Below are 42,089 nucleotides of genomic sequence, written 5' to 3' on the forward strand. Positions count from 1 at the left end.
CCCAACTTTGTTAGGAGGGGGTCGGGGGGAGGGCAACGCCGCTTACTTGTCGAGCCAGCGTGCGTGACAAGCACCAGAGGGCCAAGTTCATGGCAAGCCGGCATTGGACAGTACGCGTCCAAAGCCAAATTGAGAATTGCTGCACAGCGTATCCGCCGATTGACAGGTACTTCAAAATTCGTCTATAATGCGAAAAATCTTCCGCCGGTGATTTTTTCCGCAACCCTTGCAGTGTAGGGGCGCCGGCGAACGCTCGATTCCTCCGTGATCGTGGTGCGCATCGGCACGGTGTGTCTGAGCGCCAAATGACAATCTACGGGTGATGGCCGACGATCGTATGCACCGGCTGGCCGCGTCTTTACGACGTGACGGCGGCGGATACGTCTCCTGGACGAGAAGGTCGGGCGCGCTCGCGCGCCGGGCCGGTCGGCATTACTCACCTCACTGGAGGAGCCATGCGGAAGGGGCATATCGCGGCTGGTTTCCCTCGCTCTGTGCGCGCAGTTCGCCGCGCCTGCGCGACGCCGCGTTGCGCCGCGCCTCCCGGTTGTGCGCAAGCCACCGCCGCGCCCCGCGACGGTAAGCCGCTCGGTACGCCGGCAAAACCCATCTCCGATCATTCCGCCACGCGTTCGTTCCTCAGTTTTCGGGTCGCAGGTTTGTTCGTGGTTCATTGCTCGGCGCCGGCGAGACGACCTGTGTGTCATTGCTCGCCTCCCATTCGGTATCACACGAAGTATCAGCAGGGTTCGGCATCTCACGTTGCTGCCCCACAGATCGCGGTGTCCCCGGTAGCGGACGCCGTGAATCCGGGGGCGTTTTTGTTTGCCAATACCTGCGGCACACCGTGCCGATTGTTGTCGTAAGCCCCGGTCGCTCCGGGAGCCGAAGTAACGCAACGGGCAGCGCCGGCACGGGAGCCGGCGCGCACCGGGCGTCCAAATCAACGCAGGGACCTTTGGAGGAGGAGACATGCACCACAACCGCATAACCAGGGCATCCATCGGCTTAATGGCTGTAGCGCTACTGGCGCTACTCATGGCGACGGCGTGCGGCGGGCCATCCACCCCGGCACCGGCCGGGCCGACGCCACCGCCGGCGGTCGGGCAAACGCCCGCGGCGCCGGCGACCACGGGGGCGGTGCCGCAGCCGGCGACGCCCGCGGCGGCACAGCCGAAGCGCGGCGGCACGCTGGTTATCCGCTACTGGACGGGCGACCCGCCCGACCTCGATCCGTACCTCAACACGTCGTTCCGCAGCCAGGAGTTTGCGGCGTTCTTCTACAGCCGTCTGCTGAAGTTCGACAGCGGCCCGGATGTCAAGCCGAACTCGTTCAAGCCGATCGGCGACCTGGCCGACAAGTGGGAGGTTTCGAAGGACGGTCTGACGTGGACCTTCCATATCCGCGACAACGCGAAGTGGCAGAACAAACCGCCGCTCAACGGGCGCAAGGTAACGGCTGACGATGTGATGTTCTCCTGGACGCGCTTCCAGAAGGACAACGTGCAAAAGGCCGTGCTGAACATGGTCAAGGACGTCAAGGCGGTGGACGCCAGCAATGTCGCGTTCACGCTGAACGACATCTTTGCGCCGTTCGAGACGAGCATCGCGACGCCGTTGTTCTACATCGTGCCGAAAGAAGTCATCGACGCGGACGGCAACCTGCGCAAGACCATCGTCGGCAGCGGCCCGTTCATCTTCGACAAGTACGAGAAGGGCGTGCAGGTCGTCGCCAAGCGCAACCCGGACTACTACTTCTCGCCGATGCCGTACGTCGACGAGGTGGACCTGCTGATTGTGCCGGAGGACGCGACGGCCGTCGCGGCCATGCGCTCCAAGCAGATTGACATCAACGGCGTGTCGGCGATCGACGCGGCGTCGCTGAGCAAGACGAATCCCGAGATGCTGATCCGCAAGAACACGCAGAACCTGCTGTCGTTCATGTACTGGCGCGTGCAGGAGAAGCCGTTCAACGACGCGCGTGTCCGCCAGGCCGTCTCGCTGGCGATGGACCGCGACGAGACGATCAAGACGCTGTACGAGGGCGAGGGCGTTTACCAGAGTCATCTGGCGGCCGGCCTCGAATCATCGCATCTCAGCCCGCTCGACGCGAGTTTTGGCCCGAACGCCAAATACTTCAAGCGCGATGTCGCGGCGGCCAAAAAGCTGCTGGCCGACGCCGGCTACCCAGACGGCTTGAAGGTGCCGTATATTAGCGTGCTGAACGCGTACGGCAACACGTTTAACCAGGGTGTCGAGCTTGTGCAGAAGCAACTGAAGGACGCGGGCATCATCATGGAGTTCAAGCCGCAGGACTACTCGGCGTACATCGCGTCGACGTTCCTGGGCAAATTCGAAGCGCCGACGATGGTTTGGGGTCTCGAAACACCGGTGCAGGAAGCGAACGACTACCTCTTCAACATGTACGACCCGAAGAGCGCGCGCAACCATGCCGGTATCAACGACGAGAAGTTGAACGCCATGATCGTGAAGCAGCGCATGACGCTCGATAAGACCGAGCGCAAGAACCAGCTGTACGAGATCCAGCGCTACCTCGCCGAGCAGCAGTACTACGTTATCGGTACGGTGGGGATGCAGATGCAGTCGCTTCAGCCGTGGGTCAAGAACTTCTACTACGAGACCGACTACGGCCGCGGCGCGGAGTATGTCATCAAGGTATGGCTGGACGGCAAACCGCAGTAGGCTTGCGACGCCGGCCGGGCGGCGCGATCGGTCGCGCCGCCCGGCCGGCCCTGGCAGTCCAGGCTCGTGCGCGGGCGGCATGCACGGCGCGGCCGCCCGAACCCTGAAAACGATGGGGAGCTATGCAACAATACATACTCCGACGCGTGATCCTGATGGTGCCAACGCTGTTCGGCGTCACATTGCTGGTGTTTGGCATGATTCGCCTGCTGCCGGGCGACGCCGTGACCATGATGATGCAGGACTACGGCGGCTATGCCAAGGATCTCGAAGACCTGCGCAACAAACTGGGGTTGACCAAACCGTTCCACGAGCAGTATCTGGCGTGGGTCTGGGGCGCACTGCAGGGCAACCTGGGCACATCGCTGCGCAACAATACGCCCGTCATGGACGAACTCGTGCAGCGCATGCCGGTCACGTTCGAACTGGGCATGCTCGGGCTGGCGGTGTCGTTAATCATATCGATTCCGCTGGGCGTCTACTCCGCGGTCAAGCAGGATAGCCTGTCGGACTACATCGCGCGCAGTGCGGCCATCACCATGCTGGCCGTCCCCGGTTTCTGGCTCGGCACGCTAGCCATCACGCTGCCGTCGATCTGGTGGCAATGGACGCCGCCGTTGCGCTACACGCAGTTTTCAGTTGACGCGGGCAAGAACCTGAGCCAGATGCTGTTGCCCGCTCTCATACTCGGCATCGGCCTGTCGGGCACCATTATGCGCCTGACGCGCGCGCAAATGCTGGAGATCCTGCGACAGGATTTCATCCGTACCGCGCGCTCCAAGGGGCTGGCGGAACGGACCGTCATCTTCTTGCACGCGCTGCGCAATGCCATCATCCCGGTGGTGACGATCCTGGGTCTGCAACTGACGGTTTTGGTAAGCGGCACGGTTGTGCTGGAAAACATCTTTGTCGTGCCGGGCACCGGGCGTCTGCTGATTGAGGCGATCAGCTATCGCGACTTTCCCGTCGTGCAGGGCATCATGCTGATCTTCGCCGTGCTGATTATTGCATCCAACCTGATGGTGGACATCATCTATGCGTGGCTGGATCCGCGTATTCGCTACAGCTAGGCGCGGCCTGCCAGGTTTGCATGCACTCAAGGATACCCTGCCATGAGTTCGATTGCTCCGGCCACCGACGCCGTTTCGACTGCCGCGCAAATGGCCAAGATCTATGAGCCCAGCGTGTGGAAAACGGTGCGACGCTTCCTGCGCACCAAGCCGCTTGGCACGTTTGGGGCCGCCATTGTCGTGGCCTTCATGCTGCTGGCGCTGCTGGCACTGCTCGGGGTCATGCCATACCCGTACGACGAAGGCAAGGGCGCGGACCGCTTGCAGGGGCCGTCGGCGGCGCACTGGTTTGGCACCGACAATCTGGGCCGCGACATGTTCGCACGCATCGAGTATGGTGCGTTGATCTCGGTGTGCGTCGGGTTCGGCGCCATCTCCGTCGGCACGGGCATCGCGACGCTGATCGGCCTGCTGTCCGGCTACATTGGCGGCCGCTTCGATTTGTTCGTCCAGCGATTGATTGACATCTGGATCGCGTTCCCGCCGCTCGTGCTGCTGATCACCATGGTGACCATCTTCACCTCCGTCAACACCGACCCGGTCGTGTCGATCTTCATCATCGCGGCGACCATCGGCAGCCTCACGGCGGCGGGCGCGTCGCGCGTCGTGCGCAGCGCGGTGCTGACGATCCGGCACATGCCGTACATGGAGGCGGCGCGCTGCGTGGGCTGCGGCGACTGGCGCATCATCTTGCGTTACGTGCTGCCCAATGTGTTCGCGCCGATCATCATTCTGGCGACGACGCAACTGGGCGGCGCGATATTGACCGAGTCCACGCTGTCGTTTCTCGGCTTTGGCGTGCGGCCGCCGATGCCGGCCTGGGGCAGCATGTTGAGCGGGTCGGGCCGCCAGTTCTTCCTGGTCGCGCCGATGCTGGCGATCTGGCCCGGCCTGGCGATCAGTGTGCTGGTATTCGGTTTTAACATGTTTGGCGACGCGCTGCGCGATGTGTTGGATCCGCGACTGCGCGGATCGCGCTAGGCTGCGCCGTCGAATAGCATCTCAATTGCCGTCCGGCGTGTGGCTGTCGCGACGGGAGAAAGGGGGCGATCCGGGCCGCGTCGCCCAAATTTGGGCTATACTACTGCGAGTTAGCGAGGCGTTTCCACGAGCGGATCCGGGAGCGCGCGCGGCCGCGCGAGCGGCCGGCCGATAGGGTTGAACTGCGGGGACGGGCGCCAGTCGCCGGCCTTCAAGCGGCGTTTGAGGGCTGCCCACTGACGTCTGAAACCGTTACCACTCATTGTTGGAAGGAGAACACTGTGGATCTGAGCTTTACCCAAGAAGACATTGCGTTTCGCGCGCGTGTCCGGAAGTGGTTCGAAGAGAACCTGCCGAAAGATGAGCTGAAGTCCCTTGACGAGCGTGTGGCGTGGCACCGCAAGCTGTACGCGGCCGGCTACGTCGGCATGGGCTGGCCGAAGGAGTACGGCGGCCAGGATGCGCGCCCGATGGAGCAGGCGATCGTGCAGGACGAGATGGCGCGCGTGAATGCGCCGTCGACCGTGAACGGCCTGGGCCTGTCCATCGTCGGCCCGACGATCATCCATCACGGCACGCCGGAGCAGAAATCGCGCTTCCTCAGGAAGATCATGAACGCCGAGGAGATCTGGTGCCAGTTGTTCTCGGAGCCGAATGCCGGTTCGGACCTGGCGGCGCTGAAATGCCGCGCCGACGACAAGGGCGATCACTGGGAGATCAACGGCCAGAAGGTGTGGACCTCGGGCGGCTTCATCGCCGACTGGGGTATCCTGCTGGCACGCACCGACCAGAACGTGCCGAAGCACCAGGGCATCTCATTCTTCCTGATCAACATGCGCCAGCCGGGCATCGACGTGCGACCGCTGAAGCAGATCACCGGCGGCTCGGAGTTCTGCGAAGTCTTCTTTACGAAGTCGCGCGTCGAGAAGGATCATCTGATTGGAAAGTTGAACCAGGGCTGGCAGATCGCGCAGACCACGCTCGGTTTCGAGCGCGGCGCCGGCACGCTGAACCGCGTGACGACCTACCTGATGTCGCTGCGCCGTCTGGTCGATGTGTGCCGTTCCCTGAAGGTGAACGGCCACACGGCGATTGAGGACGCGGCGGTGCGCCAGAAGATCGGGCGCGCGTACGTCGAGTTGGAAGTGATGCGCTATGCCGGCCTGCGCATCCTGTCGCGGTTGGAGAAGGGCCAGCGGCCCGGCCCCGAATCGTCGATTGCGAAGCTGTATTACAGCGAGTACGACAAGCGGTACCATCACTGGGTGATGGAGATTCTCGGCCCGTATGGCAACCTGCTCGAAGGCACGCCGGCGGCCTATGCCGAGGAAACGGGCAGCGGCGCCTCCGGCCGGCACGGCGTCTGGGGCGTGGACTTCCTGCAGTCGTTCGGACCCACGATCTACGCCGGTTCGTCGCAGATCCAGAAGAACATCATCGGTGAGCGCGTGCTCGGTCTGCCGAAGGAAGTGCGCACCGACCGTATCGAGATCGCCAAGCAGAAGGGCGGCTAGGCCGCGGGCGGGCGTTCGTCGCCCGCAGCGTACCATCACTTCGTGGAGACCACTCATGGACTTTGACTTCACTTCCGATCAGGTGATGCTCCGCAACACCGTGCGCGAGTATCTCACCGATAAATGCACGTCGCAGTTCGTGCGCAGCATGTTCGACGATCAGGCGGGTTACAGCAAAGCGATGTGGAAGGAGATGGCCGACAACGGCTGGCTCGGCCTGACCTTCCCGGAGGACAACGGCGGCCTGGGACTCGGCCAGGTGGAACTGTCGATGATCCTGGAGGAGATGGGCCGGGCGGTGCTGCCGAGCCCGTACTTCGCCAGCGTCGTGCTGGCCGGCGCGGCGATTGCCGACGCGGGCGACAAGGCGCAGAAGGACAAGTATCTCGGCGGCATCGGCAGCGGCGAGTTGATCGCGACGATGGGCTGGCTGGAAGATGCCACGAGCTGGGGCCCCGGCGCGATCAACCTGAAGGCCGAGTCGGGCGGCGGCGGCTTCGTCCTCAATGGCCTCAAGCGGTTTGTGCCGTTCGCGCACGTCGCCGACGTGGCGATCGTGGCGGCGCGCACGTCCAGCAAACCGGACGGCATCACGCTGTTCGCCGTGGACATGAAATCTCAGGGCGTGGCGACCACCCCGGTCACCAACATGGACTTGACCAGCAAGGCGGCCGAGGTATCGTTCTCCAACGTGCGCGTGCCGGAAGAAAACGTGATCGGCGACGTGGACGGCGGCTGGCCGGTGCTGAAGCGCCTGCTCGACAAGGCGGCCGTCAGCGCCGCCGCCGAGATGCTCGGCGCGTCGCGCAAGTCGATGGAGATGTCGGTCGACTACGCCAAGGTGCGCGAGACGTTTGGCCAGCCGATTGGCACGTTCCAGGCGATCAAGCACATGGCGGCGGACATGCTGGTCGAGGTTGAGTCGTCGCACGGCGCGGTTTACTACGCGTCGTGGGCGCAGGCGGCCGGCGCGCCCGACGCGTCGCTGGCGGCCTCGGTGGCCAAGGCGTATGTGGGCGACGCGTCGCGCAAGGTGTGCGGCGACTCGATCCAGTTGCACGGCGGCATCGGCTTTACGTGGGAGTTCGACCTGCACCTGTACTTCAAGCGGGCGAAGTACTACGAGCCGATGTTTGGCGACGCGGACTACCACCGCGAGCAGGCGCTGCGCACGCTGGAAGCCGAGACCAAGTAATCATGCGCGCCGGAGTGGCCGGCGGCCGGTTTGGAACAGGCGCGGCCGCCGGTCACGTCCGGCAGGAGACAGGCTATTATGGAAAACTTTGAAGTCAACTCTGTTGAGGAGATGAAGAAGTATATCGGGCAGGAGACCGGCCTGGGCGACTGGGTGTTGATCACCCAGGAGATGGTCAACAAATTCGCGGACGCGACCGGCGACCACCAGTTCATCCACGTGGACCCGGAGCGCGCGAGCAAGACGATGTTCGGCGGCACCATCGCGCACGGCTACTTCACGCTGTCGATGCTGGCCGGCTTTCTGGGCCAGAACGTGACCGGCATGAAGTCCAAGCTGCCCGGCGCGAAAATGGGCGTGAATTACGGCCTGAACAAGGTGCGCTTCATCGCGCCGGTGCCGGTCGGCAAACGCATTCGCGTACACCGCAAGCTGATGTCGATCGAGGAAGACCCGAACAAGCGCTGGGTGCAGGTGACGAGCGAGAGCACCGTCGAGGTGGAAGGTGTGGACCGCCCGGCGATGATCGCCGAGACGCTGGGGCGGACCTACTTCTAGAGCGTGCTTTCAGGCGCGGGCTGAACGTTTCAATCGATCGCGGGCGCTCTCCGCTTTGAGCGAGGAACTGCCGGGACTGCAGCATATTGAGCGCAATCCGCCGCCGCTATATCACGTCCTAGCGGCGGCGTTGTATTTGACGGGCGCGCCGAACGGAGCCGGGACATTCGCGGTTGCTTCGAACGCCCGGGCTTTTCCATTCTCGCCTGACAAACCGACGGCCGCACCCTGAGAAGTCCAGGACGCCGCGGCGACATGCGTGCGGACAGAAACTGGTGCGCCACATATCCACGCCGTCATTCCGGCGAAGGCCGGAATCCAGGCGGGCGTAACAGAGCCCGTATGCGTGCCAGATGCTGGCGTGGATGCCGGCGGTGGTCAGCGGCTTCGTTGCGCCTGGGCCTCCAGCCCAGGCGTGCTTAACGTCCAGCGGCGCGAAGCCGCTGGACAGCACCGCTGACCGTTAACCGTCCGCTGGCATGAGGCCAGCGGACAACGACATGCCGGCATGACGGGCTAGAATGAATAGTCAGTCTGGTTGCCAGCCAAGTTTCTGAACAGCCTGTCGAAGGGCGCCGCAAACATGCCGCAGGCTTCGCCCCCGTCTGCGCGGGGCGGTACGGCAAGTTCAGCCTGCTGTGCGCCGTTTCGGACACACTATTCGAAAATGGAAAGGCCCTCCCGAACGCTTCCGCGCTTGACGTCGGCCTGAAGGACGGGGAGAAGGTCTTATTGGCGCCGATTCATCCACGGCGCGGCGGTTACCGGGAACGGGAAGCCCCGGCAGTATGGCATCGATGCATTAATCCATCCGCCGCGCGGCGTGCGGCGTCTCTAAACCACATCCACATTCGGAGGAGGAGCACGGCGTGACCAGTCCACTGGAGCATTTCCTGAATCCTAAATCGGCGGCCATCATTGGCGTGTCGCCGAACTGGAGCTACATCAACACCATCTTCAAGCATTTCGTCGCGCTGAAGAAGCCGGGCCGCGTGTATCCGATCAACCCGCGCTATCCGGACGTGGATGGCGTGAAGTGTTACCACCGCCTGACCGACGTGCCGGATGATGTCGAGTTGGTGCTGGTCGCCGTGCCGGTGCGCCTGGTGCCCGATGCGCTGGAACAGTGCGAGCAGAAGAAAGTCAAGGCGATCAACATCATCACGAGCGGGTTTGCCGAGATCGGCGGCGAGGAGGGCGATCGCCGCCACAAGATGATGACCGACTTCGTGGAACGCACCGGCATCCGCATTGTCGGGCCGAACTGCTACGGCAACGCGAGCGCGATCTACCGCTTCGCCGGCATGCCGAACACGGCGCTGATGTGCCAGCGCGCCGGGCGGCTGTCGCTGGCGTTCCAGAGCGGCGGCATCGCCATCTCGGTCATCAGCAACTGCGTCGATCGCTACATTGACATCGCGCACGTGCTGAGCACCGGCAACGAAGTCGATCTCGACGTCGCCGACTGCGTGCGCTATTTTGCCGAGGATGACAACACGCAGGTCGTTGGTTGCTATGTGGAGCAGTTCCGTAAGCCGGAGGCGTTCCTGGAGGCGGCCGAACTGTGCGCGGCGGCCAGAAAGCCGATCGTGGTGCTGAAGAGCGGCCGCTCGGAAGTCGGCGCCAAAATGGCGCAGGCGCACACCGGCGCGCTGGCCGGCTCCGACAAGATCATCGACGCGATGCTGCGCAAATACGGCGTCACGCGCGTGTACGACTTCAACGAGATGATCGAAACGATGGCGATCATGCACTCGAAGAAGCTGCCGAAGGGGCGCGGGGTTGGCGCACTGACCAACTCCGGCGGCGAGAACTCCGTGCTGGTGGACCTGGCGGAAGAAATCGGCGTGTCGTTCCCGCCGTTCTCGCCGGACAGCGCCGCCATCATCCGCGAAGAGTTGTACGATTACATCGCCGTCAGCAACCCGCTCGACATCACCGGGCCGGGCGGCACCGCCGACATGAACGTACATGAGGCGGCGCTCGACGGCATGGGCTCCGACCCGAGCATCCACATCATCCTGCACAACCTCGGCGGCAATACGAAGTTCGACGCGGCCAGCCCGTCGGGCAAGGTGATACTGGCCGCAATCCAGAAGTACCCGGACAAAGTCTGGCTGCGCTCGTCGAAGGTGGCGGGCACGTTCCGCGACAAACCGCTGGGGATGCCGGACTTTGCCGAGCCGCGCGCCGACTTCGAGGGCGTGCCGTTCATGCAGGGCACGACGAACATACTGAAGGCGGTCAAGCACCTGATCGACTACGCGGAGTACCAAAATCGCCGCGCGGGTATCAAGCCGGCCCCGCCGGTCGATGCCGCGCGCCAGACGAAAGCGCGCGCGCTGGTCAAGGCGGCCGGCGGACGCGCATTGACCGAGAGTGAGGGCAAGCAGGTGCTGGCCCTGTACGGCATCCCGGTCACGAAAGAAGGCATCGCGCAGAGCGCCGACGAGGCCGCGCGTGTGGCGCAAGCGATCGGCTTCCCGGTTGTGCTGAAGATCGTCTCGCCGCAGATCATGCACAAGACCGAGGCCGGCGGCGTGGTGCTGAACGTCAAAAGCGCAGACGATGCCAAAACCGCGTTTGAGCGCATCACGGCATCGTGCAAGAAGTACAACCCGCAGGCCGAACTGCAGGGCGTGTCGGTGCAGGAGATGGTCGGCGGCGGCCAGGAGATGATCCTCGGCATGACGCGCGACCCGCAGTTCGGGCCCGGCGTGCTCGTCGGGCTGGGCGGCATCTTCGTCGAGGTGCTCAAGGACGCGGCGCTGAATATCCCGCCGATTGACGCCGAGGGGGCGCAGGCGATGATCGACTCATTGCGCGGCAAGGCCATCCTCAAGGGCGCGCGCGGCCTGAAGCCATCGGACGTGGGCGCGCTGGTGCAGACGCTGCAGGACTTCTCGCAGTTATGCGTCGAGTTGAAGGACGACGTGAAAGAGATCGATATCAACCCGTTCGTTGTGTTCGAAAACGGCAAGGGCGCCAAGGCGCTCGACTGCCTGATCGTGCCGGCGTAACCATTTCACAGGCCGGCGGGCGCTGGCAGGCTCGCCGGCCACTGAGCGAGGCGTAGTGACGAACTTCTCCAAAGAAGACCGCAACCGGGTGGTGCGCAAGCCGGAGCGCGGCCAGTACGACAAGAGCGTTATCTATCCGATCATCGACGAGGCCCTGATCTGCCACGTGGCGTTTGTGGTTGACGGGCAGCCGTACGTCATTCCGACGCTGCACGCGCGCGACGGCGACGACCTGCTGCTGCACGGCGCGTCGACCAGCCGCCTGATCGAGCATGCAGGGGCGGGCAACCCGCTCTGTGTGGCAATTACACACATGGACGCGCTGGTGCTGGCGCGCTCCATCTTCAATCACTCGGTCAACTACCGCTCGGCGGTGCTGTTCGGCCGCGGGCAGTTGGTCGAGTCGCCGGAAGAGAAGAACCGCGCGCTCGAAGCGTTCACCGAGCGACTGATGCCGGGCCGCTGGTACGATGCGCGCGAGCCGAACGCGCAGGAACTAAAGGCGACGGGCGTCGTGCGTATGCCGATCGACCTGGCGTCGGCCAAGGTGCGCACCGGCTCGCCGAAGGACGATGCGGAAGATATGGGGCTGGCGGTCTGGGCGGGGCTGGTGCCGGTGCGCACCACTTACGGCCAGCCGATCGGCGCGCCGGACCTGCAGCCGGGCACGCCAGTGCCGGCGTATTTGCGCGAATTCCTGACACAGCGCAACGGTTAGCCAATGCAAGGAAATATGGTATCATGCGCCCCGTAGGGCAAGGGTGCTCGCGCATGTTTGCACCATCGAATATTGACTCGCATTACAGCCGCACGGATCTGCTGGAGCGGATCGTCACGGCGCTGCGTGCCGAGGGCAAGGATCCGGAGCGCCTGTCGCCGTCCGATCTGGCGGCGATCGATCAGTTCCACGCGCGCGGTCGCGCCGCAACGGCCGACCTGGCGCGCCGGGCGGGGCTGACTGCCGGAACCTGCGTGCTGGATGCGGGCGGCGGCTTCGGCGGTGCGGGGCGCATGCTGGCCGCCGAATTTGGCTGTATCGTCACGGTGCTTGACCTCACGGCGGATTACATCCGCGCCGGCGAGATGCTGACGCGTGCGACCGGGCAGAGCGCCACGGTCACCTTCCGGCGTGGTAGCGTGCTGGCGATGCCGTTTGACGCTGCGGCGTTTGACTGCGTGTTCACGCAGCATGTGACGATGAATATTGCGGACAAGGCGCGCTTCTATGCGGAGTGCCGCCGTGTGCTGCGCCCGGGCGGCCGGCTGGCGCTGCACGACGTGATGGCGGGGGCCACGACCCCGGTGCTGTTCCCGGTGCCGTGGGCCAGCGGGCCGGCGCTTAGTTTCCTCGAAGCGCCGGAAACGACGAAGGGAATGATCGAGCGCGCCGGGTTCCGTCTGGTCGAATGGGTCGACGAATCGGCGCTGGCTGCCGAGGCGTTCCGGCGGGCGGCGGCGCGCAGCGAGACGCCCGGCCCGCGGCCGGCGCAGTTGCTGCCGCTGGTCTTCGGCCCCGACGCGCCGGCGATGGCGGCCAACTTTGCGCGCAACATCGCCGAAGGGCGCGTGGTGGTGGTGCAGGCCGTGTTCGAAGCCATGCCGGTGTAGCGCGCGGCGGCAAACCGAGCAAAGTTCACAATCATCCATTTCATACAGAAACGGAGAACATTATGGGCAGACTCGACGGGAAAGTGGCCTTGGTCACCGGCGGCGGCGGCGGCATTGGCCGCGGCATCTGCAAGATGCTGGCGAAGGAAGGCGCGGCGGTCGTCGTCAACGACCTCGGCGTCAGCGTTTCGGGCGAGGGCGGCGACGCCGGCCCGGCCCAGAAGGTCGCCGAGGAGATCCAGGCCGAAGGCAGGCGCGCCATCTTCGACACGACGAACGTGACGAGCTACGAGGGCGTCGGCGCGATGATCGAACGCACCGTGCGCGAACTCGGCAGCATCGACATCGTGGTCAACACGGCCGGCATTCTGCGCGACCGGATGATCTTCAACATGAGCGAGGCTGAGTGGGATGCGGTCATCGCCGTGCACCTCAAAGGCACCTTCAACATCTGCCGGCACGCCTCGTCGCGCTTCCGCGAGCAGAAGTGGGGCCGTTTCATCAATTTCGCCTCGGTGTCGGCCTGGGGCAGCCCCGGCCAGCCGAACTACGGCGCGGCCAAGCACGCCATCATCGGGTTCACGCTGGCGCTCGCCAACTCGATGGCCAAGAGCAACTGCACGGCCAACGCGATTGCACCGGGCTTCGTGGCGACGCGCATGACCGACAACACCCCGCGCGGCCAGGCGGTCATGCAGCAGACCGGCAAGCCGATGAGCGAGCAGTTCAAGGGCACCGAGAACGACCCCGACGCGCTGGCCCCGATGATCGCTTACCTGGCGACGCCCGAAGCGGCGTACATCAACGGCGCGGTGCTCGGCGTGCAGGGCTACGCGTGGCACCTCTACTCGCATGCCGAGGCATTGCGCATCCTGCAGGCCGACCACAAGTTCGCGCATGACGAGCTCTGGGCGCTGGGCCCGCAGACGCTGGGCGCGGGCCTGACGCCGCCGCCGATGCCGCCCAAGCCGGGCGAGACACCGGCCCCGCGCCGCACTCAGGTGCTGCAGAACGATGCGGCGTCGTGGAAAGAGATCGCCCCCGGCGTGAAGTACTGGCAGTGGAATGAATACTACGAGACCAAGCGCGCCTAGTCCGCGGACGAGCGCATATCACCACCTACGGAGTCAGACATGGGCAAACTGGATGGCAAAGTAGCACTCGTCACCGGCGCCGGGCGCGGCATTGGCCGCGGCGTGGCCAAGGCGCTGGCCTCGGAAGGCTGCGCCGTGATCGTGAACGACCTGGGCGTATCGCTGTCGGGCGAGGGGCAGGACGCGTCGCCCGCGCAGCAGGTCGTCAATGAGATCAGTGCGGCGGGCGGCAAGGCGGCCGCGAACTACGGCAACGTCGCCAAGTACGACGAAGCGGCGGCGATGATCCAGCAGGCGGTCGACGCGTTCGGCAGGATCGACATTGTCGTGAACGTGGCCGGCATCCTGCGCGACCGGATGATCTTCAACATGAGCGAGGCCGAGTGGGATTCAGTCATCGCCGTGCACCTGAAAGGCACGTTCAACGTCTGCCGGCACGCGTCGTCGCGCTTCCGCGAGCAGAAGTCGGGCCGTTTCATCAACTTCTCGTCGTCGTCGGGTTTCGGCGCGCCGGGCCAGCCGAACTACGCGGCGGGCAAGTCGGGCATCCTGGGCCTGACCTGGGTGCTGGCGAACTCGATGCGCACGTCGAACTGCACGGCCAATGCGATCCTGCCGGGTGCATGGACGCGCATGATCGACTCGATCCCGCGCATGGCGCAGCGCGTCATGTCCGAGACGGGCAAGATGCCGAGCGAGACGGCGATCGGCACCGAGCACGATCCGGATAACATCGCGCCGCTGATCGCCTTCCTGGCGAGCGACGCGGCCGAGAATATCAGCGGCCAGTGCTTCGCAGCGTCGGGCTACCAGTACGCGCTGATCTCGCAGCCGCAGGTCGTCAAGACGATCCGCGCCGAGAACGGCTGGACGGTCGACTTGCTGGCGCAGGTGATGCCGAAGACGTTCGGCGCCGGCCTCAAGATTCCAGTGGCGAAGGAAGACGGCACGGTCGAGCAGGTCGGGTTGAACATGCACCGCGGCGATCTACCGGCTGATGCTTACAAGGAGATTGCGCCAGGCGTGAAGTACTGGAGTATTCCGCTCCCGCCGTACGGCGAAACACGGTAAAATTGTTGGACGGGCCGGCGGAAGCACGCCGCCGGCCCGTTCTGCACGTATAATACCGTAGGATACCGGGAGCAGGTGACGGCATCGCTCATGGCTGGACGGGCGGCCGTCGTCGCCGGTGCATAGAAGCCGGGGCCGCGCGCGGACTCGCAACCCCATCCATTACCCACGAGGAGAGCATGGCAAACAACATAGCGGGGAAGGTAGCCATTGTCGGCGTGGCCGAATCGGACCAGATTGGCATCGTGCCCGACCGCTCGGTCATCCAGTTGCACGCCGAGGCGGCGCACAACGCGTTGAGCGAGGCGGGATTGACGACCCGCGACGTCGACGGCATCTTCACCGCGGGCGTCTCGCCGATGGAAACGGCCGAGTATCTCGGCATCGTGCCGAAGTTCATGGACGGCACCGCGGTCGGCGGCTCGTCGTTCGTGATTCACGTCGGGCACGCGGCGATGGCGATTGCGGCCGGGCTGTGCAGCGTGGCGCTGATCACGCACGGCGAGAGCGGCCGCTCGCGCATCGGCATCGGCGGGTTTCCGCAAGGGGCGCAGACGATACGCGGCCAGTTCGAGGCGCCGTTTGGTCTGCCGTCGCCGGTGGGCGCGTACGCGATGGCGTGCTCGCGGCACATGGCCCAGTACGGCACAACCTCCGAGCACTTGGCGCAGATCGCTGTCTCCACACGTGGCTGGGCGTCGCTGAACCCGAAGGCGATGTACCGCGATCCGCTGACGATTGAGGACGTGCTGAAGAGCCGCATGATTTCGTGGCCGTTCCACCTGCTCGACTGCTGCCTGGTGACGGACGCGGGCGGCGCGATCGTGCTGACGTCGTTGGAGCGCGCACGCGACCTGAAGACGCACCCGGTGGTGGTGCTGGGGCGCGGCGAGAGCATCGACCACTCGAACATCTCGCAGATGCACGACTTCACGTCGGGTCCGGCGAAGGTGTCGGGCAAGCTGGCGTTCGACATGGCCGGCGTGCGGCCGGACGAGCTCGACCTGGCGATGATCTACGACTCGTTCACCTACACGGTGCTAATGACGGCCGAAGACCTGGGGCTGTGCAAACCGGGCGAGGGCGGCGCGTTCTTCGCGAAGGGCCGCACCGCGCCGGGCGGCGTCTTCCCGGTCAACACCAACGGCGGCGGCCTGTCGTATACGCATCCCGGCATGTACGGCGTGTTCACCATCATCGAGTCGACGCGCCAGTTGCGGCACGACTACCAGGACCAGGGCATCCGCCAGGTGAAGGACGCCAAGCTGGCCGTGGCGCACGGCACGGGCGGCGTCCTCAGCTCGGCCGGCACCGTCATCCTCGGGCGCGCATAGGCGCACCGTACCCTTCTCACACGAGGTCACACGAATGGCTGACTATACCAAACCGCTCCCGATGCCCGATCCGCTGACCAAGACGTTCTGGGACAGCGTCAAAGCGCACGCCATGCAGCTGCAGAAGTGCGGGGACTGCCAGAAGTTCATCTACTACCCGCGCGCCGTCTGCCCGTACTGCGGCTCGCGCAATCTGGCCTGGAAGCCGGTCAGCGGCCGGGGCAAGCTCTACGGCTTCACGATCAATATGGGCAAGCATCCGAGCACGGCGCCGTTCTCGGCCGACGCGCCGTACGTAATTGCGCTGGTCGAGTTGGACGAAGGGCCGCGTCTGATGACGAACCTGGTCGGCATCGACCCCGACCCGACCAAGATCAAGGTCGGCATGGATGTCGTCGTGCACTATGACGACGTCACGGAGCAGATTTCGCTCGCGAAGTTCAAGCCCGTGTAGCAGGTTTTTCATGCTCTGCGGCCTTTGAGGCCGCAAAATCCTACTGCGATTGACAGAGGAGAAATTCATGTTTGCGGCACGCATTGTCGGTCCGAAGGAGTATGAACACGTTCAGTTGCCGATCCCGGATATCGAGAACGCGCCGAAAGGCATGATTCTCGTCAAGACCAGGCGCGCAACGATCTGCGGCAGCGACATGCCGTATTACCTCGGCGTGCACCCGTTGACGATGCACCGCGCCAAAGAGTGCTTTTCGGCGCACGAGACGGTCGGCGAGGTCGTAGCCAGCAATTCGTCCAGGTTCACGGCCGGCGACGTTGTGATGTCCGAGCCGTATATGTTCAAGGGCCTCGGTCAATACTTTCTGGCGGACGAATCGCGCACGGCGCTGATCCCGAACGACGGCGAATGGAACAAGTGGACGCTGGCGCAGCCGCTCGGCACGGTGATCTGGGGCATGCGCAAAGTCGGCGCGCTGTTCCACCAGGATGTGGTCGTGCTGGGGCAGGGCGGCATCGGCCTGTTCGCGATGCAGATGGCGGCGAACCTCGGCGCGCGCAACATCATTGCGGTGGACAAGCATGCGCTGCGGCGGACCGTTTCGGCGAACACCGGCGCGACGCACACGCTCCCGGCGATGGACGATGACGCGCTGGCGGCGGCCGTGAACGAGATCACCGGCGGGCGCGGCCCCGACCTGGTCATCGAGGCGGTCGGGCACCAGACCGACACGCTGAACACGGCGATCAAGCTCGCCCGCTACGGCGGCAGCATCCTGGCGTTCGGCGTGCCGGATATCGAAGAGTACCCGGTGCTATACAACGAACTGTTCCGCAAGAACGTGCGGCTGATGCCGACCGTCTCGTCGCCCGACTACCCGCGCGACTTCGAGTTGGCGGTGCAGTACATCAAGAACGGGCGCATCCGCGTGGATGGCATCGTCACGCACGAGTTGCCGTTCAGCCGGTTGAAGGAGGCGTTCGACCTGTTCGCTGACCGCAAGGATGAGGCGATCAAGGTGATGATCAACTACGAACAATAGTGCGACGTGCACCAGATCGACCCTGCCGGATTGGGGTTTTGCGCGGCGGTACGGCGCGGCTATAATTCGGACGATTCAATGAGGACACCATGAGACCCACACAATCCGATTGCGCCGCGGCGGTTGTCGATATCGCCCCTCAGGTGGTTCGCCACCTGCGCGCGCATATCCGGTCGCAGAGCAGCCCGAACTTCACCATTCCCCAGTTCCGCGTGCTGGCGTACTTGAGCCGGAACGGGGAGGCGACACTATCCGAGCTGGCGACGAGCCAGGGCGTGTCCCTGCCGACCATGTCGAAGCTGGTCGGCAGCCTCGTCCAGCGGCGCTTCATCGACCGCGCGGGACACGGCACCGACCGGCGCAAGCTGAAGCTACAACTGACGCCCGAGGGCGCACAGGCGTTCAACACGATCCGCGAGAGCACGCGCGAGTTTGTGGCGGGCCGGCTGGCCGCGTTAGACGATGCGGAATTGCAGAACGTCTCGCAGGTAATGCAGTTGCTGCAGAGGCTGTTCGCCGCGACCGATCCGTTGAAACCGAAATGACTAACCGGTTGACCGATACTGAGAGGGCGGGCCGCAAGCCCGCCTTTTCGTTTGTGCGCGACAGCGGTATGCGCCGCGCGGCTTTGGTCTTCGCCCTCTGGTGGGTGACCGTGCAGGCGTATGCACTGCTCGCCTTCGCGCGCTTCCAGTTGTCGCTGCCGGATGAGGCGTACACCTGGACGAGCCAGATCCGCGACATGCTGCCGCTGGCCTGGAATGGCTTCGCGGCGCTGCACGCCCGCTTCGACTCCGGGTTCTACCAGATGATCGCGCTGAGCGGCTACAGCCGCGACACGGCGGCGTTCCTGCCGCTCTACCCGCTGCTGGTGCGGGCGGTCACGCTGGCGGCGTGCGGCTGGCTGCCGTGCACGGCGATCGACGCGGCGTTCGTGGTCAGCAACCTCTGTGCGCTCGGCGCTACGTGCGCGGTCTTCGCGCTGGCGCGGGTGGATCTGGACGAGCCGGCGGCGCTGCAGGCGCTCTTTTACCTGCTGGTGTTCCCGACGGCGTGGTTCCTGACGGCCAACTACACCGAGGCGACGTTCATCCTGCTGGCGGCGACGGCGTTCACTGCGGCGCGCCGGGGCCGCTGGGGCGCGGCCGGGGTGGCGGGTGCGCTGGCGATGCTGACGCGTGTGACCGGGCTGGCGCTGTTCGCGGCGCTGGCAGTCGAGTGGTGGCGGCAGGGCCGCGACCGGCGCGGCGCATGGCTGCTGCTGATCCCGGCCGCGTTCGGCGGCTTTCAGCTCTTCCTGATGGCGCAGGGTTTGTCGTTCTTCGACTCACAGTACCGCCTGTTTCACCGCGCCGCCTGGAGCTTCGATAGCTTGCCGGACAACCTGGACTGGGACCACCTGATCAGCTATCCGGCGGCGCAGGCGAACCTGCTGCTCGACGCCGGGCTGGCGCTCGGTGTGCTGGCCGTCTCGGCGTGGCAACTGCGGCGCGGCCGCGCGAGCTACGGCGTGTACGGCCTGCTGTGCGTGCTGATCCCGCTGTCGACCGGCCAGACGCTCGGCCTGAACCGTTTTGCGCTGGCAGCGTTCACCGTGCCGCTGGCGCTGGCCGGCGCGCGCTCGCCGTGGGTCGACCGCGCCTACACGCTCGGCGGTGCGCTGCTGCTGGCGCTGTATACGATGCTGTACGTGCAGGGCTACTGGGCGGGGTAGGGAGCTACTCCCCGCTGTGTCCCGACTCGAACGCCGCCATGTAGTGGCTGAACGGATGCATGACTTTCGCAAGTTTCACGAGTTCGCGGTCGAAGCCGGGCGCCAGCACCTCGGCGTCCGTGAAGTCGTGCTCGGCAATCAACTGCTTCAGCCGCAGCCACTCGATCTGCGGGTGGTCGCGCGCGACGCCTTGCGGCGCGGACTTCAGTCGCTCGCCGTGGATCTCCCCGAACTGCTGGCGGAAGGCGCGGTTCTCCACGATGCGCAAGAATGGCGCGGGGTCTGTGGCAATGCGGTCGCGGAAGGCGGACAGCGCGGCCGGCGAAGGGCTGTGCATGCCGCCCGCGAGCATCGAGCCGCCCAGCATTAACTGCAAATAGTACCCGCCCTTGAGCGACTTGCGCCCGCCCGGCGCGAGGTATGCGCCGAAGTGCGTCTTGTACGGCGTCTTGTCGGGCGAGAAGCGCACGTCGCGGTTAATGCGGAAGATGCAGTCCGGCGCGGTGGTGTGCCCGAAATCCTCGAACTTCCCTATCGCGGCCAGCAGGTACGCCACAAACGCCTCGAACTCGGCGCGGGCGGCGTCAAACTCGGCGCGGTGCGCCTCAAACCACGGCTTGTTGGTGTTGCGTTTCAGGCCGGCCAAGAAGGTCAGGACCGGCTTCAGGTCGTAGTCGGCGGGCATGCGGTTTCTCCCTCAGGTGGCATAGCTGTGGCGGGTGTCTGGAACATGAGAGACTTTGGAACGCGAGAGTCGCTAAAATTCACGAAAGGAGCAGGCCGCAGCGTGCGGCACCCCTTTCGTGCCCTTCGCGTCGTTTCGTGGCTTTAGTGTTCCAAACGCCTTGCTACAGCCCGATCGACCTCAGGTAATCGCGGTTGCGCTGTGCGCTGTCCTTTGGCGTGCCCATGCCGGGCAGGACGTCCTGCTCGACGAGCACCCAGCCATCATACTGGCGCTGGCGCAGCCAGTTGAGCACGGCGGGGAAGTCGATCATGCCTTTGCCAAGCTCGCAGAACACGCCGCGCGCGATCGCGTCGTTGTAGTCGAGCTTCTCGCGGCGCAACGCTTCGGCCACGTTCGGCTGACAGTCCTTGAAGTGCATGAACTTGATACGGCCGGCGTAGCGGTCCATCGCCGCCAGCACCGCGCGGCTGTCCTGCGCCTGCGCGCCGTAGGCGTAGTGCCCGGTGTCGAACACGATGTTCAGCACGGCCGGGTCGGTGCGCTTCAGCAGTTGGTCGATCTCGTCGGGCGTCTCGACGAAGCCGGCGCAGTGCGGGTGGAACAGCACCGGCAGGCCGGTCTCGGCGACGATGGCGCGCGCAACGCGTTCGACCCCGGCGACGTAGCGGTCCCACTGTGCGGCGCTCAGGCCCATCGCCGGTGTGACGCGCCCGGCGTTGAGCGTGCGGACTGGGTCGGTCACGTTGGCGTCGGCCAGGTTGATGAACGGCTTGTGCGTCTGCTTCTCCGAAACGGCGGCCAGCAGGCGCGCGACCCGGAGCGCGGCGGCCTCGCCGGGCTCGACCGCGGCCGGGTCCGCAAACGCAATACCCACGAACGTACCAACCATCGTCAGGTTACGCTTGTCCAGTTCGGCGCGCAACTGCTTCGGGGCGGTGGGCATGAAGCCCCAGTCGCCCAGCTCGGTGCCGGTGTAGCCGGTGCTCGACAACTCGTCCAGCATGCGCACGTAGCCAGCCGTCTCGCCGGGAGGCGCCGGCACGCCGACAACGCCCCAGGAACAGGGCGCGTTACCCACATGAATCGTTGGCATAGTGGTTGCTCCAATTGTTAGAGAGTAACTGCCACGGCCCGTCGGACAGTATCACGAAATGCCCGTGAGCCGTTATGTCATTTCGAAGCCGCGTAGCGGCTGAGAAATCCTGCCGGCGTGGCGAGGGAAGGGTTTCTCAGGCATTCCGTGCCTTCGAAATGACGGTGAGCAGTTGCGTTAGAGATAGTACCGTTCCTTCTTGAGCGCCGTTTCGTACACGGCGCGCTTCGCCTGCACGTTCGCATCGTCCGATACCTCGGCGACCACCACGTCCCACCATGACTCGTAGCCGCCGACGCGCTGCTCACGGTCGGTCTCGATCACGACAACGGTCGTGCGCGTCTGCCCGCGCGCTTCCTCCAGCGCGGCTTTCAGCGACGCCAAGTCGCGCGCCTCGATCACATGCGCGCCGAGGCTACGCGCGTTGGCCGCGAAGTCGACCGGCACCGGCGCGCCGTGTAACTGGCCGTCCGCGGCGCGATAGTTGGTGCGCGTGCCGAAGCCGCCGCTGCCGAGCGACTGCGACAAGCCGCCGATGCTGGCGTAGCCGTGGTTGTCCAGCAAGACGATCACGAGCTTGATCCCTTCCTGCAGAGAGGTGACGATCTCGTGCGCCAGCATCAGGTACGAGCCGTCGCCGATCATCACGACAACTTCGCGCTCCGGCGCGGCCAGCTTCACGCCAAGGCCGCCGGCGATCTCGTAGCCCATGCACGAGTAGCCGTACTCCAGATGGTAACCCTTCGGGTCGCGCGCGCGCCAGAGCTTGTGCAGGTCGCCGGGCAGGCTGCCCGCCGCGCCGACGACCACGTCGCGCTCGCGGCACCAGTGGTTGACCGCGCCGACCACCTCGCCCTGGCTGATCAGCGGGCCGTGCTCCAGGTTGTAGATACGCTCCACCTCGGCATCCCACTCGCGGTTGAACTGCGCGGCGCGGGCGCGGTACGCCTCGGCGGTGCGGAAGTCGCCGAGCGCGGCGGCCAGTTCATCCAGTGTGGCGCGGGCGTCGCCGGTCAGCGGCAGGGCGGCGTGCTTGAAGGCGTCGAACTCCGCGACGTTGATGTTGATGAAGCGCACGTCCGGGTGCTGGAACGCCGTCTTGGACGCCGTCGTGAAGTCGGAGTAGCGCGTGCCGATGCCGATGACCAGGTCGGCCTCGCGCGCCATGATGTTGGCGCCGGGTGTGCCGGTCGCGCCGATGGCGCCGAGCGCGAGTGGGTGATCGTAGCGCAGCGCACCCTTGCCGGCCTGCGTTTCGCCGACCGGGATGCCGGTCTGCTCGGCGAAGCGCTGGAGCGCGTCGCTGGCGTCGCTGTACAGCACGCCGCCGCCCGCGACGATCAGCGGGGCATGGCTGGCGCGGATCCACTGCACGGCGCGCTGCATGAGCGCGGCATCGGGGCGCGGCCGCGCCACGGTCCAGACGCGCTTCGCGAACAGCGCAGCCGGGTAGTCATACGCCTCGGCCTGCACATCCTGCGGCAGGGCGAGCGTCACCGCGCCGGTCTCGGCGGGCGAGGTGAGCACGCGCATCGCCTCGGGCAGGGCGGTGATGATCTGCTCCGGGCGGTTGATGCGGTCCCAGTAGCGCGAGACCGGCTTGAAGGCGTCGTTGACCGAGATGTCCTGGCTCGCGCCCGATTCGAGTTGCTGCAAGACCGGGGCGACGTTGCGCCGAGCAAAGATATCGCCGGGCAGCAGCAGCACCGGCAGGCGGTTCACGGTGGCGGTCGCCGCGCCGGTAAGCATGTTTGTCGCGCCGGGGCCGATCGACGTCGTGCAGGCGAAGGCGCGCAGGCGGTTGTGCATCTTGGTGAAGGCGCTCGCGGTGTGCACCATCGCCTGCTCGTTGCGCGTCTGGTAGTAGCGGAAGTCGGGGTTGGCCTGCAGCGCCTGGCCGATGCCGCCGACGTTGCCGTGCCCGAAGATGCCGAAACAGCCGGCGAAGAACGCCTGCTCGCGGCCGTCGCGCTCACTATACTGGTTCTTGAGGAAGCGGATGACGGCTTGCGCCATCGTCATGCGAATCGTCTCGTTCATTGGCTGCACCTACCATACCTTTCTATTGCGGCCACTATTAATCTCATCTGGTATCTGGCAATACGTCTGCCGGACACTGGGAATAACTTTTCGGTCGCCCCTCATCCCCTGACCCCTTCTCCCCGCACAAGGCGGAGAGAAGGGGAAGATTGTTTGGGGATTGGCGCGGCGGCGTAGCCGCCGCGCCAATCCCCTTTTGTTTCTCCTCCTCCACGCGAAGCGGGGAGGAGGCCGGGGGGGAGGGGAAGTCCCAGACGAACTCTGTCCATCCTGCCTGACGATGTGGACCAGAATCACGTTGAAAGTTAGATCGGCTTTTGTTTGGCGAAGAGACCCTCGAATTACAGCCCTCCGCGGGTCGAGACGAACGCCATTGCTTCGTCATAGGTCGGCATGAAGTTGGCGCAGCCGTGCTTGGTCACGACGATCGCGCCGCACGCGTTGCCGAGCCGGGCGGCTTTGCGCCAGTCCCAGCCCTTGACCACGCCGTACAGGAAGCCCGCGCCGAACGCGTCGCCTGCGCCGAGGATGTTATACACCTCGACCGGGTAGCCGGGCGCGTCGATTGCCTCGCCGCCGGCCAGGTGCACACGCGCGCCTTCGGAGCCGCGCTTCTCGACCACGACCTGCGGGCCGAACGCGAGCAGCGCCTGAATGGCGCCCGCCGTGTCACCATGCACGTGCGCGTCGGAGACCTGGCTGTCGGTTACCTCGATTTGGCGCGGGTCGGCCAGCAGGGCGGCGTTGATCTCGTCGATCGTGCCGATCACGATGTCGACTGAGCGCAGCGCCGAGCGGACGGCCACGCCGAACGCGCGCGCGTCGTGCCATTGGTCGGGGCGAAAGTCGACGTCGAGCACGACTTTCGCGCCGGCCCGCCGCGCCGATTCGGCGGCGAAGAGCGTCGCGCTGCGGCTCGGCTCCTTGCTGAGGTTGGTGCCGGCGAACTGGAAGACGCGGCAGGCGGTCACCGGCGCGGCCAACGCGTCGTCGATCGTCAACTGCAGGTCGGCGCAGTTTTCGCGGTAGAAGACGAGCGGGAACTTGTCGGGCGGCTCGATGCCGAGCACCACGGCCGACGTGCGGTGGCCGGGCTTGCGCGGGATGAAGCGCGTCTCGATCCCCTCCTTGTTCAGGAAGTTCAGGATGAAATCGCCGACCGGGTCGGCGCCGACGGCGGTCAGCAGGGTGGACTTGAGGCCGAGCCGGTTGGCGCCGACGCAGATGTTGGTCGGCGAGCCGCCGACGTACGCGGCGAAGCTCTTGATGTCGACGAACGGCGCGCCGACATCGTTGGCGTACAGGTCGAGGCCGGAGCGGCCCATGTGCAGGGTGTCGTAGGTGACGGTGACCATGTCGTAGTCCTATGTCGAGATCTCATACTGATTCAAGCGGTTCAGTCCTATCTTGTCATGCTGAGCGCGAAGGTCGAGCTTTCGGCCTACGACGCGCTGCGCGCGCGAAGCATCTACAATGCAACAGTTCAGATGTTTCGCGCGCGTGGCAGGCTTTCAGGAATGTGGTCTTGCCTGCGCGCTTCATCCTGTGCCCGCCGCTCTGCGCCGTGCACAGGACGTACATGACAGTTTAGGACGCGGCCAACTTGAAACAGTATCCGAAGTCATGTCGACCTGTGAGGTCTGCCCGATTCTCAATACAGCGGCAGGCGCGGATCGATGCCCTTGTAGTTGTGCTTCACCCATGTGAAAGCCGGATCGTCCACGTTGGCGAGACTCTGCGCGCTGCCGGCCAGCACGTTCAGGTAGTACGCCGTGCAGCCCGGTGCGGCGACGACCGGGTGGTAGCCCTCGGGCACCAGCACGGCGCAGTTGTTCGTCGGGCGCGCCAGCGCGTCGATCGGGTAGCCGGCCTGGTGCAGGGGCGAGTGCGCGTCGGTATACACGCGCTGGTAGGCGAAGCCCTCGGGGCGGTCGAACTTGTAGAAGTAGACCTCCTCCAGGTCGGCCTCGATCAGCGTGCCGTCGGCGTCCACGCGATGCACGTCGTGCTTGTGCGGCGGGTAACTGCTCCAGTTGCCGCTCGGCGTGTAGACTTCGACCAGCACGAGTCGGTGCACCGGTGAGCCGGGGCGCAGGATATCGTTGATCTGGCGGCTGACGTTGTCGCCGCCGCGGACCGAGACCGGCATGTCGGCCGGCTTCGTCAGGTACGGCGCGTGGTCCTGGTCGGTCGGCACCCAGGTCACGGCGTACTCGCAGTCGGTCTGTGCGGTGATCGTAAACGACGTGCGGCGCGGCAGGTAGAGCACGTGCGCCGGCCCGGCGAACACATCGCGGCGGCCGCCGACCGTGGGCCAGTTGCCGCGGTCCGACGTGACGCCGAACGTGCCGCACAGGTCGACGACCGCCAGTTCGTTCTCGCCGCTTTGGAACGACCACAACTTGCCGGCCGCCAACCGCCGCGCCTGGAACGAGATATACTCCCAGCCGGCCTGCGCCGGCGTCACGCTCGTGATCAGGTCCGGGTCGGCGGCGGATGACCGCGGCCGCACGAGGATGTTCTCGCTGGTGTACTGTGTGTGTGGTGTCATAGCGTCCTGTCGGGGTGCTGTAACTGGAAGAGCTTGTCCGGTGTGTTGGTGCAGATGGCGTCGACGTCGAGCGTGTGCAGGGCGCGTAACTCGTCGTCGCGCTCCTCGTGCCAGAGCACGATGCCGAGCCCGGCGGCGCGCAATGCGAACAGCAGGTCGGGCGTCAGCAGTGTGTGCGGTTGCGGTGCGCGCGCCTCCCAGCAGAGGTGTACCATGTCGGCGCGGGCGGCGCGGCACATCGCAATAAGGTCGCTGGCCGGGAAGACCGGGCCGACCAGCAGGGAGACGATCAACTCGGGCGCGAGTTCCTTCGTTTGGCGCACAAGCGCGGGCTGGAACGAGCCGACGATGACCTCGCGCGCGTCGCTCATCTTGTTGGCGCGCAGGCAGTCGACGAGCGGCCCCGGCGTGCCGTCGCCTTTGAGCTCAATGTAGACGCCGTTGCGGCCGCGCACTAGGTCGATGACCTCCGGCAGGGTCGGGATGCGCTCGCCGCGCCCGGCGTCGAGTTGCTTCAACTCGGCGAGCGTCAGATCTTTGATCGCGCCGCGGCCGTTGGTCGTCTGCTCGACGGTCGCGCCGTGCATCACGACCAGGTGGCCGTCGCGGCTCAGGTGCAGATCGATCTCGCCCATGTCGGCGCCGAGCTCGATAGCGCGGCGGTAGGCGCGTAAGGTGTTTTCAGGCTCGACGGCCGATGCGCCACGGTGCGCGACGATGCGGTAGGGTTGAGGCATGAGGGCTGATCCGGCGGTTATTGACCCTGAGTCGATTGTACATCCGCCGTGGAGCTTTGCAAGTCGGAAATGGGGGATCGGGGAACAGGGAACAGGGATCAGGGATCAGGGGTCGGGGATCAGGCATACGAGGGGTGCTGCGTAAAGACAGTGCGCTTTTGGAGCAATGCGGTAGAGCCAACATGCGACGACATGTCCGCGAAAGGAGGGCGCCTGATGCGGCTCGCGTATCAATCTGACGCGGCGATACGTGATGGACAAATGGGTAGGGACAGGTCTCTGACACCCCAATGGGTGCGACACCTCGACCGTCACTACATCGTTGAGCCGGTGACGGCGTGCTCGATAGTTCTGCAAACCACGCTAGCGGGGGGCTTCCCTGTCGTCGGTGAACTGTGACAGGTGCGCGGCGTGGGTGGTCAGGTAGTCGTCCAGGATGTGGCGCGCGGTGTCGATGTCGTTGATCGTCGGGTCGAGCAGCAACGCCTGCAGGGCGACTGCGCGGCTGCCGGTGCAGGCCGCCTCGACGACCAGATCGACCAGCGCCGTCTCGCGGCGCAACAGTTCGGCGATCGGCTCCGGCAGAGCGCCCATCGACAGGCCGCGCACGCCGCCGGCATTGACGCTGGCCGGCACCTCGACGATTGCACCGGCCGGCAGGTTCGGAATGTAGCCCTCGTTCGGAATGTTCACCGCCTGTTGGTAGAGGTTCAGGTTCGCGGCGATGCCCTCGATGACCTCGGCTGCGCCCTCTGTGATGACGCTGCGCAGCGCGTCGATGCTTCGCGTGCCCGCGGCCATCGCCTCGATCTCGCCCCACAGCGTGCCGCGGCTCGCCTCGGCCTCGTCCCAGGCGTAGAGCTCGATGCCGTACTTCTCCCACGGCTTCTTGACCGGCTCGTGCAGCCACGGCAGATACTCCGAAAGGTGCTCGTCGCCCGGCACCGGCAGCAGGCCGAATATGTCGGCGAGTTCGCGTGTCAGCGGCGCGACGCGCGCGGGTAGTTTGCGCAGTTGCTCCTTGAACAGCGGGTAGAGGTCCTCGCCGGTCTGCTTGTGGTGCAGCGACAGCATCCAGGTGAAGTGGTTGAGCCCGGCCGCCTTGATGTCGAGCAATTCATACGCTTGCTCGGTGAAGGCGGCGCGCGCGGCCGATGCCGACGGCGCGGGCCGCAGGGAGAGATCGGCGGGGACGGACAGCCCGAGCTCGTCGGCCAGCGCCCAGCCAGCCATCAGGTAGGCGCGCTTCAACTGGTGGCACAGGCCGACTGTCTTGATGCGCGAGTAGCGGGTCACGGCGCGCACCAGACGGGGCAGGGGGTTGCTGAACAGGATCATCCACGCGTCGGGGCAGTGCGTCTCCATCTGCCGCGCGATGCGCATGACCGGCGGTATATTGCGCGCCGCGTGCGCGAAGCCGCCCGCGCCGCCGTTCTCGCCATACGGCTGGTACGCGCCGTGGCGTCCGGGAATCTCCCAGTCGAGCCGCCAGAGCTTCTCGCGCGGCGGCACCTCGATCGAGACGATCACAAACGCCGCGCCGTCGAGCATCGCCGCCAGGTCGGTCGAGTACTCGATCGTCATGCCCGCGTCCCACTCGCGATTCATGCGCGCCGCCAGCCGCGCGATCAGCGCCAGTCCCTGCGCGTTGATGTCTACCAGCGCCAGCGTGCTGCCGTGCAGTCGTTCGCTGCGGATCAGCGTTGCCAGCGCATTCTGCCCGAAATTGGCGCTGCCCGCGCCCACGACGACGATCTTGGTTGGTTTCATGCTCGCTCACCGCGGATAGCCCGGTCGGGCATTGTGGTTGGCTGCCTGGCGCGCGCCGTTTACGGCGCGGAGGTATAATCGCGCGTCAGTTCGATCGAGCGCTCGCGGTCCATGACGCGGAAGGTGAATGAGCCGTTCTTGCGGTCCGGCGCCGGCGAGTCGAAGCGGACCTGATACTGCGTCGCCAGTTGCCCGCGCACTTTCTCGTACAGGTCTTTGAGCGAAGCCGCGTCGGGCGTCTCCAGGTACCCACCGCCAGTGCGCCCGGAGATCTGGCGCAGGACATCCGGCGTCAAATCCGGGTTGATCAGTCCGATCGTGTAGATCGGCACGTTGAGCTGCTGCACTTGTGCCAGCATATCCGATAGTGACGCGCGGCTGGCGGTGTCGGCGCCGTCGGTCAGCACGATCACGGCCTGGCGCCCGCCGAGTTGACGCTGGTTCGCGGCGATGCTGATGATCACGTCGCGCAGCGCGGTATTGCCGTCGGCGATCAGCCCGTCGAGGGCGGCGAGCACCACCGCCCGCTCGGTCGTGCAGGTGGTCAGCCGCTTGACTGTAGTGGAGAAGCTGTAGAGGCAGATGGCGCTGCCCGCGCCGATCTGCCGGACGAACTCGCCGGCGGCGGCTTTGGCGTTGAGCAGCGGCGCGCCGCGCATACTGCCGCTGACATCCATGGCGAGTGCGACGGTGACGGGCGACGCCTGGCTATCGACCGCACTCAGCGTGAAGCTATTCACCGGCGCGCCGTCGATCGCCAGGCTGCAGCGGAACGAGCCGTGCAGGCGGGTGCCGGCGCTGTCGGCGTTGATCGCAGTAAAGTAGGCCGTTAGCGCAGGGAACGAGGTGGTATCCACCTGCGCGCCGACGATGGTGAGGTTCTGAAGCGACACGACGCCGACCGCATCGGACGGCTGGCCGAACTCGCAGACCGAGAGCTCGCTCTCGCCGTCGCCGGCCCGGGCGCGCACGCGGATGGCGCCGCCGCCGGGGCAGAAACCGGGCGCGCTGAACGCCAGGGACCATTGACTGCTGTTGATCTCGCTCGACGGGGCCACGACGACGCCGCTCATCGGCCGGCCGTTCAGCCACACGTCAAAATCGACGGCCGCGCCATTGGGCAGCGGCGCGCCCCCTTTGGTCAATGCCGATTCGAGGCGCACGCTGCACGGCGCGTCGAGCTCGACCTTGTAGTCGCCGAAAGCCAGCGGTCCGGCCGGCAACGGCACCGGGGTGCCGCGTGCGCGCGGGCGGCCGCCGCTGGAGGCATCGGCGCCGCTATCGGAACCGAAGAAAGGCAGGCGCGACAGGTCGAGGCCGGGCACGCGGTCGCGGAACAGCAGGAGCCCGGCCACCAGGATGCCAAAGGCGGCCACCGGGCCGAGCGCCATGATGATGCCGTCGAGCATTCCGAACACGGTGCGGTCCGGGTTACGCTCCGCCGCAACCGGCTCGTCACCCAGGTCGCCCACGGCGCGGCGCGGCAGGGCTTTCTTGAGTGCCTGTGCCAGCGCATGCCCATCGGCTGGCCGGGCCAGCGGATCGGTTGCGGTTGCCTTGGCCAGCACGGTGGCCAGGCTTCGGTTGGCGTCGACATCGCCGATTACTGCCCACAGCAGCGCGCTCAGCGTGTAGACGTCTGCCGGTGGCGTGGGTGTGCCCGTGCGTGCTTCGGGTGCGACGAACTGGTCGGCGTTTCCGTCCGGCCGGGCGTCCATTGCGAGGGTGAGGTGTGAGGCGCGGGTGAAGCGCAGGCTGCTGAGCGAGAGTGGCTGCGGGCGACTCAGCGTCTGACCGGTACGATGCATGGTCCCGAGCGAATCGACCAGCCGGACCCATCGCCAGCCGACGAACGCGGGGTCCAGCCGCGGCGTCAGGTTGAGCAGGGTAGCGAGGGATGGCGCACTGACTTCAAAGGCGAAGTAGTGTCGCTCGCCCGCATCAAACAACGCACCGTCTAGCGCGTCCGGCGCTCCGTCGAATGGTGTATCCGATTCGAGCAGCCAGTAGAAGCCTTCGACCTGGTTGCGAATCGCCAGGAAGAGTGAACGGTCCCCGCGCGCGGCGACTTCGATAATTTGGTAGGCGTCGATGCTGTCGTTAAGGCGTGTTTGTGTTGCCATACTGGTTATCCGCGCTCATTGGCGCCCATGCGTGCCCGCGCGGTCGAGTTGACGGCGTCGCTTCGCGTGCTGGCGCCGGTCATTCGATTAGCGCGCCCTGTGCCGGATCGAGCAGAAAGCGACGCTCGGCGTCGTCCAGCCCCTCGTTCTCGATGTCGACACGGCGAAAGTGCGCGCCGTCCACCCGCGCGGGGCGGTACAGGTGCGCAAACTGCGCCACAGTCAGGAACGCGCCGCGCAGATCGGCCCCGCGCAAATCTGCGCCGCGCAGATCCGCGCCTTCAAGATCGGCGTTCGACAGGTCGGCGTCGCGCAGGTCGGCGCCGGTGAACGTGCTGCGCGTGAAGTTCGCGCTGCGGGCGTCGGCCCCGCGCAGCAGCGCGCCGCTCAGCTCACAGGCCTTGATCTGCGCGCCGCGCAGGTTGAGGCCGCTCAAATCGACGCCGCGCCATTGCGCGAACTTATCGTCCATGATCGCCGCGCAGTCCGAGAAATCCTTCGCCGCTATGCGGCGCGCGAACTCGGCGCCATCCATGGGCCGGGGGTCGTAGCGCTCCTCGGCCCACGGGTCGGCGTGGTTGTGGTAGGCCGAGGTGCGCTCCCAGAAGCCGAGCCGGTCTTCGGCCAGCAACTCGATCTGCCTGAGCCACTTCAGGCTCTTGTAGAAATATTTGCCGTGGCAGACCGAACGCACCGGGCCCCCGTGCGCGCGATCCAGCGGCGCGCCGTCCACCGCATGCGCGAGGATGACGTGCTCCAGCGCATAGTCGAGCGGCAGGGAGGTGTCGTGCTTGCGGCGCGAGTAGGCGGCGAAGCGCACGAATCGCGCATCGCGCAACGGGCCGGCCTGGTTGAGCAGCGTCGAGAGCGGCACGCCGGTCCAGCGGTGATCGAGGTGCGTCCAGCCGGTCACGCAGATGGTGTCCCAACTGCGCTCGACCGCAGGCAGGCGCAGAAAATCTTCGAGCGACAGTTGCAGCCGCGTGCGCACCAGTCCGTCCACCGACAGCCGCCACTCGGCGGGCGTGAACGGCGCGGGCTCGCGCTCCCCGACGACGGGAAACTTGAGCGTCAGCGATTGATTGGGCGAAAGACGGTCGTTGGTCATAGCGTTAATTGCAGCCGCCGGGGCGGTTCACGGTATCCATCAGCGGGGTGGCGCTGAATACGCCGCGCACCGCGGCGCGCACCTTGTTGACGTCCGGTAACATCACCCACCAGCCCTGCGGCGAGATCACGCTCGGCGCGAGATTGAGATCGATCGTCATGCCGTGCACGTTGCTCAGCTTCGTTTCGGCGGCGGTGCGCGCCAGCGGCAGGATCAGCGTGGGCGGCAGGTCGGTCTGGATGTACGGCTGCACGGCCTGGTAGAGCTGCGGGATGCGCGCGAACATGTCGGGCGAGAGCATCTGTTCGCGCACGCCGAGCAGGACGCGGTTCTGCCGGCGCATGCGGTCGAAGATGCCGGTGCTCAGGCGCGAGCGTGAATAATCGAGCGCCATCTGGCCGTCCATGCGCGCGCGCGGCGGCGCGACCTTCAACACGCGCACGCCGCCCGGCTTGCTGGCATCCGGGTAGCGCTCTTCGAGCGCGCAGTCGATGGCGACATTGATCGGCCCGATGGTATCGATCGCCTTGACCATGCCTTCAAAGTTGACGCGCACGTAGTAATCGATGGTGATGCCGAGCAGGCTGCCGAGCACCTGCTTGACCAGCGGCGGCCCGCCAAACTCGTCCAGTGTGTTGACGCGATTGGGTGAGCGGCCCGGGATGCTGACCAGCACATCGCGCGCGACGTTCACGATGCCGACGCGCTGGCTCTTCGGGTCGATCATTACGACGATCATCGTGTCGGTGCGCCAGTCGGTCGACCCGGCGCGGTGGTCGCTGCCAAGCAGCACGATGTTGAGCGTGCCGGGCAGGGGCGGCAGCGGTGTACCGGCCGGTGCGAGTGTGCGCGACGGCGTGGGGGTGGCCGTCGCGGCGGCCGGCTGCGGCGTCGCAGCGCGCGCGGCCGGCGTGCCGCTGGGGCGTGTTGCCGTTGTGGCGGGCGTGGCTGTTGGCGTTGGCAGCAGCATCTCCGGGTCGGCGTCGTCGGTCTGCGGGGGCGGGATGGAGGCCGGATCAAAGGTGGCGACCGACACGTCGAACGAGTCGCCGGCGCGCGGGGCGCTGACCGGTATTTCCATCATCAGGAGCACGGCCGCGCCGAGCAGCGCCGCGCCAGCGGCGATCAGCAGCACGCCGCCCGCCAGCAGGATTATCTTCCTCACGCCGTCTCCGCCAGTATCGGCTGCAGGCACGCGATCAGCGCGGCCATGCGCCCCGCCACGCGCGTCAGGTAGTCCTCATCGTAAGGTGCCAGCGGCACGGTCTCGTAAATCTTGCTCCAACCTTTGTCCCAGCGCTCGAAATGCACGCCGTCGCCCAGCGCATGCTTGATCTCGAACATGTGCGGGGTGAAGTGCTGCATCAAAGCGTCGTTCAACTCGCGGCCGCGCCGCTCGAAGTGCAGGCCGATCTCGAAGGCGTTGAGGCGCGTATACGCCGACGCTTCATAGTGCGCCGTGAAGTCGTCGTAGTAGACCTGCAGCATCCAGTTGCGCACGCGCTGCTCGAAAGCGCGCAGCGGGCGCGGCAGAAGCGGCTTGATGTGCGCCGGCAGGGCGCGGAAGAATTCGCTGGATCGATAGACGGTCGACATAGGGAAGTTGAATCGATTATAGCAAGCGTGGCGGCGGCGCACAAGCGCCTGAGATTTGAATTTCTCGCCTTGTCGTCGGCGTGAGCGCGCTGCGACCTGCCGGCGGTCGATTTGTCGCGCGCGCCGACGGGGCATAGAATAACGGCACACCAGCCGATGTCACCACGAACGATCCTGTTAGCATTCCTGCTGCTGTGCCTGTCCGCGTGCGAGCGCGAGCCCGATGCGCCCGCCGGGACGGCCTTGCCTCCGGCAGGCACGGCGCCCGCCGGCAACCCGCGCCCGACCGATGCCTCGCTATCCCCGGCCGCCAATCCCGGCACGCCCGGCGGCGGCAAACTGCCCGGCGCGACCATCGTGATTGCGGTCCTTAACGACCAGTCCGGCATCTACGCCGATTTTGGCGGCAGGTACGCCGTGGAGGCGGCGCAGATGGCGGCCGAGGAGTTCGTGTCGCGCACCGGCGCCGCCGTCGAGGTCATCAGCGCCGATCACCAGAACGACCCCGACAAGGCGGCCGCGCGCGCGCAGGAGTTGTTCGACAAATCCGGCGCCGATGTGATTCTCGACGTGCCGACGTCGGCGGCGGCGCTGCGCATCATGAAGCTGGCCGCCGACAAGCGCCGCCTCTACATCAACATTTCGGCGGCGACGGCCGATCTGACCGGCAAAGAGTGCAACCGGTACACCTTTCACTACGCGTACGACATTCCGCAACTGGCCAATGCGGCCGCGCAGTGGACGGCGCAGAACCTTGGTAAACGCTGGCACATCATCTACCCGAAGTACGGCTTCGGGCAGGAGATGGAAGCGGCGTTCCGCAAAGCGATCGAGTCGGCGGGCGGCACGGTGCTGGCGTCGGATCCGGCGCCGTTCCCGCACCCGACCGGCGACTACACGGACTGGCTGCGTCGCACGATCGCGTATCATCCCGACGTCGTCGGCGTGATGCAGGCGGGAGCCGATCTGGGTGCGGTGGCGCGCGCGTACAACGCACTCAAGGTGCGCGATCAGCGCATCACGCTGGTGGCGGGCCTGCTGCTGGAGACCGACATTCAGTCTGCCGGGGCCGATGTGCTGGCCGGCACCGTGTTTGCCACGCCGTGGTACTGGGCGATGGATCGCGAGGCGCGCGACTGGGCCGACCGGTTCCAGAAGCGCACTGGCGCGCGGCCGACGTTCGCGCAAGCGGCGACCTATTCGGCAGCGGTGCAGTACCTGGAGGCCGTGCGGCGCGCGGGGACGGACCAACCGGACGCGGTCATCAAGGCGCTGGAAAACTATCGCTTCAGCGATATGTTTATCCGCAACGGCTTGATTCGTGCCGAGGACCATCTGGTTCAGCACGACATGCTGGTGGGGCAGGTCAAGCCTTCGGCGGACGTGCGCGAGCCGCGGGATACCGTGAAGGTACTCGGCGTGGTGCCGGCCGATCGTGCGGCGCGTCCGGCCGCCGAGTCCGGCTGTACCATGCGCTGAGATCTGGCCGTCTATGAATAGTTCGCGCAACAGTGGCGCATATTTCACCGGCATGGCGCTCATCATACTCTACGGCGTGGTGCTGCTGCGCACGGCATGGATTTCCGACGACGCGGCGATTACGCTGCGCGTCGTGCTGAATACGGCGCACGGCTGGGGGCCGACCTACAACATCGCCGAGCGCGTGCAGGCGTTCACGCACCCGCTCTGGTTCGTGCTGCTGGCGCTGGCGAACGCCGTGCTTGGTAATGTCTTCGCGGTGGCCTTTGCGCTTTCGTTCGCGCTGGCGCTGCTGGCGTTTGTCCTGGCGCTCCGGCGCGGCGTGGCGACCGGGTGGGCGGTCGTCTGCGCGCTCGTCCTCATCGGCTCCAAGGCGTTTGTCGACTACAGCGGATCGGGGCTGGAGAACCCGCTGGCGTACCTGCTCGTGGCGCTGTTTGTGCATGGAATGACCGGGGACGATGACGCGCCGCCGCAGTTGGCATGGCTGGTGTTCCTCGCGTCGTTGATCTACCTGACGCGTCCCGACCTTGGCCTGCTCATCGCACCGCTGCTGGTTGTGGCCTACTGGCGGTCGCGGCATGACTGGCGGCGCGGGGCGTGGCAGACGCTGCTGGGCACGTCACCGGCCATCGTATGGACAGCGTTCTCGCTGGCCTATTACGGCTTTCCATTTCCGAACACGGCGTATGCCAAGCTGGGCAACAACGTCGACGGCTGGGATCTGGTGCGCCAGGGCGGGTACTACTTCCTCGACTCGCTCGATCGCGATCCGCTCACGCTGCTGGCGATTGCGCTGGCCGTGGTTTCCGGTCTGCGATCGAACATGGTAAATCGCGGGCTGGCATTCGGCATTGGAATCTACCTGCTCTATGTGGCGCGGATCGGCGGCGACTTCATGTCCGGCCGGTTCTTTGCCGTGCCGCTCTTCGCCGCGGTGCTGATCCTGGCGCGTATGCCGGCGATCGGTGGCTCCATGTCCGCGGCGCTTGCGGTGGCGGTTGCGGCGGTCAGCCTGCTGTCGCCGGGCGCGCCGCTGATGAGCGACAGCCGTTACAGCAATGAGAAGCTGAGCCTGGCCGGCATCGCCGACGAGCGCGGGTACTATTTCCAGCGCTGGGGGCTGATAGCGGGCAGCCGCGAGCGATTTGTCGATCTGCCGGCGTGGCCGGATGCGTCCGGCGCGCTCGATATTGTGGAACTGCGCGAAGTGTGCGGGGGTCTGGGGTACACCGGGTTGTATACCGGGCCGTGGGTGCATTTTGTGGACCGATGCGGCCTGAGCGATCCGTTGCTGGCGCGTCTGCCGCCGAATATCAATCCGAACTGGCGCGCCGGCCACTTCGAGCGAACACTACCGGAAGGATACCTTGACAGTATTCGCGGATCGGACAATCGCATCCGTGACGACAGGCTTAAGGAATACTACGACGCCATCCGGTTGATTACCCGCGCGCCGCTCGACGCGCCGGGTCGCTGGGACGCCATAATGCAGATGAATCTCGGCCGCTATGACAATCTGATCGAACGAGAGGGCTACGGGGCCGCGCCTTCGCTGACCTTAGCGGCGGAGGCGTTGACCACCGTGCGCACTGAGGGCAGTCGCTGGGATGCGCCGGGCAACATTGTGTTTCGCCGGCTATTTCCCGTGACGGTGACGTTCGGCGCGCTCCAGACCGGTAAGCGGGAGATCGACCTGTCATTCGATAGCAACGACCAGTACCGTCTCACATTCATGCGCGGCGCGCGGGCGCTGGGTAGCCTGGTGCTTGGTCCGCGACCGCTGCCGAAAGGCGGGCTGACGCGCTATGTGTTGCCGCTACCCGCCGGCATCTCCACCGATGGATTTGACGCGGTCCTGGTCGAGGCGCTTGAGGGGGATGGGGCGTACGCCCTGGGGCATTTCGTCGTGCGTTAGGCCGCCGATTGGCCTGCCTGGCGTTGCCGTGGCAAGCGCAAGGCGACCTGCGTTCCCTCGCCCACGCGTCAGGCGGCTGTAAACACCAGAAAATCCGCAGACGTTATATCGCCGAAGGCGGGGTGCCGTTCGACTCCGAAAAACCCGCATTCACTGAGCAACTGCCGGTAGTCCGACTCCTGATATGCTTGTGTCATCACGGCGTAGGGCGTCACGGAGGCGTTGGTGGGATCGATCACAAAGTACCGCTCAGTGGCGATCGCCCGCACAGCGTCCCAGTCCGATTCCTTCAGGCAGAGGTACGGCATATCCGAAAACAGGCCGCGCTCGGCCGTGAACCACGACGGCGGACGCTCGCCGCGCTGGCGGAGCGAATCGAACGTGGACAGTTCAAGCAGAAGCGTGCCCCCGTTCGCCAGCGCCGCGCGCGTTTTGGACACGATGGCCGCCGCATCGCTGCGCGCGAACGCGTTGAACTCCCCGTAGATGAGCATGACCAGGTCGTAGCCTGATCCATATTCGGCGGTGCGGATGTCGGCCTGCTGGAACACAGCCGGCAGATGCATGTCCGCAGCGCGCTCGCGGGCGTACATGATTGACGCCGGCGAGAAGTCGATGCCGGTGCACGAATGGCCGCGCTGGGCCAGGCGGTTCGCGTACAGGCCGGGGCCGCAGCCCAGATCGAGCACGCGCGACGGGCGGCCGCGCAACAGATCGGCGTGAATCCACTCGACGTGCCGGTCAATCGTGTCGAAGCGCCGGCTGGCGCCGTCGTGCGACTGCGAGAGGTGCTCGGCCAGCATGCGGCGGCTGAAGGCGGGATCGTTCCATGGGATCTTCAGCCAGCCGCCTGCCGCGTGCGACTCGCGCCGCACCAGATCAAGTAGTTCCATGCGAGTGCGTCTCCAGTTGGCGTGTGTCGACGAGAGTGAATGCCGCGGTGGCGGCCGCGGCCAGCGCGGCCCAGAACACGAATGGCGCGGCCGGGTGGATCGCGACCAGGCTGTTGCCCAGCGGCGGAGAGAAAACGCCGCCCAGCATGAAAAACATCTGCACGAAACCGATGGCCGAGCCGGTCAGCGCCGCGCCGACGCCTTTGGTCTCCATCACGGTGGTCATGTACACGGTCATGAAGCCGTCGCGCATGACGCCGGCCAGGAGCACGGCCGCAACGATCAGCCCGCCGCCGGCGACCGCGAGTGTGCCGGTGCCGGCCGCCATGAGCCCTGCGCCGAGCAGCAGGAAGCCGCGCCGCTTGCCGAGCCGGTCGGAGAGGACGCCGATCGGAATGGTGCCGAGCAGGCTGACGGCATGGAACGCCGCGACGGTCTGGTCGGCGTTGGGGCCGCTCCAGCCGATGTCGCGCAGGTAGAGCGGCAGGTAGGCGAGCGCGGCATTGACGCAGCCGCCGTAACCGAGCGCGCCGAGCGCCATGATCCACAGGTTCCGCATGCGCGTGACCTGCGCCAGCCCGGCCAGCGCCGGCATGCGCTGCAGGTGCGGACCTTCCTCCGGGTGACGGGTCGCCAGCCAGAGCAGGCCAATCAGCGCGGCCGCGCCGCCCAGCGCAAACAGCACATGCCGCCAGCCGCCGAGCAGGGGCGACAGGACGCTCGCGCTCAGCAGCGAGCCAAGCAGAAAGCCGAGCGCCATGCCGGCCGACAGCGCGCCGTTGGCCCGGCCGCGCTCGCGCGCAGCGAACCAGATCGCGCAGGTCTTGCTCAGGTTGATCGAGATGAGCGGCGTGGCCAGCCCAAACAGCAGCGTGGTGGCAATCAGCGCAGCGAAGCTGTCGGAGAGGCCGCGCAGCGCGCCGGTGATGGCGGCCAGAAAGCAGGCGGCCGCGATGGTATTGCGAGCGCCAAAGCGGTCGCCGATCGCGCCCGCCGCGAGGCTGAGCGCGATCGACATCAGCGCGGTGGTGGTCGTCAGCAGCCCGACCTGCACGAGATCCATGTGCAGCTCGTTCGCGATTTCGCGCGAGAGCACCGGCACGGCCATGGCCGGCACGGCGACGACGATCGCGGCGGTCGCCACCGTCAGCGCGAGTATGAGCCAGCGGTACGGTTGGTTCATGGTCAGAACGCGCCTTCGCGCGGTGCGCCGGCTTCCGTAGCGGCCAGCACGTCGCGCAGCCAGGCCGGGACGGCATCTTCGTTCCCGGCGCGCAGTGCGGCGGGAACGGCGGCCAGCGCCCGCTGCCAGGTCAGCGCGCGGTTGAGCGTGCCGGCTCGCAGCGCCAGATCGGCGGCGGCGCGCAGGCGCGCCGGCGGCGCGAAGCGCGTCCACGGTTCCAGATAGGCGTCGCGCGCCCGCGCGACCTCGGGACTGTTGGTGGCGACGCCGAGGCGCAGCCCGATGGCACGCGAGACGACCACCAGCGAGAAGAACGGGTGCGCCACGCTGGCGTCGCCCCAGTCGAAAAACGCGAAACGGTCGCCGTCCACGAACACGTTGTTGTCGTGAAAGTCGCCGTGCTCGATGCTTTCCGGCAAGTCGCAGGCGGCCAACTCATCGCACAGCGCCGCGTAGCGCGGTACGGCGGCGCGCAGGCGCGCGACCTCGTCGGCGCTCAACCCGTCAGGCTGGTCGATGCGCATGAGCTCAGGTTCTTGCAGCAGCGCCTGCAACTGCGCCGGCAGACCGGCAAGCCGCCGGTCGAGTGTGCCGAGCGCGAGCAGGTCGGGGACACGCTCGGCCATGGCGATCTGAAGCTCGGCGTAATCGGCAAGCACGCGGTGCCAGCGGCGCATGTCGCGGTCCGCGTTCATCAGCGGGCGCAGGGTCGTGCCCCCGTCGCGCATGAGCAGCCAGCCGCGCGCCGGGTCGGCGGCGACGAGGCCGGGCACACAGGCAGGGTGCCAGCGGACCAACGCGTCGGTCAACGCCGCTTCGCGCGCGTAGCCTGGCGGTGTGGCTTTGAAGTACAAATCACCTGCCGCTGTGGACGCGCGCAGAATGACCGACCAGGCGCGCTGACGGGCTTCGTCGACCGGGCCGATCAATGGCAGGCCGGCTCGCGCCGCTTCCGAGGCGATCCAGTCGTCGACCTCGGCGCGCCAGCCAGGCGCAGACCAGGGCAGGGCGGGCTCGGAGTTAAGAATCATGACATAAATGAACCCGCCCGATCTCACACCGAGGTCGGGCGGGTTCTGCTTTTGCAGTGTATGCCGATTGGGTTACGGCAGGCTTTCCTTCAGCACGCGCAGCCAGTTGCCGCCCAGGATGCCGTCGATGTCGGCCTGCTTGTAGCCGGCGTCTTTGAGCGCGTCGCCGAGCTTGCCGAAATCGCGCACGGAGTCCATCTCCGCGGGGATCGACTGCATGCCGAAACCGCCGTCGAAGTCGCTGCCGAACCCGACGTGCCGGGCGCTGCCGGCGATCTGGCAGATGTGGTCAATGTGCTTGAGCGCATCCTCGCGCAGGGTGACCGCCTGCTTGCCCTTCTCCGGCTCCCAGTCGGGATTCAGGAAGCGGTTATACAGCACGATGCCGATGACGGCCTCGCGCTCGATCAGCTTGCGGATCATGTCGTCGGTAAGCTGGCGGTCGGTCGGCACGAAAGCGCGGCAGTTGGAGTGCGACGCGATGACGCGGCCGTGGAAGATGTCGATGCCCTGCCAGAACGATTCTTCGGCCAGGTGGCTGATGTCCCAGATGATCGGCAAGTCGTTCATCAACTTGAGCAGCTTGCGGCCGTCGTCGGTCAGTCCGCCGGGCGCGCGGGTGCCGCCCGCATAGCGCGTCTGGCTCCACGAGAGGCCGAGCACGCGCACGCCGGCGTCGAACCAGCGCTTGATGTCGTCGGGCTTCACGATCGGGTCAGCGCCTTCCATCAGCGTGACCAGGCCGACGCTGCGCTTGTCCAGGCTGGACGACTGCCAGTGTGCGAGGTGCGCGTCGAGGTCGGAGCGCGACACGATGAGCTTGACGCGCGGATCCTCGTCGGCCAGCCGCCGGTAGTAGTCCATCTGCGCGCGCGCCATCGACTCGGCTTCCTGCGGCGTGCTGTAACCGATGCGCTGGTCGCCGCCGAACGCCGACGAGCGCGGCGAGACGTAGATGGTGGAGAACACGACGGCGACATCGCCGGCCAGCAGATCGGGCAGGCCGACGGTGGCCAGCCCCTCGCGGCCCTGGCCGCTGTCGCCGCCGTCGGCGGCGCGCTTGTCGGCTACGCTGGTGCGGAAGTCCCGCGCGCCGACCAACGCATTGTAGGCGATGTCTTCGTGAGCGTCGACTATGATCATGATGGACTCCGGCGCCCGCACGGAAGGCGCGGGCTGGTGGGTATTAGCCTTTGTACGCATCCTTCGACAGGCTCAGGCTTCGACAGGCTCAGCCCGCGCGCCTAGCCTTCATATGCGATCTGGCTGAACTTCATCAGCTTGTGCAGGCTGTGCTCGGCCTTGACGCGCCGGAATGTGCCGGAGCGCGAGCGCATGATCAGCGAATCGGTGCTGACCGAGTCGCCGCGATAGCGCACGCCCTCAAGCAGTTCGCCGTCGGTGATGCCAGTGATGGCGAAGAAGACGTTGTCGCTGCGAACCAGGTCGTTCATCCCGAGCACGCGCTTGAGATCGAGCCCCGCATCGAGAGCGCGGCGGCGCTCGGACTCGTCGCGCGGCCAGAGCTTGCACTGGATATTGCCGCCGAGGCACTTGATGGCGGCGGCCGAGATGACCGCCTCCGGCGAGCCGCCGATACCCATCAGCACGTCAACCGGCATATTGGGCGACGACGCCTGCAGCGCGCCGGCCACGTCGCCGTCGCTGATCAGCTTCAGGCGCGCGCCGGCAGCGCGAATCTGCGCAATCAGTTCGTTATGGCGCGGGCGGTCAAGCACCGTCACGGTCAGCTCTTCCAGATCCTTGCCGTAGGCGCGCGCGATGTTTTCCAGGTTGTCGCGCACCGGCGCGTCGATGTCGATGGCGTCGGCGGCGGCCGGGCCGACCGCGATCTTGTTCATGTACACGACCGGGCCCGGCGAATACATCGAGCCGCGCTCCGAGAGCGCGACGACCGAGACCGAGTTCGGCAGGCCGAGCGCCAGCAGGCGCGTGCCGTCGATCGGGTCCACGGCGATATCGGTGCGCGGCTCGTTGCCGTTGCCGATTCGCTCGCCGTTGTAAAGCATCGGCGCCTCATCTTTTTCGCCTTCACCGATCACCACGATGCCATCCATATCGACGGTGGAAAGCAGCAGGCGCATGGCGTCGACGGCGGCCTTATCGCAGGCGTTGCGGTCGCCCTTGCCCATCCAGCGCGCCGCGGCCATAGCAGCCGATTCAGTGGCGCGCACCAGTTCCATCGCCAGGTTGCGGTCGGGGCTTGTAGTTTCTGGCATGAATGTTACCTCGTCAGAGTGGACTCGCGATGCTGTGCATGGAGCACAACAAGTCGATGATAACACAAAGAAATTTCGACCGCAAATGCCTGCGCGACGGACCAGCAATTCTCAATTTGGAGTCTGTCCACCAGGTTGCCCCCTCATCCCCTGGCCCCTTCTCCCCCGCGCGCGCGGGGGAGAAGGGGAAAAGCTAACGGGGAGGTGCGCGGCGGCGCAGCCGCCGCGCACCTCCCCTTAGAATCTCGCCCCCTCCCAACTTCGTTGGGAGGGGGTCGGGG

At 66.1% G+C, this 42,089-nt stretch carries 34 protein-coding genes; 18 read left to right on the plus strand and 16 right to left on the minus strand.

Annotation, left to right across the window (positions count from 1 at the left end; genetic code table 11):
* Window positions 1-972 precede the first annotated feature (972 nt).
* The 16 genes from HZB53_21225 to HZB53_21300 all read left to right on the plus strand — a co-directional run bounded on the left by HZB53_21225 (window position 973) and on the right by HZB53_21300 (window position 19,358).
* Entirely contained in the window at window positions 973-2,703 is a 1,731-nt protein-coding gene (locus HZB53_21225) for an ABC transporter substrate-binding protein (GenBank protein ID MBI5880180.1), read from the plus strand.
* 122 nt (window positions 2,704-2,825) lie between these two features.
* Window positions 2,826-3,773, plus strand: a complete 948-nt coding sequence (locus HZB53_21230) for an ABC transporter permease (protein MBI5880181.1) — start codon at window positions 2,826-2,828, stop codon at window positions 3,771-3,773.
* A 90-nt stretch (window positions 3,774-3,863) separates the two neighbouring features.
* Window positions 3,864-4,754 carry an ABC transporter permease gene (locus HZB53_21235; GenBank protein MBI5880182.1) on the plus strand — a complete coding sequence of 297 codons (891 nt, stop codon included), beginning with the start codon at window positions 3,864-3,866 and terminating at the stop codon, window positions 4,752-4,754.
* Between the two features lie 281 nt (window positions 4,755-5,035).
* Complete coding sequence (locus tag HZB53_21240; GenBank protein MBI5880183.1) at window positions 5,036-6,268, plus strand: acyl-CoA dehydrogenase family protein; 1,233 nt, start codon at window positions 5,036-5,038, stop codon at window positions 6,266-6,268.
* 55 nt (window positions 6,269-6,323) lie between these two features.
* Window positions 6,324-7,463 (plus strand): acyl-CoA/acyl-ACP dehydrogenase, encoded by a 1,140-nt coding sequence (locus HZB53_21245; protein ID MBI5880184.1) that lies wholly within the window; start codon window positions 6,324-6,326, stop codon window positions 7,461-7,463.
* Between the two features lie 78 nt (window positions 7,464-7,541).
* Window positions 7,542-8,021 (plus strand): MaoC family dehydratase, encoded by a 480-nt coding sequence (locus tag HZB53_21250; GenBank protein ID MBI5880185.1) that lies wholly within the window; start codon window positions 7,542-7,544, stop codon window positions 8,019-8,021.
* 869 nt (window positions 8,022-8,890) lie between these two features.
* The gene (locus tag HZB53_21255) at window positions 8,891-11,041 is read left to right on the plus strand and encodes an acetate--CoA ligase family protein (GenBank protein MBI5880186.1); all 2,151 of its coding nucleotides are present in this window, start codon (window positions 8,891-8,893) and stop codon (window positions 11,039-11,041) included.
* Window positions 11,042-11,096: 55 nt separating this feature from the next.
* Entirely contained in the window at window positions 11,097-11,759 is a 663-nt protein-coding gene (locus HZB53_21260) for a pyridoxamine 5'-phosphate oxidase family protein (GenBank protein ID MBI5880187.1), read from the plus strand.
* Between the two features lie 53 nt (window positions 11,760-11,812).
* Window positions 11,813-12,649 (plus strand): class I SAM-dependent methyltransferase, encoded by an 837-nt coding sequence (locus HZB53_21265; GenBank protein MBI5880188.1) that lies wholly within the window; start codon window positions 11,813-11,815, stop codon window positions 12,647-12,649.
* Window positions 12,650-12,711: 62 nt separating this feature from the next.
* Window positions 12,712-13,743 (plus strand): SDR family NAD(P)-dependent oxidoreductase, encoded by a 1,032-nt coding sequence (locus HZB53_21270; GenBank protein MBI5880189.1) that lies wholly within the window; start codon window positions 12,712-12,714, stop codon window positions 13,741-13,743.
* 39 nt (window positions 13,744-13,782) lie between these two features.
* Window positions 13,783-14,814 carry an SDR family oxidoreductase gene (locus HZB53_21275; GenBank protein ID MBI5880190.1) on the plus strand — a complete coding sequence of 344 codons (1,032 nt, stop codon included), beginning with the start codon at window positions 13,783-13,785 and terminating at the stop codon, window positions 14,812-14,814.
* A gap of 179 nt (window positions 14,815-14,993) precedes the next feature.
* Window positions 14,994-16,148 (plus strand): thiolase, encoded by a 1,155-nt coding sequence (locus HZB53_21280; GenBank protein ID MBI5880191.1) that lies wholly within the window; start codon window positions 14,994-14,996, stop codon window positions 16,146-16,148.
* Window positions 16,149-16,182: 34 nt separating this feature from the next.
* Window positions 16,183-16,602, plus strand: a complete 420-nt coding sequence (locus HZB53_21285; GenBank protein MBI5880192.1) for a Zn-ribbon domain-containing OB-fold protein — start codon at window positions 16,183-16,185, stop codon at window positions 16,600-16,602.
* 67 nt (window positions 16,603-16,669) lie between these two features.
* A complete protein-coding gene (locus tag HZB53_21290) occupies window positions 16,670-17,644 on the plus strand; it encodes a zinc-binding dehydrogenase (GenBank protein ID MBI5880193.1) in 975 nt (324 codons plus the stop codon).
* Window positions 17,645-17,733: 89 nt separating this feature from the next.
* Window positions 17,734-18,189 carry a MarR family transcriptional regulator gene (locus tag HZB53_21295; protein MBI5880194.1) on the plus strand — a complete coding sequence of 152 codons (456 nt, stop codon included), beginning with the start codon at window positions 17,734-17,736 and terminating at the stop codon, window positions 18,187-18,189.
* Window positions 18,186-19,358: a hypothetical protein gene (locus HZB53_21300; protein ID MBI5880195.1), complete on the plus strand. Its 1,173-nt coding sequence runs from the start codon at window positions 18,186-18,188 to the stop codon at window positions 19,356-19,358. The genes HZB53_21295 and HZB53_21300 overlap by 4 nt, the downstream gene beginning before the upstream one ends.
* Before the next feature lie 4 nt (window positions 19,359-19,362).
* On the opposite strand, the gene HZB53_21305 is transcribed toward HZB53_21300, so the two are convergent.
* From HZB53_21305 to HZB53_21355, 11 genes are all read right to left on the minus strand, one after another.
* Entirely contained in the window at window positions 19,363-20,043 is a 681-nt protein-coding gene (locus tag HZB53_21305; protein MBI5880196.1) for a DUF2461 domain-containing protein, read from the minus strand.
* 163 nt (window positions 20,044-20,206) lie between these two features.
* Entirely contained in the window at window positions 20,207-21,139 is a 933-nt protein-coding gene (locus HZB53_21310) for a TIM barrel protein (protein ID MBI5880197.1), read from the minus strand.
* 177 nt (window positions 21,140-21,316) lie between these two features.
* Window positions 21,317-23,179: a 3D-(3,5/4)-trihydroxycyclohexane-1,2-dione acylhydrolase (decyclizing) gene (gene iolD, locus HZB53_21315; GenBank protein ID MBI5880198.1), complete on the minus strand. Its 1,863-nt coding sequence runs from the start codon at window positions 23,177-23,179 to the stop codon at window positions 21,317-21,319.
* A gap of 341 nt (window positions 23,180-23,520) precedes the next feature.
* The gene (iolC, locus tag HZB53_21320) at window positions 23,521-24,534 is read right to left on the minus strand and encodes a 5-dehydro-2-deoxygluconokinase (GenBank protein ID MBI5880199.1); all 1,014 of its coding nucleotides are present in this window, start codon (window positions 24,532-24,534) and stop codon (window positions 23,521-23,523) included.
* A gap of 296 nt (window positions 24,535-24,830) precedes the next feature.
* Window positions 24,831-25,730, minus strand: coding sequence for a 5-deoxy-glucuronate isomerase (iolB, locus tag HZB53_21325; protein ID MBI5880200.1), 900 nt, complete (start codon window positions 25,728-25,730; stop codon window positions 24,831-24,833).
* On the minus strand, window positions 25,727-26,467 hold the full coding sequence (locus tag HZB53_21330) for a glycerophosphodiester phosphodiesterase (protein MBI5880201.1): 741 nt from the start codon (window positions 26,465-26,467) through the stop codon (window positions 25,727-25,729). Before HZB53_21330 ends, iolB begins: the two co-directional genes overlap by 4 nt.
* 363 nt (window positions 26,468-26,830) lie before the next feature.
* On the minus strand, window positions 26,831-28,237 hold the full coding sequence (locus tag HZB53_21335; protein MBI5880202.1) for a hypothetical protein: 1,407 nt from the start codon (window positions 28,235-28,237) through the stop codon (window positions 26,831-26,833).
* A gap of 59 nt (window positions 28,238-28,296) precedes the next feature.
* On the minus strand, window positions 28,297-30,360 hold the full coding sequence (locus HZB53_21340) for a VWA domain-containing protein (GenBank protein ID MBI5880203.1): 2,064 nt from the start codon (window positions 30,358-30,360) through the stop codon (window positions 28,297-28,299).
* A 79-nt stretch (window positions 30,361-30,439) separates the two neighbouring features.
* A complete protein-coding gene (locus tag HZB53_21345; protein ID MBI5880204.1) occupies window positions 30,440-31,468 on the minus strand; it encodes a molybdopterin-dependent oxidoreductase in 1,029 nt (342 codons plus the stop codon).
* Between the two features lie 4 nt (window positions 31,469-31,472).
* The gene (locus tag HZB53_21350; protein ID MBI5880205.1) at window positions 31,473-32,633 is read right to left on the minus strand and encodes an LCP family protein; all 1,161 of its coding nucleotides are present in this window, start codon (window positions 32,631-32,633) and stop codon (window positions 31,473-31,475) included.
* Complete coding sequence (locus tag HZB53_21355; GenBank protein ID MBI5880206.1) at window positions 32,630-33,064, minus strand: hypothetical protein; 435 nt, start codon at window positions 33,062-33,064, stop codon at window positions 32,630-32,632. The genes HZB53_21350 and HZB53_21355 overlap by 4 nt, the downstream gene beginning before the upstream one ends.
* A gap of 156 nt (window positions 33,065-33,220) precedes the next feature.
* Between HZB53_21355 and HZB53_21360 the strand changes: the two genes are divergently transcribed.
* On the plus strand, window positions 33,221-34,543 hold the full coding sequence (locus HZB53_21360) for an ABC transporter substrate-binding protein (GenBank protein ID MBI5880207.1): 1,323 nt from the start codon (window positions 33,221-33,223) through the stop codon (window positions 34,541-34,543).
* A 13-nt stretch (window positions 34,544-34,556) separates the two neighbouring features.
* On the plus strand, window positions 34,557-36,461 hold the full coding sequence (locus HZB53_21365; protein MBI5880208.1) for a hypothetical protein: 1,905 nt from the start codon (window positions 34,557-34,559) through the stop codon (window positions 36,459-36,461).
* Between the two features lie 68 nt (window positions 36,462-36,529).
* Here the strand turns inward: HZB53_21365 and HZB53_21370 are convergent, their stop codons facing one another.
* The 5 genes from HZB53_21370 to glpX form a co-directional block, all read right to left on the minus strand.
* Window positions 36,530-37,354, minus strand: coding sequence for a class I SAM-dependent methyltransferase (locus HZB53_21370; GenBank protein MBI5880209.1), 825 nt, complete (start codon window positions 37,352-37,354; stop codon window positions 36,530-36,532).
* The gene (locus HZB53_21375; protein MBI5880210.1) at window positions 37,341-38,537 is read right to left on the minus strand and encodes an MFS transporter; all 1,197 of its coding nucleotides are present in this window, start codon (window positions 38,535-38,537) and stop codon (window positions 37,341-37,343) included. Before HZB53_21375 ends, HZB53_21370 begins: the two co-directional genes overlap by 14 nt.
* A gap of 2 nt (window positions 38,538-38,539) precedes the next feature.
* Window positions 38,540-39,568, minus strand: a complete 1,029-nt coding sequence (locus HZB53_21380; protein MBI5880211.1) for a phosphotransferase — start codon at window positions 39,566-39,568, stop codon at window positions 38,540-38,542.
* A gap of 72 nt (window positions 39,569-39,640) precedes the next feature.
* Window positions 39,641-40,711, minus strand: a complete 1,071-nt coding sequence (locus HZB53_21385) for a membrane dipeptidase (protein ID MBI5880212.1) — start codon at window positions 40,709-40,711, stop codon at window positions 39,641-39,643.
* A gap of 101 nt (window positions 40,712-40,812) precedes the next feature.
* Window positions 40,813-41,808, minus strand: coding sequence for a class II fructose-bisphosphatase (gene glpX / locus HZB53_21390; GenBank protein MBI5880213.1), 996 nt, complete (start codon window positions 41,806-41,808; stop codon window positions 40,813-40,815).
* Between the last annotated feature and the right edge of the window lie 281 nt (window positions 41,809-42,089).

This window comes from Chloroflexota bacterium (genome assembly GCA_016235055.1).
In the GTDB taxonomy this organism is placed as follows: Bacteria; Chloroflexota; Anaerolineae; order JACRMK01; family JACRMK01; genus JACRMK01.

What these genes read in the sequence shown, in the direction of transcription:
- HZB53_21225 (MBI5880180.1), top strand. Translation starts at nt 973, where the DNA reads ATGCACCACAACCGCATAACCAGGGCATCCATCGGCTTAATGGCTGTA.
- HZB53_21230 (MBI5880181.1), top strand. Translation starts at nt 2,826, where the DNA reads ATGCAACAATACATACTCCGACGCGTGATCCTGATGGTGCCAACGCTG.
- HZB53_21235 (MBI5880182.1), top strand. Translation starts at nt 3,864, where the DNA reads ATGGCCAAGATCTATGAGCCCAGCGTGTGGAAAACGGTGCGACGCTTC.
- HZB53_21245 (MBI5880184.1), top strand. Translation starts at nt 6,324, where the DNA reads ATGGACTTTGACTTCACTTCCGATCAGGTGATGCTCCGCAACACCGTG.
- HZB53_21250 (MBI5880185.1), top strand. Translation starts at nt 7,542, where the DNA reads ATGGAAAACTTTGAAGTCAACTCTGTTGAGGAGATGAAGAAGTATATC.
- HZB53_21265 (MBI5880188.1), top strand. Translation starts at nt 11,813, where the DNA reads ATGTTTGCACCATCGAATATTGACTCGCATTACAGCCGCACGGATCTG.
- HZB53_21270 (MBI5880189.1), top strand. Translation starts at nt 12,712, where the DNA reads ATGGGCAGACTCGACGGGAAAGTGGCCTTGGTCACCGGCGGCGGCGGC.
- HZB53_21275 (MBI5880190.1), top strand. Translation starts at nt 13,783, where the DNA reads ATGGGCAAACTGGATGGCAAAGTAGCACTCGTCACCGGCGCCGGGCGC.
- HZB53_21280 (MBI5880191.1), top strand. Translation starts at nt 14,994, where the DNA reads ATGGCAAACAACATAGCGGGGAAGGTAGCCATTGTCGGCGTGGCCGAA.
- HZB53_21285 (MBI5880192.1), top strand. Translation starts at nt 16,183, where the DNA reads ATGGCTGACTATACCAAACCGCTCCCGATGCCCGATCCGCTGACCAAG.
- HZB53_21290 (MBI5880193.1), top strand. Translation starts at nt 16,670, where the DNA reads ATGTTTGCGGCACGCATTGTCGGTCCGAAGGAGTATGAACACGTTCAG.
- HZB53_21295 (MBI5880194.1), top strand. Translation starts at nt 17,734, where the DNA reads ATGAGACCCACACAATCCGATTGCGCCGCGGCGGTTGTCGATATCGCC.
- HZB53_21300 (MBI5880195.1), top strand. Translation starts at nt 18,186, where the DNA reads ATGACTAACCGGTTGACCGATACTGAGAGGGCGGGCCGCAAGCCCGCC.
- HZB53_21305 (MBI5880196.1), bottom strand. Translation starts at nt 20,043, where the DNA reads ATGCCCGCCGACTACGACCTGAAGCCGGTCCTGACCTTCTTGGCCGGC.
- HZB53_21310 (MBI5880197.1), bottom strand. Translation starts at nt 21,139, where the DNA reads ATGCCAACGATTCATGTGGGTAACGCGCCCTGTTCCTGGGGCGTTGTC.
- iolD (MBI5880198.1), bottom strand. Translation starts at nt 23,179, where the DNA reads ATGAACGAGACGATTCGCATGACGATGGCGCAAGCCGTCATCCGCTTC.
- iolC (MBI5880199.1), bottom strand. Translation starts at nt 24,534, where the DNA reads ATGGTCACCGTCACCTACGACACCCTGCACATGGGCCGCTCCGGCCTC.
- iolB (MBI5880200.1), bottom strand. Translation starts at nt 25,730, where the DNA reads ATGACACCACACACACAGTACACCAGCGAGAACATCCTCGTGCGGCCG.
- HZB53_21330 (MBI5880201.1), bottom strand. Translation starts at nt 26,467, where the DNA reads ATGCCTCAACCCTACCGCATCGTCGCGCACCGTGGCGCATCGGCCGTC.
- HZB53_21335 (MBI5880202.1), bottom strand. Translation starts at nt 28,237, where the DNA reads ATGAAACCAACCAAGATCGTCGTCGTGGGCGCGGGCAGCGCCAATTTC.
- HZB53_21340 (MBI5880203.1), bottom strand. Translation starts at nt 30,360, where the DNA reads ATGGCAACACAAACACGCCTTAACGACAGCATCGACGCCTACCAAATT.
- HZB53_21345 (MBI5880204.1), bottom strand. Translation starts at nt 31,468, where the DNA reads ATGACCAACGACCGTCTTTCGCCCAATCAATCGCTGACGCTCAAGTTT.
- HZB53_21355 (MBI5880206.1), bottom strand. Translation starts at nt 33,064, where the DNA reads ATGTCGACCGTCTATCGATCCAGCGAATTCTTCCGCGCCCTGCCGGCG.
- HZB53_21360 (MBI5880207.1), top strand. Translation starts at nt 33,221, where the DNA reads ATGTCACCACGAACGATCCTGTTAGCATTCCTGCTGCTGTGCCTGTCC.
- HZB53_21365 (MBI5880208.1), top strand. Translation starts at nt 34,557, where the DNA reads ATGAATAGTTCGCGCAACAGTGGCGCATATTTCACCGGCATGGCGCTC.
- HZB53_21370 (MBI5880209.1), bottom strand. Translation starts at nt 37,354, where the DNA reads ATGGAACTACTTGATCTGGTGCGGCGCGAGTCGCACGCGGCAGGCGGC.
- HZB53_21375 (MBI5880210.1), bottom strand. Translation starts at nt 38,537, where the DNA reads ATGAACCAACCGTACCGCTGGCTCATACTCGCGCTGACGGTGGCGACC.
- HZB53_21380 (MBI5880211.1), bottom strand. Translation starts at nt 39,568, where the DNA reads ATGATTCTTAACTCCGAGCCCGCCCTGCCCTGGTCTGCGCCTGGCTGG.
- HZB53_21385 (MBI5880212.1), bottom strand. Translation starts at nt 40,711, where the DNA reads ATGATCATAGTCGACGCTCACGAAGACATCGCCTACAATGCGTTGGTC.
- glpX (MBI5880213.1), bottom strand. Translation starts at nt 41,808, where the DNA reads ATGCCAGAAACTACAAGCCCCGACCGCAACCTGGCGATGGAACTGGTG.